Origin of the sequence: Hymenobacter oligotrophus, from assembly GCF_003574965.1 — a bacterium.
In the GTDB taxonomy this organism is placed as follows: domain Bacteria; phylum Bacteroidota; class Bacteroidia; order Cytophagales; family Hymenobacteraceae; genus Solirubrum; species Solirubrum oligotrophum.
Map to the genome: position 1 here is coordinate 1,259,862 of NZ_CP032317.1, position 56,519 is coordinate 1,316,380.

The following is a 56,519-nucleotide window of genomic DNA, read 5'->3' on the forward strand; positions in this document are numbered from 1 at the left end:
CGGCCCAACCAAGTAGTAAAATCCAAACGGCGAAGTCACGCCCGTGCTATCGTTCTGCTAATGCTATAGCTGCGCACCTAGGCGTGCTTAAACCGCTCCCACCGAATCAGCATAAACTTATCGCCCAGCTCGGTTACCACCAGCCCCGCTCCTTTCATGTTTTTGGTGTCCTGAAAAAACGTCGTCAGCTCTTTCTGGTTGAGGATTTGGTACGTTGGGTGATATTCCGTTTGCCTAGGTGCTTTCACGCCGTATTTCTTCACCCAGTTCATCACCGATACGTGGCTGACACCCAGCAGCCGCTCGATTTCGCGGTAGCTCACCCCCTCGATGTACAATTGCAGCGCCTTGATGACGTAGTACGGGTTAATCTCGCGCCCTACTTTGGCCACTGTGAAATGGTACCCGCAATTCTTGCACTTATACCGCTGCCTATCGCCGATAACGCCGCTTTTGGTAGCATCCGTGGAGTCACATTTAGGACAGGGCGGCTTGTTCATCACTAATAAAGCAGCTGAGTTTGGGCTGCTATACCTAGTTAGCAAACATATAGCAGATTAGCAAAGTATATCCTCAAGGCTATACTTTGCTAGGCAGCCAAACGACAAGGAGCTTGCAACCGACGCATTTTACATCCGCAGCAACGTGGCCAGCACGGCATCCACAGCCAGGGCCATGCGCCCAAAATCGAGCTTCTCGATGCTGTCGGTCGCGTGGTGGTAATTGCGGTTGCGGAAGAAGGCCGTATCGGTGAGCATTAGGGCCGAGTAGCCGAACTGCCAGTAATTGAGGTGGTCGGAGAAATCGATGCCGGGCAGCGCGGCGGGGGCCTGAAAGCGGCGCACCGGCAGCTGGGCCACGCGCTTGTAGGTGCGCGCAAAGGGCCTACTAAAGCTGCCGTTGCCGAATTTGCGCACCGTGGTGACGTAGTTGCCGCGGCTGCCATACACCAGCTTCAGCGGGCCAAACGGGTAGTGCTGCGAACCTTTGCGCTCATCAAAATACCCCAGCATCTCCAACGATACCATGCCGAGCACCGGCACCTTAGCATCGTGCAGCGACTTGGCGTGCACGTAGCTGCCCATTTGCTTGGTGCGGAAGTACGGCGGCTCTTCCAGAGTGTAAGCCACCAAATCGATGCGGTGGCGCAGCTGCTTTTCTTGGCCGATCAGGCGGGCCAATTCGAGCAAGCTGGCCACGCCCGAACCGTTGTCGTCGGCGCCGGGTTGGGTACCGCACACATCGTAATGGGCGCCCACAATTATCCTAGGGGCATCGGCAGGCCCAAACGAGCCCACCACGTTGCGGTAGGTATTGCCGCCGGCCTGGTAGGGTTGTTCGCTCACGCGGGCACCGGCCGCTATGAGTTGGCGCCCTAGGTATGCGGCTACGCTGTCGAGCACAGGCACCTGCTCGTGGTTGCGGGGTTGGGGTGTGCCCACGAGGTACGCGAGGTGCCGGCGCAGCCGCGCCGAATCGGCCGACACACCGGAGGCGCTTGCCGCGAAACCGCTTGCCAGCAGGCCGGTAAGCATCAACAACCAAAAAAGCATAAACTGCCAAGCAATTATTCGAACCCGAAATGGCTTCCAAGTTATCCGTTCCGCGAACAACCCCGGCGCGAGTTCTCTTTATCCTGCTTGCAGCGCTTGTATACTTTCATACTGAGGCCAGCGAACCAATGCTGATGGGCTTGCAGATAGTATTAGGTATAACGCTGCTGATTGTCTACCTCTTTCTTGAAATTATTTACGCCTACAATCCGGTTGCCATTAGGCGTGTTTGCTCGCCGCTACTAGGGGCTTTGGGTGGCAGTTTTCTGCTGATGATACCCATCTGGCGAGTACAGACTTACATTACCAAGCAACGCGCAAACCGCATCATCGATCGGCTGGAGCTGTTCCGGAAGGAGCGCGGCCACTACCCCGATTCGCTGGCCACGCTGGTGCCCGCATACCTGCCCAACGTACCCAGCACAGCAGAGGGCCTGCTGAAAGCCCGGCCGTTTGTTTACCGTGTGCCGCCCAATTCCGCGTTTCCGGGCGAAGCTAAACCCCGTGCCACCAGGTATTTGCTAGCATATTACGCCGGCACGATGGTCGATGTCAGCTACGACAGCGCCACCGGCCAGTGGCAGGCCGAGGATTAAGCACGGCAATTTCGCGGCAAAGCGAGAACTTCGGGCGCCAATCCTGTTTGCTGCTCATGCCCAACCCCGCCCCCACTGCTTCGTTTCGCACCATCACGCCCGGCACGCTCAAGGGCCCCGAGTGGCACCAGTTTATGCTGGGCGCCGTGGCACCTAGGCCCATTGCCTTCGTGAGCACCATCGACCGCGAAGGCAACGTGAACCTGAGCCCGTTCTCGTTTTTCAACGTGTTCAGCTCCAACCCGGCCACGCTCATTTTTTCGCCGGCCAATCGCGTGCGCGACAACACCCAGAAGCATACGCTCTACAACGTGCGCGACGAAGTGCCCGAGTGCGTCATCAACATCTGCGACTACCCGCTGGTCGAGCAAATGTCGCTGGCCTCCACGGAGTACGAGCGCAGCGTAAACGAATTCCGGAAAGCGGGCCTTACCGAGCTGAAATCCGATGTGGTGCGGCCGCCGCGCGTGGCCGAGTGCCCCGTGTCGTTTGAGTGCGTGGTGGAGCAGGTAATTGCCATTGGCAACGAGCACGGCGGCGGCAACCTGGTGGTGTGCCGCGTGGTGCAGTCGCACTTTCGCGAAGATATTTTGCTGCCGGGCAACGCGGGCGTCGATCCGCATAAGTTTGACGCGGTGGCCCGCCTCGGCGGCGACTGGTACTCGCGCGTCATCCCTGAAAGCTTGTTTGAGGTGCCCAAGCCCAACCGCAACAAAGGCATCGGCATCGACCAATTGCCCGAGCACATCCGCAACAGCGACGTGCTTACCGGCAACAACCTAGGGCGCCTGGGCAACATCGAGCAGCAGGCCCTGCCTAGCCCCGAGGCTGTGGCGGCTTTCCGCGACGAGCCTTTAGTGGCTTACACCCTAAATAAGTACTGCGACAACCCCGCTGAGCAGCGCCAACAGCTAATGCTGCTGGGCCAAAAACTACTGGAAGAAGGCCGCGTTGAGGAAGCCTGGAAGGTAATGCTCCTGGCGGCGGAGTAAGCTCTGCGACCTAGGCAAAGGTTTAACACAAAAAAAGCACCCGGAGCAATCCGGGTGCTTTTTTCGTAGTAGGTACGCCAGTACTTAGCCGCAGTGCGGGGTACCGAGCTTGCCGTTGTTGTAGCGGTCGAGGCGCTCGGTGAGGTAGCTAGTCGAGGATGGTGACAAGTAGCCTCCGCCGCCTATCACACGGTCGCCAATTAACTTGTCGGCTGCTTGGATGTCCCTTGACACGGGCGAGACGCCGTTGCACTTAGCCACATTGAGCTTAGCCGCAATGAGTTGGTGCGCCAACGAAATTAAGCCGTTGCCCTTTACCGGCGTCCTCAAAATAGCTAACAACTGATCCTTGTTATAAGTGGTGTTGCCCAACACAAGCTCCTGAACAGGCCAAGCTTCAGGGTGATTTTTCCAGTAACCTTGGGTGTAGGTGCAGCAATTGCTCGGCGGCGGTGTGCTCGTAGTACGGCAGAACGTGAGGTTGTCGATGCCCATGGACCCACCAACAATTACCGTAATGGAGGTAACATTTGGCACATTGCCCAGGTCGACAACGGCCACGCCGTTGGAGCCGGTAGCTGGAAACTCAACGGTCTTAAGTAAGGTAGCTCCGTTGTAAAGCAGCGCGCGGCCGAACTCGCTTTCCGAAGCTTCGATGTCGATTACCGTTATTGACTTAGCCGTAACGGAGCCCACGCTACTGAAGTCGAACATGATTGTGCCGAAATCCGAAGCGGTACCGTTAAAATCGTCGTCGTTGGGCTCAGATACGGTTGGAAAATGCTTGTAGTCGTGAAGTACTAAAATATTGCGTAGGTTGGTTTTGTTGGAGGCTCCATCGCTGGTCGGGTACCCATTATTTACCTTTCCAGGGCCGCCGAAGAGAATATTGGGTGTGCCCAAGTCTTCGTCTTCGCCGCTGGAGAGCGGGTTGGTGCTAAACACCACTGCCTCATTCGCCTGCGTGTAGTGTGGATTTTCGGCCCGTACGCCCACCGACGCGCCGTTAACCGATTTGATAGTACTGCCCTCCGCGCCCAGCAGCGTACCCGCAGCAACATTGTTGAAGGTGATTGTATCTGCAACGCAGGTACTGGCAAGGTCGTTAGCGGCGGCCTCCGAAGCGGGTGTTCGGTTTGGCTCGAGGTCGTTTTTCTGGCAGCTTGATACCAGCAACAAGCCAGTAGCAAGCAAGGCAATAGCGTAGTGTTTCATGAACTTGGGGTGTGGTTGGGTAATGTGCGTGCAATCGAAATCAGGTTTTCGGCAGGCGGAGTACCAATCGCACCGTTCAAGGCGCAGGGGGGCTCATTGGAGGAGTAATAGTTAATCTATAAATATTAATGCCTCATAGCAAGCTCATCGCGGCCCAAGCAGTACCATTGCCCAGCGGCCATACCCTGTTCAGGTTATCATCTAACTACTTACTATAGTGGCTGTTACAGACATATTACCAGCGTACTTCGACTCACGGTTATTTTCAACATATTTGAACGCAAGCCACAAAGGGCTCGGCCCGGCTGCGCTTAAGCGCAGCCGGGCCGAGCCCTTTGTAAACCCTAGGTGTTGCGAAGCCTTAGTTGCGCACGGCAATCATCAGGCCGAGCTCTTTGTAGCGCAGGTTGAAACGGCGGGCAATGGTGGCGTTGGTAAGCGAGCCTTTGTAGAGGTACACGCCCGAGCGGAAGTGCTCGTCGGCAAACAAGGCTTCGTTGATGCCGCCGTGCTGGCTGATTTCCTGCAGAATGGGCATGAAAATGTTGCTCAGCGCATTGGTGGCCGTGCGCGGCACGCGCGAGGCAATGTTGGGCACGCAGTAGTGAATCACGTCGTACTTGCGGAACACCGGCTTGCTGTGCGTGGTGATTTCGCTGGTCAGGAAACAGCCGCCCTGATCAATGCTCACGTCGATGATAACCGAGCCCGGCGACATGGTGCTCACCACGTCTTCCGACACCATAAACGGAATGCGGCCCTCTTCGGCGTTCAGGGCGCCAATCACCACGTCGGCGCGGCGGATTTGCTGGTTGAGCGTGAAGCCGTCGAACGTACTGGTGAAAAGCTGCGGCGCGCCTAGGTTTTGCTTAAGGCGGCGCAGCTTGTAGAGGTGGTTGTCGAACACCTTCACGTCGGCACCCAGGCCAATGGCGGCGCGGGCGGCGTACTCGGCCACCGTGCCGGCACCCAGGATAACCACCTGCGAGGGCGGCACCCCGGTGATACCACCCAGGATAATGCCTTTGCCTTCGTTGGAACGGGCCAGGTACTCGGCCGCAATCAGCATTACTGTGGAGCCGGCAATTTCGCTCATGGCCCGCACCACGGGCTTGGCGCCCGAAGGGTCCTTTATGAGCTCGAAGCTGATGGCGTTGATTTTCTTCCGTTGCAAAGCCGCGAGGTACTCTACGGTAAGTGAGCCAAACTGCAGGGCCGAAATGAGGGTTTGGCCGGCGTGCAGGTGCTCCATCTCGTCGAGCGTGGGCGGGGCAATTTTCAGCACCACATCGGCCTCGTACACCTCTTTGGCCGTGTACACCACGCTGGCGCCGGCTTCGGAGTAATCATGGTCGGAGTACTTGCTGGGTTCGCCGGCGCCGCTTTCCAGCACTACCTCGTGGCCCTCGTTTACGAGGTGCTTTACCGCTTCGGGCGTGAGGCCGAGGCGGTTTTCCTGCAAGGAAGTTTCGCGGGGTAAGCCAATGAACAGCTTGCGGCGGCGGGTTTCAACGGCCAGCATGGATTCCTGGGGCACGTAGGCGCGGCCAGGGTTCGTCGCCAACGACGAAAAGCCGGGTGGTAGCTGTTCGGGCATTCTTGCGGGGGAGTGGTAGCTCGGTTAGGCGGGGTGGGCGGATGCGGAGTAACCTAGGTCGTTTGGCGCTGCACCTGCACCCGCCGCGACTCGGGCCCGGTTACCTCCACGGTAACGAGCAGCCGATCGGGCGGTAGCAGCAGCTCAACGCGACTTGGCCACTCTATCAGGCAAAGATAACCAGAATCGAAGTACTCCTGTGCCCCAATTCGTTCGGCTTCTTCCACCGAATCAATGCGGTAAAAATCGAAATGGTACACGGGGCTGTTGCGGGCGTCGCGGTACTCGTTCACGAGCGAGAAGGTGGGGCTGCTCACGTCGTCGTGCACACCTAGGGCATTGCACAAGGCCCGGACAAGGGTGGTTTTGCCGGCGCCCATCTCCCCTTCTAGCAACACAATGGGGCACTGCTCGGCTTCGATGGCGGCCCGCAGTTGCCCGGCAGCAGCGGCCAGGGCGCCGAGCGTGGGTATCTCGATGGTGGTGGTTGGCATACCGCAAAAGTACCGGTTCAGCTCCAGCCGCCCCGCAGCCGAGGTGCCACGGCTACAAAAACCACCCCGAGGCATAACTTGCAAGGCCCACGCCCGGCCGGGGCGCTGCGCACCTGCACCTGCTGAACACCAAACCCATGCAAGTTTCGAAAATGGCCGGCAGCCTGATCGGCTCCGAAATCATCAAAATCGGCAACGAGGTAAACGACATGATCCGGAAGGGGGAGCAAATCTGCAACCTCACCATCGGCGACTTCGACCCGAGCATTTACCCGATTCCGGCTGAGCTGGCCGCCGAAATAACCCAAGCGTACCAGGCGGGCAACACCAATTACCCGCCCGCCAACGGCGTGGCCGAGTTGCGCCAGAGCGCTGCCGATTTTCTGCGGAGCCGCCTAGGTCTCGACTACTCCCCCAACGATATTCTGGTGGCCGGCGGCTCGCGCCCGCTCATCTACGCTACCTACCTGGCCCTCGTCGACCCCGGCGACAAGGTGGTTTTCCCGGTACCCTCCTGGAACAACAACCACTACTGCCACCTCTCGGGCGCCGAGGGCGTGATGGTGGAAACCTCGCCCGAGAACAATTTTATGCCCACCGCCGCCGAGGTAGCGCCGCACCTGCCGGGCGCTACGCTGCTGGCCCTCTGCTCGCCGCTGAACCCGACGGGCACCATGTTCGCGCAGCAAGACCTGGAGGAAATCTGCGACTTGGTAATTGCCGAAAACAAGCGCCGCGGCCCCGGTGAGAAGCCCTTGTACATTATGTACGACCAGATTTACTGGTTGCTCACCTTTGGCAACACCGCGCACTACGACCCCGTGAACCTGCGCCCCGAGCTGCGCGACTACGTCATTTACATCGACGGCATTTCGAAGGCCTTGGCCGCCACCGGCGTGCGCGTGGGCTACGCTTTCGGCCCCAGCAACATCGTCGACAAGATGAAGGCCATTCTAGGTCACATCGGGGCGTGGGCACCCAAGGCCGAGCAAATGGCCACGGCGCACTACCTGCCCCAGCAGGCCAACGTGGACAACTACGTGGGCGGCTTCCGCGAGAAAACCCAGCAGAGCCTGGATGCGCTGTACCGCGGCCTCAAAGACCTGCAGCAGCAGGGCTACGCCGTTGATGCCATTGTGCCCATGGGTGCCATTTACCTCACCATTAAGCTCGATGTGCTAGGCAAACGCACGCCCGCGGGCCAGGTGCTCAGCTCCACCAAGGAGCTTACGTCGTACCTCATCAGTGAGGCGCGGGTGGCCCTGGTGCCGTTCAGCGCGTTTGGCACCGAAGGCACCGCGCCCTGGTTCCGGGCATCGGTAGGCGGCGCTTCGTTGGAGTCGATCCGGGCAGCTTTGCCGCGCCTCCAGGCCGCTTTGGATGCGCTGCAGTAAGCCGCAAGCAGCGTACCCTACTAACGCAAACGACGACAGCCCGGGCCGTGCCCGGGCTGTCGTCGTTTGCAAGCCCTAGGTGCCCCTAGGGCCGAGCGTTGCAGCAGGGCTATTGGGGTTGCTCGGGCTTGTTATCGGCATCGGCAGCCTGCTGGTTTTCGGTGCGCCGAAGCCGTACCAGTTCCCGGGCGCGGGTATCGATGTAGAGCTGCTCTACTTTCTCGCGGGCCCAGGGGGTGCGGCGCAAAAAGTTGAGGCTCGATTTTTTGGTGGGGTTGTTGGCGAAGCAATTGATGCGGATGCGGTAATCCAGCTCTTCCCAGCTGTAATGCGCCAGCAGGTAGTCGAGTATTTGCACCAGCGTTACGCCGTGCAGCTCGCGCACGAGGTGGCCGTTGTCTTCGCGTACGTCGGAGTAATTGATGTATGCCATTGTGCTACAAAGAACGCTAACGCGGCAGATACGGACACCGCCACGGTTCGTTTTTGAACACTGCGTCCGGAACCGGACACTTATTTGGCAGCACCGCGTTGGCCGTTCACTAGTAATCAATTGCAAAACAGAACGTTACCGGTTTGGCATTCTTCTTGGCTTAGTAGCCCTGCACAGCTGCTTACGCGTGCATTACCGGACAGCAGCTGGCCCCTCAGCCCCATTGCTCAGCAACCACCTAGGGCGTTGGTCTGAAAACGACTTACCTCCGATGCAACTTCTATGACATGTCATAGTCTTTTTATTCGCTGATCCTCGCCTGCCACCGTCATGCTTTCCAACATCGTTTTCTATTCGCTCGACCGGGCTATCCGGAGCTACCGCCGCATGGCGCAAGCCAATATCGACCGGGCGGGCGTCAACATCACCATCGATCAGTGGCTGGTGTTGCGGGTGCTGCTGGAGCACGACGACCTGACGCAAAACGAAATTGCAGAACACGTTTTCAAGGACCAGGCCTCGGTGGCCCGCATCCTGGCCTTGCTTACCCAACGCGGGCTGCTCTCGGCCGTGCCGCTGCCGCACGATGGCCGCCGCACCCAGTTGCGGGTAACCGAAGAAGGCCACCGCATCCTCGACGCGGTGCAGCCCATCGTGAACGACAACCGAAAAACCGCGCTGGCTGGCATTTCCGACGACGAACTGGCCCAGTTGCGCAGCTTGCTGGAGCGCATCACCCAGAACTGCCACCCTCCTGCTTAATGCACTAACTGCGTGCATATGAGCCATTTGGCGCATTCATAAAATTTTCTCCTAACTGACATTACAACAAATACGAACACTTTCGTACGTTTGCTACGAAGCCTTTCGTAAGGTTTTCCACTTCTCTCCTCAGCTCAACAGCCAACCCTCATTCAGCTATGAAACTTCCGCTACCCTACGTCACATCCCTAGGTCCGCGCGTGGCCCTGCTGCTCCTGGCAGGCCTGGCCACCCACCGCTCGGTGCAGGCGCAAAACGCGGCTACCGTGAGCGGCAGCGTACGCTCGGCGGCCGGCCCAGCCATCGACTACGCCACCGTAACGCTGCACCGCGCCGCCGACTCGGCGGTGGTAAAAACCGAGTTCAGCGACGACAAAGGAGCCTTTCGGTTCGAGCAGGCCGCAGCGGGCCAGTACCTAATTTCGGCCTCGCAGCTGGGTTTTGTGCGGCAATGGTCGCAGCCGTTTGAGATGGCCGGCGCAAGCGTGCAAGTGCCTGCGCTTTCGTTGCCCGTAAGCGCCACCACGCAGCTGAAAGAGGTGAAAGTAACAGGCCAGCGCCCCACGTTTGAGCGCGAAGCCGACCGCACCATCGTGAACGTGGAAGGCAGCACGCTCGCCGCCGGCAACACGGCCCTGGAGGTGCTGCGCCGCTCGCCCAACGTTACCGTCGACAACAGCGACAACATTGCCCTGCGTGGCCGCCAAGGCGTGATGGTGCTGATTGACGGCCGCCGCATGCCCATGACGGGCCAGGAACTGGCCGACTACCTGCGCGCCCTGCCGGCCGAGCAAGTCAAAAACATCGAACTGATTACCAACCCGCCGGCTAAGTACGAGGCGGCTGGTTCGGCGGGCATCATCAGCATCAACCTCAAAAAAGACCAGCGCCTGGGCACCAACGGTACCTTTACGGGCAGCTACGGCCGCAGCATCTACAATAAGTTTAACACCGGCCTGAGCCTGAACCACCGCCGCAAAGGCGTGAACGTATTCGGCTCGCTGAACGCCTCCGACCGCGAAGGCATTGCCAAGCTCGACATCACCCGCAACTTTTACCGCGAAGGCGACCGGGCAACGCCGGGCGCCCTGCCCTTCCGCATCACGGAGCAGCAAAACCGCAGCCCCATCGAGCTGCGCTCCTTGAGCTGGAAAGGCGGCCTCGATTACAACCTGGGCGAGCGTACGGTGATTGGCGGCGTGGTAAGCGGCCTTACCAACCGCGTGGTGCAGGATGGCACCAACTTTACCACCATCTACGGCCCAACGCGGGCGCAGCAAACCGACCGCTTTCGGGCCGATAACTTCCGCAACTCCACCAACCCCAACTTTGCCGGCAACCTCAACTTCCGGCACACCTTTAAAGATTCGTTGGGCCTGCGCGAGCTGACGGCCGACGCCGACTTTGCCCGCTACATTACCGACCGCCGGCAGGAGCTGCGCATCTTCCGCGACAACCAGCTGGGCGAAGTAACCCTAGGTGATCAGGACGGCCGCCTCACCATTCAGTCGGCGAAGGTTGACTACGTGCAGCCGCTCAGCAAGGCGCTGCGCTTTGAGGGCGGCGGCAAAGTCAGCCACGTGTACTCCGACAACAACGTGGTGTTCACCGACGGCGAGGGCAACATCGACCTAGGGCGCACCAACCGCTTCCGCTACGACGAGAAGATTTACGCCGGCTACGTCAACTTCAACTACAAAACCGACAAGTACACCCTGCAGGGCGGCTTGCGCGCCGAGGGTACCGATGCCGAGGGCAAGCAAGAAGTGATTCAGGAAGGCGTTGACCCCGACTTCGAGCGCAATTACTTTCAGCTGTTTCCGAGCGCGGCGCTTAAGCGTGCGTTTTCGGACAAGCACGAAACCTCGCTTTCGCTTAGCCGCCGCATCGACCGGCCTTCGTACGGGCAGCTCAACCCCTTCCGGGTTATCATCGACGCCAACACCCGCGGCGAAGGCAACCCCGAGCTGCTGCCCCAAACCAGCTACAACCTGGAGCTGACGCACACATTTAAGCAGAAGTACAGCGCGGGCCTGAGCTACAGCATCACCGACAACCCCATGGTGGGCGTGGTGCGGCCCGAGTCGGCCACGAGCGTGAACGTGGTTTCGACCAGCAACAACCTCGACAAGCAGTACTACTACGCGCTTACCCTTACGGCGCCCGTAGAAATTGCCAAGTGGTGGAATATGTACAACAACGCCGTGTTCTACTACTCGCGGTTCAAGGGCAACCTGGTGGGCACCAACCTCAACGCCGGCCGCATGACGTACACGCTCAGCTCGAACCACAACTTCCTGATTGGCAAGGGCTGGAGCGCCGAGCTGAACGGCAACTACCAAGCGCGCGAGCTGTACGGCTTTTTGGATGTGCAGCCCCTAGGTCAGGTAGCAGCCGGGGTACAAAAGAGCCTGTGGGACAAGAAGGCCAACCTGAAGCTGAGCGTTGCCGACATCTTCTTCACCTCGCCGGTGCGGGCCACCTCTGCCTACGCCAACTACGTCGAGAACTTCTACCAGCGGCAAGACTCGCGCCAGGCTACGCTCTCCTTCACGTACCGCTTCGGCAACGATAAGGTGGCGCCCACCAAGCGCCGCCAAAGCGGCGCCGAAGACGAAAAGCGCCGTGCTGGCGGGGGCAGCTAAGCCCTTGCTGCCGCCCGAAATCTGAAAGAATAAACCTAAAGCGCCCATTGGTAGCGCAACGTGCCTTGAGGCACGTTGCGCTACCAATGGGCGCGTTCGTGTTAGTTAAGCCCGTAGCTAACGGCAACGTAGTACAAGCCGCCCACGCTCGGCCCGCCCAAAAACGATTCGTAGTACCGGTTGAGCAGGTTGGTTGCGCCTACTTTCAGGCGCACATTGGGTGTGGGCACTTGGTAGCTTAGCTGCGCATCGAGGGTGGCGTAGGCAGGTACCGTGCCGGTAACCAGGAAAGTTTGCGAGTGGTAGCTGGCTTGCCACCGGTAGTTAATCCCGAAGCCCAGGCCGCGGTAGGCGTTTTCGTTACCTAGGCTTAGGTTGTAAATCCAGCGTGGGGTGTTGAAGCCGTCTTCCAGCCCGTCGCCCGATTCGGTGCGGGCCAGGCGGGCGTAGGTTGCGTTGGCGCCGGCCAGGTAGCCGCCCGGCAGCTCGTAGCGCACGCCCGCCGAGCCGCCGTAGTTGTACACTTGGGTTTGCGAGTTCGTCCAGAGGCGGTAGCGGTTTTGGGTGGCGCGGTTGCTGAGGTAAATCGCGGCCGAATCGGGGTTGTTGGTTTTGGGTACGTAGGCCTCTACCTGCGCAATAAAGTCGCGGTAGCGGTTGTAGTAAAAGTCGACATCGAGCAGCAGCCGGCCCTGGGGCAGCAACGCGGCTTTGTAGCCCAGCTCGAGCGAGCGAATATGTTCGGGCCGCAGATACGTGTACGGGTTTCGGCGCAGCAGCCCTTTGTTGCTCTCGATGGCCTGGCGGCGCTTTTCGGCGGCCGGCGCCGAGCTGGTATTGGCGTTTACCGCGGCCGTAACGGCGGCGTTAAAGGCATCGATGCTGCTGCGCAGGTAGCTGTTTTCGAACACCCCGTCCGACATCACCCGCAACCCGCCAATGCGCTTCACCTGGCCGCTGTTCACGTTCGAGAAGCCCTCGAACAAGCTCGGAAAACGGTACCCGCTTTGGTAGCTCAGCCGGAAGTTGTGCTGCTGCCCCCCGGGCGACACCACCGCCGTAAAGCGCGGGTTCAGGCGCAGCCGGAAATAGTCGTTTTTATCGGCGCGCACGGTGGCCGTAAGCCGCAGGGCATCGTGCCACAACCGGGCGCCGGCCTGCACAAAGCCGCCGGTTTTGCGGTAGGCAAGGTTGCTGAACTGGTCTTTTTTCGGATCGGGGTTGATGAAGTAATTGCCATCGGGCACGATTACGTACGTACGGTGATCGAGCCCGGCCCGGAAGTCAAGAAAAGCCGGCAGCCGCGGCAACAGATTGTTGCGCAAAGCCCGCCCTAGGTCGGCTTGCGCTTCGGCGTGCAGCAGGTCGGCGCGCACGCGCAGGGCGGCTCCCTGGTCCCAGTTGTTGATATCTTGCAACTCGCGCAGCTTTTGCCGAAAGGCCTCGGTGCCGGGTTGCAGGCGGCCGGCATCGGCAGCGGCGCGGGCGGTGGCGTGGGCCTCCTCCACCGTTTGGCCGGCTTGCACGGCCGCGTTCCAGGCGGCGGCGTAATCGCGGTTCCACTGGGCGTCGGGCTTGTGGCTGCGGTCGAGGTTTTCGGCCATGCTGCGCAGGTTGTAACTGCGGCCGGTGTTTTCGCGCGTCAGGTAAGCGCGGGCTTGCACGGTGGGCGTGGCAAGGGCCAGCGCATGTTGCTGCAGCACGTAATCCTGCAGCCGAAAGCGGTTCGAGCGTTGGTACACGTTGTCCAGGCGGGCCACGCGATAGGTGTAGGCCAGCTCGGTGCGCGCATTCGGCCGAAAGTGCAATGCCGCGTCGCCTTTCAGGTTGCGCAGGCGGTAGTCCACCACGTCCTTTTCGAGGTAGCCCGTGCGCGCCACGGCGTAGCTTTTGCCGCCCAGGTTCAAGGTGCTTCGGTTCGACGACTCGTTGCCGTATCCGTTTACGGGGTCGTAGGCGGGGTTGGCGGGGCCGCCCGGCAGCCCGGCCGTGGTGTTGCCCTGCGGGTACAGGTCGGCAAGGTCGTTGGCAATCCAGTCGTAGCCGCGGGTGTAGGTGCCGTTCAGCTTAAAGGCCCACCGGGTACCTAGGGCCCGGGCGTAGCGCAGGCTGGTTTCGGCGTACAGCTTGGCCTGGCTGCTGGCATCGCCTAGGTGGTTAACACCGGTTTTCTGCTGCAGGCTCAGGCCTTCGGAGGTAAAAGGGCTTTTGGTGCTGAAGTTGGCCAAGCCATTGATGGCGCTTAGCCCGTACAGCGCCGCAGCCGTGCCGGGCACAATCTCCACACTGGCAATATCCAGGTCGCTGGGGCCGAGGGCATTGCCAATGGGCCCGCCGATGTGCGGCGCCTGGTTGTCAACGCCGTCCACCAGCTGCGCAAACCGCACGTTGGTGGTGTTGGCAAAGCCCCGGGCGTTTATCACCTTAAAGCCGAGGCTGGGCGAAATCACTTGCACGCTCTTCACCTGCTCAATGGCCTCGAAAAACGACGGCGCGGGCGCCAGGCGCAAGTCGCGGGCAGTTAGCTTTTCCACCGTCACCGGCGACTTCAGCAGGCTTTCCTCTACCCGCGAGGCGGCCACCACTACCTCACCTAGGGCAATAGGCCTGCGGGTGGTGTCGGTTGGGCTGGCTTTGGCTTGCGCGGGCGTTTGCGCTTCGGCAGCCCTTGTGGGCCAGGCCGCTAAGCACGCCACCGTGGCCATCGGCCAAAACACACGTGAAGGGTTGCTCATCAATAGCTACTAGGTGCCCCAAAGGCCACCGGCTGCAAAGAACGCCAACGAACGCAAGCTTCGCGGCCACGCCAAGGCATCAGCGCTGTTTTCGCATGATGCGCACGCCGAAATCATTGAGGGCCAACATTTCCTTTCTGTTGTAGAACACGCTGTTGTATTCCATTAAATCAAAGCACCTGCCCTCGTTGATGGTGTAAGTAATGTCGAGCGTATCGGTGTCGCGGGCGCTGAGGCGCAGGTAGGCGCGTACGTCGTCGCGGCCGTTGAAGGCCTGTTTGATCGGCGCGAGCGTAACCCCGTAACCGTTGTCGTAAATCTCCAGCTGCTGTACTTCGTTTACATCGGAGCGCCCGCCCACGAACAGCCGTACCGAATCGGGGTGGTACTGCCCGGGCCCGATACCGATGAGGTTACGCCCCTGCCGATCGAGCAGCACGAAGCGCAGCGAGTCGTCGGCGGGCTCGTCGTTGCTGCATCGGTCGCAGCCGGCCAGCGTGCCTAGTACTGCCGGGAGCATCAGCCAGGCAATTGGTAGTTTCATCTACTTAAATATAAAAGGGCGGGCTTGCGCGAAAACCAAACCAATGCGTTGCCCGCTCGTTCGAATCGGGCGCTGGTTATTCCATCGGGGCAGCAACTCGAGCCGGCCTATACCTAGGAAACGGTCGGTGGGGCCTTCAATTCATAAGCGGCCGTTTACGCGGTAGCTGGTAGCATCGGGTAAGAGGTCTTTCATTGTAGAGTTAGAAAGACGGGAAAGTAATTGAAAACCTTTCTGCAGCAGGTGCACAGCAGAATGAACTAGGTGCTTATGCTACGCTATTAATACTCAACCCAAGGCATTTCATCCGTCGAAGATCAACAACAGTGTTAAAGTAGCAATTGCCACCATCATCTACTTCCACGACTTTTCTGCGCCACTCGGTGCCGTTAAGCGGTTTGCAAAAACAATTTACCCATACCTTTTTTTCCCCTTTGCCATTGTAAAAAGCAACTAGCTGGCGTTTGTAGTTGGGAAGGTTAATGATAAAGTCAGATTCTTTAAGTGTTATTTTAGGATGCGTTTCTCGCATCTTCTGCAGTTTAATGCGTTGCTCAAGATTGTGCTTGCTTACACATACATTAAGCAAATACTCTGTAAAGACTATTTCCTGTGCGGTAAGAGAAGCTCCTTTAACCTTTGATAACCGGTGTTTATCTCGCTCTAAATCATATGGGATTACCGTGAATCTGGAAGAATCCAAAGGCGGTAATCCTTGATTTGAAGGAAAGGAATTAATTGCTGCTTGGGCATTAGTCTTTGTTTCACGACCGTTCTTGTCGTGACAAGCCGTATTGGCTAACAGCATGACAACCAACACTAGTGTAGACGCTACACGCATCATTGTAGTTTAGGAAATAGAAACGGCAGCTTTAAGAGAGCTGCCGTTTAATTTAAAAATTCAATTAGTTACGCCCCTTTCGGCGAAAGCGTGATGTACGGAATAATGCACTCCTCCAACGAGATACCGCCGTGCTGGAAGGTATCCTTGTAGAAATTAACGTAGTAGTTGTAGTTGTTGGGGTAGGCGAAAAAGTAGTCACCTAGGGTGAATACGTACGCCGTCGAGACGTTTTCGCGGGGCAAGAACACGCGCTCGGGCTTGCGCACCACGTACACATCGCGCGATTCGTCGAAGCCCAGGTTTTTGCCGTGCTTGTAGCGCAGGTTGGTGTTCGTGTTTCGGTCGCCCACAATTTTGTAGGGGCGCTTGCAGCGAATGGTGCCGTGGTCGGTGGTGATGATGAGCTTGCCCTTTTTGTCGGCAATCTGCTGCAGCATCTCGTAGAGAGGCGAGTGCAAAAACCACGAGCGGGTGATTGAGCGGTACGCCGATTCGTCGGCAGCTAGCTCCCGAATCATGGCCATGTCGGTGCGGGCGTGCGAGAGCATGTCCACGAAGTTGTAGACGATGACGTTCAGCTTATAGTTGTTGTGGAGGTTGGCCATTTTGCCCAGCAAGTCTTTGCCGGCCTGCAGGTTGGTAACCTTGTTGTAGCTGTACTTGTGTTTCTGGTTGGCCTTCTGGAACATAATTTCCATGAACTCGGCCTCGTGCAGGTTTTTGCCCTCGTCGTCGTCGTCCCAAACCCACAGGTTGGGGTACTTCTTCTGGATTTCGCCCGGCATCATGCCCGAAAAAATGGCGTTGCGGGCGTAGGCCGTGGTGGTAGGCAGAATGGAGTAGTACATTTCTTCCTGATCCACCGTGAACATCTCGGCAATGATCGGCTCGAGCACCTTCCACTGGTCGTAGCGCAGGTTGTCGATGAGCAGGAAGTACACGGGCTGGTCGCCGGTTTCCTTCAGCAGCGGAAACACGCGCTCTTTAAAGAGTTGGTGCGACATCAGCGGCGCGTCGTCAGACTCGTCGTTTACCCACTCTTCGTAGTTCTCCGTGATAAAGCGCCCGAAGTAGGTGTTGGCTTCGTCCTTCTGCATGTTGAAGACGTCGGCCATGCTTTTGCCCTCCGTCTCGTTGATTTCCAGCTCCCAGTACACCAGCTTCTTGTACACATCGGCCCATTCCGAGGGCGAGAGGCGGTCGGAGAGCTGCATGCCAAGCTGGCGGAAGTCGCGCTGGTACGAGCTGTTGGTTTTTTCCGACACCAAGCGGTTGTAATCGAGCACCTTTTTCACCGACAGCAGAATCTGGTTCGGGTTGACGGGCTTGATGAGATAATCCGCAATTTTGGAGCCGATGGCCTCTTCCATGATGTGCTCCTCCTCGCTTTTGGTAATCATAATCACCGGCAGCGTAGGCCGCGCAGCCTTAATCTCCGACAGCGCCTCCAGGCCCGTAATGCCGGGCATGTTCTCGTCGAGGAATACCAGGTCGTAATTCTGCGCCTGCACCTCTTCGATGGCGTCGGCGCCGGAGTTTACCCCGGTTACGTCGTAGCCGCGCTCCTTCAGAAACAGGATGTGCGGTTTCAACAGATCGATTTCGTCGTCGGCCCAGAGGATATTGTAGCGTTGCATGCAGTTGTTTTCAAGTGTGGTTTGTGAGGGCCAACCGGCCCGGTGCGGCACGAATGCGCAAGCCCCTAGGGCCGCTTGCACCGCGCAACCTAACGCATAGTGGCGTATTAATGATACAGTCGCTGAGGCGCTGCAGTGGGTTGCTCTAAGCTTAGATAACCCCGATTGGCGCCTAAGGGTTGCATTGCCAATGTGTTGGACCAACAGCCAAGCCCAAAGTTTACCCGTCAGCTGCCTCGAAAATTAGCCTTGCCATATGCTTGGCAAGGGCCCTAGGTGCTTCGGCAAGGCCTTGGCTCCGGCAAGCCCTGAGGGCCTTCGCCACCTAGGGTTGCGCAGGCAGTGGCCGCTTGCAACGCGCAGCAGCGTTCCTGAAAAATGAATGAGCGCAGCCCTTCGCCGCGTATTTGCGTTAGGTATGCCGTACTTTTCGCCGGCTATTCCGGTCCTTCCTCCTGCTGCGTGAACAAGCGTAAAATCCTCAACGACCCGGTTTACGGGTTTGTATCGGTACCCACCGACCTCATTTTCGACCTCATCGAGCACCGCTACTTTCAGCGGTTACGCCGCATCAAGCAGCTGGGCCTGACCGATTTTGTGTACCCCGGTGCCCTCCACACGCGCTTTCACCATGCCCTAGGTGCCATGCACCTCATGTCGCTGGCCCTGCGCACGCTCAAGGACAAAGGCGTACGCATTACGGCGCAGGAAGGCGAAGCGGCCCAAATAGCCATTCTGCTGCACGACATCGGCCACGGGCCCCTCTCCCACGCGCTCGAGCACGCTTTGTTCGAGGATGTGCCGCACGAGCAAATCTCGCTCCACCTGATGGAGCTGCTAAACGTGGAGTTTGAAGGCCGCCTGCAACTAGCCATCGACATCTTCCGGGGCACCTACCCGCGGCCGTTTTTCCATCAACTGGTAAGCAGCCAGCTTGATATGGACCGGCTCGACTACCTCAACCGCGACTCGTTTTACTCCGGCGTGAAGGAAGGCCAACCGGGCGCCGACCGCCTTATCAAAATGCTTACCGTGAGCCCTGACGAGCGGCTGGTGCTGGAGGAAAAAGCCGTGTACAGCATCGAAAACTTTTTGGTGAGCCGCCGCGTGATGTACTGGCAGGTGTACATGCACAAAGCCGTAACCTCGGCCGAGCAAATGGTCATCCGCATCATGGAGCGCGCCCGCGACCTGGCCCGCGCCGGGGTGCCGGTGCCCGCCTCGCCCGAGCTGGGCTACTTTCTGGCCAGCCCCGTGCAAATGCTCGATTTCGAGCAGGACGCCAGCATTATCCAGCGCTTCGTACGCCTCGACGACGTAGATATTTGGGCTGCCGTGAAGGTGTGGGCCGCTCACCCCGATTTTGTGCTTTCCTTCCTGGCGCACAGCCTGCTCGAGCGGCACTTGTTCAAGATTACCCTGTCCTCCGAGCCCTTTGAGGAGGATTTTCACCTAGGGGTAATCGAGCTGATTGCGGAGCATTTCAAGCTGAGCATGGAAGACGCGGGCCAATTAATGATCAAAGGCCGCATCAGCAACAACGCCTACGACGCCGGCGGCGACACCATCAACGTACTCACCAAGCGCGGCCATGTAATCGACGTAGCCGAGGCCTCCGATTTACCTAACATCCGCTCGCTTAGCCGGCGCGTCGAAAAGTACTACGTGTGCTACCCCAAAGAAATAACCCAGGGGTAAGCGCTGCGGGGACGACTGCCAGGGCTTGGGGCCGCGCCTGGCTGCGGCGGAGTCCGTGCCTGACAACGAACAACCGACAACTTCTTACTTTTGCCGCCTATGGAATTTACGGTAGGCCAGATTGCGGGCATCCTGAACGGCTCGGTAGAAGGTGACTCTGCCTTGCGCGTGGACCGGCTGGCAAAAATCGAAGAAGCCCGCGCTGGCGCCGTGGCCTTTTTGGCCAACGCCAAATACGAGCCCCACCTCTACTCCACAGCGGCCACGGCGGTTATTGTTAGTAAAACCCTGGTGCTCAAGCAGCCCGTGCAAGCTGCCCTCATTCGGGTCGACGACCCGTACCTAGGGTTTACCATGCTGCTCGAGTTCTACCAGCAGTTTACGCGCGCTGGCAAACGCGGCGTGGAGCAGCCCTCGTTTGTGGGCCAGGGCTCCGAAATCGGCGACGAAGGCTACCGCGGCGCTTTCTCCTACGTGGGCGAAAACTGCCACATCGGCAAGGGCGTGCTGATTTTTCCGCACGCCACCATCGGCGACCGGGTGCGCATTGGTGAAGGCACTATTGTGTACGCCGGCGCCAAAATTTACCCCGATACGGTAATCGGGGCGCGCTGCGTCATCCACGCCGGTGCCGTCATCGGGTCCGATGGGTTTGGCTTCGCGCCGCAGCCCGACGGCTCGTACCGCCCCATTCCGCAAATCGGCAACGTGGTGCTCGAAGACAACGTGAGCGTGGGCGCCAACGCAACTATCGATTGCGCCACCATGGGCTCTACCATTATCCGCGAGGGCAGCAAAATTGACAACCTCGTGCAAATTGCGCACAACGTGGAGGTAGGCCGTCACACCGTAATTGCCTCCCAAACGGGCATTTCGGGCTCCACCAAAATCGGCGACTTTTGCGTGCTGGCTGGCCAAACCGGCCTTGCCGGGCACCTCACGCTAGCCAACCGCACCACGGTTACGGCGCAGTCGGGAGTGGGCAAATCCATCAAAGAAGAAGGCCAGTTTTTGCAAGGTTCCCCCGCCTTCAATTTGCGCGACAGCCTGCGGGCCAACGCAGTTTTTCGGCACCTGCCCGAGCTCGAGCGCCGCTTGCTAGCCCTGGAACGCGCCCAAGCCAAGCCAGACGAGGCGGAAAAGTCATAGCTTTGCGGCCGACTTCAGGAGTCAGAAGCTAGGAGTTGGGAGCTAGAAGCGGGCGCGTTCCGGTTCGGCCCCTACCGCTCCGGCCTCCTAGCTCCTGACTCCTAGCTCCTGATAATGTTCGACAAACAGCATACGATTAAGGCCCCCGTTACCGTGAGCGGTGTGGGGCTGCACACGGGCGTGCAGGCTACCATGACGTTCTGCCCCGCTCCCGTAAACCACGGCTACAAGTTTCAGCGCATCGACCTGGAGGGCCAGCCCATCGTGGACGCCGACGTTGATAACGTGGTGGATTTGTCGCGTGGTACTACCATCGAGCAGAACGGCGCCCGCGTAAACACCGTGGAGCACACCCTGGCCGCCTTGGTGGGTTTGCAAATCGACAACGTGCTGATTCAGCTCGACGGCCCCGAGCCGCCCATCATGGATGGCTCGTCGTTGCCGTTCGTCGACGCGCTGCAAGCCATTGGCCTGGAGGAGCAGAACGCGCTGCGCAACTACTTCGAGATTCCCGACGAAATCCGGTTTGTCGACAACGCCCGCGGCGTCGAGATTGCCGCCCTGCCGCTCAACGATTACCGCGTAACGGTAATGGTTGACTACAACTCGCCGGTACTGGGCTCGCAGCACGCCTCGCTCACGAACATCGAGCAGTTTTCGGAGGAAATTGCCGCCTCGCGCACCTTCTGTTTTCTGCACGAGCTGGAAGCCCTTTACAAGTCGAACCTGATCAAAGGTGGCGACTTGAGCAACGCCATTGTGGTCGTCGACCGCGTGGTGAGCGAGGAAGAGTTGGGCGATTTGGCCACCATGCTGGGCAAACCTAGAGTGGCCGTAAAAAAAGAAGGCATCCTGAACAACGTGGACCTGCGCCACAAAAACGAGCCGGCCCGCCACAAACTGCTCGACGTAGTGGGCGACCTGGCCTTAGTGGGCCGCCCCATTAAAGGGCAAATCTTGGCAGCTCGGCCGGGCCACGCGGCCAACGTCGCGTTTGCCAAGAAGATCAAGAAGAAAATGCTGGAGGTTGATACCTCGCCGGTGCCGCAGTACGACCCCTCGCGCCCGCCGGTGATGGACATCAACCAAATTGCCCAGATCCTGCCGCACCGCTACCCGTTCCTGCTGATCGACAAGATCATTCACCTCGACGCCACCACGGTAACGGGCGTGAAGAACGTGACGATGAACGAGCAGTTTTTCACGGGTCATTTCCCGGGCAACCCGGTAATGCCGGGCGTGCTGCAAATCGAGGCCATGGCCCAAACTGGCGGCATTTTGGTTTTAAACACCGTGCCCGATCCCGAAAATTACTGGACGTATTTCCTGGGTATCGAAAACTGCCGGTTCCGCCGCAAGGTTATTCCCGGCGACACCATCATTTTCAAGTGCCAGCTGGTTTCGCCGGTAAAGCGCGGCATTGCCAAAATGCGCGGCCAGGCTTTCGTAAACGGCAAAGTGGTGATGGAGGCAGAAATGTCGGCCAGCATCGTTCGGAAAGACGCTTAATTCACCAATTATCAATGATCAATGAACAATTATCAATGAACGCCGAGTGGCCAGTTTGTGGTCCAATCGTTGCTCACTGATCATTGCTCATTGTTAATTGTTCATTGACTAAATGAACCAACCGCTCGCCTATATTCACCCCGACGCGCGCATTGCGCAAAACGTGGTGGTCGAACCGTTTGCCACCATCGCGCAAGACGTTGAAATTGGGGAAGGCACCTGGATCGGACCCAACGCAACGATCATGTCGGGGGCGCGCATCGGCAAAAACGTTAAGATTTTTCCGGGCGCCGTTATCTCGGCCATTCCGCAGGACCTCAAGTTCGCAGGCGAGAAAACCACCGTGCACATCGGCGACAATACCGTGATTCGGGAATGCGTAACGATTAACCGCGGCACCGTAGACCGGATGAAAACCGTGGTGGGTAGCAACTGCCTGCTGCAAGCCTACGTGCACATTGCGCACGACTGCGTGGTGGGCGATAATTGCATTCTTTCGAACACCACACAGCTGGCCGGCCACGTGGTAATCGGCGACTGGGCCATTTTGGGTGGTACCTCGGCCGTGCACCAGTTCGTGCACATCGGGCAGCATGCGTTTATCGGCGGCGGCTCGTTGGTGCGCAAAGACGTGCCCCCGTTCATTAAGGTGGGCCGCGAGCCGCTCACTTACGCCGGTGTAAACTCGGTTGGCCTGCGCCGCCGCGGCTTTAGCGAAGAGGCCATTCTGCAAATTCAGCAGTGCTTCCGCCTACTGTTCATGAGCGGCCTGAACACCAGCGACGCCCTCGACAAGATTGAGTTGGAGCTGCTGCCCTCGCCCGAACGCGACGAGGTGGTAAACTTCGTGCGCAACTCAAGCCGCGGCATCATCAAGGGCTATTCGCGCAACGGCAACAGTGCAGATTGAGGCCATCGGGCTGGGCAAGCGCTTCGGCCGCGACTGGATTTTTCGCGAGCTGACGCACACGTTCGCCTCGGGCACGGCCACTGCGTTGCTGGGCCCCAACGGCGCCGGCAAAAGCACGCTGCTGCAGGTATTGGCTGCCTACACGTTGCCTTCGGCCGGTGAGCTGCGCTTTACGCTGCAGGGCCGGCCGGTGCCGGCCGATGAGGTAGCCCGCCACCTAGGGCTGTGCGCCCCCTACCTCGAGCTGATTGAGGAGCTGACGCTGGCCGAGCTGGTGCAGTTTCACACCCGGTTTCGGCCGCTGCGCGCGGGCTTGTCGCACGCGCAGCTCATCGAGCTAATGCAATTGCCGCACGCCCGGCACAAGCTGGTGCGCGACTTTTCGTCGGGCATGAAGCAACGCGTAAAACTGGCCTTGGCCTTGTACGCCGCCGCGCCCCTGCTGCTGCTCGACGAGCCCACCACCAACCTCGACCGGGCTGGCATTGCGTGGTACCACGAGCACGTGGCCGCTACCACGCCGGGCCGCCTGGTGCTGGTAAGCTCGAATGTGGAGGAGGAATACGCCTTTTGCCAAGCGCGGCTGCACGTAACCGACTTTGCCCCGCGTCGGTAGTTTCTTACGGCGGCCGCCGGTGCCTTCCGGGTTTTGCTGCTTATCTTAGGGTAAGCGTCTTGCCCTTTCAGCGCTTTTTTTACTTAACCACCAACCGCTTTCGGCCAACCGCGTAACCTGCACTTCTGGGCCTGCGTTTCGCGGTTCAGGCCAAGGCTGCTCCCCTATTTTACCCCGCTCAACCCCATCAATTCACCGCTCTCATGAGAAGCTACGACGACCTCGACGACGATCTGTTCGATGATGACGACGAGCTTGATAGCTCAATCCCCAACAGCCGCCCGGGCAAAGGCGGCCGCAAAGGCGCCTCCTCGGAAGACTCGTTGGCGACGAAATACGCCGACTACCTGATGTGGCGCGACACCGGCTCGTCGCACGATGAGGCCCTGGATCTGGCCAACCTCACCGAAGACGAATTTGCCGCTGCCGAAGCCCAGGAAGACCCCGAAGGCTCGGGCCGCTACGGCTCGGGCGGGCTCGACGACGATGACGACGCATTGGGCCTCGACGACGACGATGACAGCTACGAGGCCCAGCGCCGTAGCCGCCGGGGCAACCGCGACTATGACGAAGACGAGTTTTAAATTTACCGCTTAGGCGTGCTGCGGCACGCAAAAAGGCCCGCCGGAACTTGGTTCCGGCGGGCCTTTTTGGGTGGTTAGATGCTCGGCGCTAATCCGTATGTGTCAGCCAGAGCAAGCCACTATTTTCGTTGGGCTGAAGCGCTGCTATCTGGCAACTGACACCTAGCCCCGCTTGCTGCCAAACACGCGCCGGAGGAGCTCGGTGGTGCGGGCCACGGGGTTTTCGCGGATGTTGGCTTCTTCCTGCGCGATGAGCATGAACAAGCCGTCGATGGCTTTGCCGGTGGCGTATTCGTTGAGGTTCGGGTTGACGGGCTGCACCATCGGGATTTTGTTGTAGCGCGTTACGAGCGTTGAGTAGTAGCGCGTGGCGTTGGTTTGGTCGAGGGCCTGCTGCATGATGGGCGCAAACGCCGTGAGCAGCTGCGGGGTGGTGGTACGCTTGAGGTACTGAGTGGCAGCGTCCTTCTCGCCCGACAGAATGTTCCACACATCCCGGAATGTGAGGCTGCGGATGGCCGTAACGAAGATGGGCTTGGCGCTGGTAGCGGCTTGCTCGGCGCCGCGGTTCAAGGCCAACTCAAAGCGGTCGACCTCGGTACCTAGGCCCAGGCGGCGCATAGTAGTAGCCACGCGCTGCGCGTCCTGCGGAAAGGGAATCCGAATCAGCTTGTTTAGGTAAAAGCCGTCCTGCTTCGAGGCTTGGTCGGCTCCTTTGCTGATGCCTTGGGTTAGTGCTTCTTTGAGACCTAGGGCTGCTTCCTCCTGCGACACCCCACCGATTTTGCCGGCCGCGGTAGTAGTAGCTGGTTTGGGTAGCTGAATGGTGGTGCCGCCGATTTTGGGCAGCTTAATCAGCTGCGCCTCGGCCGCCGAGGTGGCGCCTAGGGCCAGGCCGGCCGCCAAAACAACAAAACGCATGGTATTCATATCGAGAAAAAGCCGGTAATGCGGCCTTGTAAGCGGTAATGGCAGAAACCGGACCAAAGTTCAGCCGCCAAGGTAGCCGGGCCTAGCGCGAGCCGAACACGCGCTGCAGCGTGGCGGTGGGGCGAGCCGAGGCGTTCAGGCGGATGCGGCTTTCTTCGTCGGCGATAAGCGTGTAGATGCCCGCGCTAATTTGGCCGGTGGCGTAAGTGGTCAGGTCGGTGCTAATGGGCGTTACCAGCGGCACTTTCTTGTAGCGCAGCATTAGTTCGCCGTAGAGCTGCTTGGCACCCGTTTGCTCCAGGGCGGCGGCCACCAACGGCTTCAGCTCTTCCTGCACCTGCGCGGCGGTTTGCTGCTTGAGTTGCTGCGAGGCAATTCGTCCTTCGCGCGAGTTCACGAGGGCAAGCGCATCGGCAATGGCCAGGCGTTGAAGCGCATTGCTGTAAATGGTAGCCGTTTGGGGATTGGCCGCTACGCTCTCGGCGCTACGGTTCAGCAACACCTCAAATTTGTCGATAACGGCTCCCATGCGCAGGCCGCGCAGCGTGGTTGCCACCAGCTCGGCTTCGGGCGGAAAGCCCAGTCGCACATCGGGGTTAGTGTTGAAGCCATCGGCCTGCCCGCCGGCCTCGAGGCCGCGCGTAATGCTCAGGCCGAGCGCCTCGCGCACGCCGGCCGTGGCTTCCTCCGCCGTGAGCGGGGCTGGTGCCGGGGCAACTGGGGCTTTGGCGGTGGTAGCGGCCTTCACCGTGGTTTTGGTGGCAGCGGGCTTGGCAGTGGTTTTTGCCGCGGGCTTTTTGGCAGTGGTGGTTTTCTTGGTGGTCGTGGTTTTGGTTTGGGCCGAGGCAGCGGGAGCGGCCAACAGCGCACCGGCCAACACCATCAGGGAGAAGCGAAATGCAGACATGCGAAGAAATGTGTAAACCGGAGGGCCCGGGTCGTGGTCTTTTGAAACGAGTGCACAAATTGCGCCGAATTTGCCTGCTTCCAACCTTTCTCTTGCTATGTCCCAAATTCCTGCCGTCGAAATCATCACCATTGGCGACGAGTTGCTCTACGGCCAAGTAATCGATACCAACTCGGCCTGGATGGGCCAGGAGTTAGGCAAGATTGGCTTGCGCATCCGCCAGATCAGCTCGGTTTCCGATAAGGCCGAAGAAATTGTGCGGGCCCTCGACGAGGCCCGCCAACGCGCCCAGGTAGTGCTGATGACCGGCGGCCTAGGTCCCACGAAAGACGATTTGACCAAGCACGTACTGGCCCGGTACTTCGGCAGCGAGTTGGAGCTGTACGAGCCTTCGCTGCGCGACGTAGAGGCCATTTTTGCCCGCTTCAACCGCCCCATGCTCGAGGTGAACCGGCAGCAGGCCTACTTGCCCAAAGCCTGCACGCCCCTGCGCAACACCGTGGGTACGGCTCCCGGCATGTGGTTCGACGACGGCGGTGTGGTGTTCGTATCGATGCCGGGCGTGCCGTTTGAGATGAAGCACCTGATGACCACGCACGTGCTGCCCAAGTTGCAGGAGTACTTTCGGGTGCCGCCCATCGAGCATGCCGTGCTGCAAACCATTGGCCAGGGCGAATCCTTTCTGGCCGAGCAAATTGCCGAGTGGGAAGCCCAGCTGCCGGCCAACATGAAGCTCGCCTACCTGCCCTACCTAGGCGGCGTGCGCCTGCGCCTCACCGCTACCGACGACGGCCAACCCAACCTGCGCGAGCGGCTCGAGGCACAACTTCCGCCGCTGCGGGCTCTCATCGGCCCCTACCTGTTTGCCGAAGGCGAAGTGCCATTGGAAGCTGCCCTAGGTACCCTGCTGAAAGAGCGCGGCCTGACCATTGGCACAGCCGAAAGCTGCACTGGCGGAGCCATTGCGCACAAGCTCACCGGTGTAGCGGGCAGCTCGGAGTACTTCATGGGCAGTGTGGTTGCTTACGCCAACACCGTAAAAGTGAGGCAACTAGGCGTGGAGCCCGCTACGCTGGAAGCCCACGGCGCCGTGAGCGAGGAAACCGTGCGGCAAATGGCCGAAGGTGCCCGCCGCCACCTAGGCGTTGATGTAGCCGTGGCGACCAGCGGCATTGCCGGCCCGGGCGGCGGCTCCGAAGAGAAACCCGTGGGCACCTTTTGGTTGGCCTACGCCGATGCCCACCAAACCGTGGCCCGCAAAATCACGTTCAACCGCGGCCGGCAGCTCAACATTGAGTTTATCACGACGGCCGCGCTCAACTTGGTGCGTCAGCATCTGCCCGCAGTTGGCTAACAGCTGCCGGCATCTGTTTTACCTTGCTGCAAGTCAAACACTTGCGCTTGGCTCCTAACGACTGTTCGCCAACCTAGGCCTGCGCATGAGGTAGCATACCGCAAATCAGCTACCTTTGGCCCCGATTTCGGGCTGCCACGGCCTGTTTTCTCACGATCTAGCTTCCTTTCCCACCCCAATTCTTCTAATCAAATCACGCATGGCACGAGTGGAAATGGTGATGCCCAAGATGGGCGAAAGTATCATGGAAGGCACCGTCCTCAAATGGCTCAAGCAGGTGGGCGACACCATTGAGCAGGATGAATCGGTGCTGGAAGTGGCCACCGATAAAGTGGACACCGAGGTGCCCGCCATCCACGCAGGCGTTTTGCAGCAGATTTTGGTGGAAGAAGGCCAGGTTGTTGCCGTGGGCGCGCCCATCGCCATCATCGAAACCGATGCCGCTGCTGCCTCCAACGGCCAAGCTCCGGCAACCGAAGCTGCTCCGGTAGCCGTTGGGGCCGAAGCCGCCCAAGTTGCCGAGCAGGTGCCGTTTGTACCGAATGCTGCCGCTGCCTCGGCTGCTGCCACGGGTGGTTCGCAGCTTGGCGAAGCTCAACCCGGCCGTTTCTACTCGCCGCTGGTGCTGAACATTGCCCGCGAAGAGGGTATTTCGATGGCTGATCTGGAGCGCCTGCCCGGCACCGGCCAAGGCGGCCGCGTTACGAAGAAAGATATCCTCGACTTCGTTGCTAACCGTGGTCAGCAACCGGCCCAAGCTGCCGCTCCGGTAGCTCAGGCCGCCGCTCCGGCCCCACAAGCCGCTTCTGCCGTTTCGGCCCCGGCTCCTGCCGCTCAGCCTGCTGCGGCTCCGGCCAGCAAGCCAGCTCCGTCGGTAAGCGGCAACCAGGAAATCATCGAGATGGACCGCATGCGCAAGATGATTGCCCAGCGCATGGTCGACTCGAAGCGCATTTCGCCCCACGTTACCTCCTTCGTAGAAGCCGACGTGACGAACATTGTGCAATGGCGCGAGAAGCACAAAGACGCTTACAAAAAGCGCGAAGGCGAAAACCTGACCTACACTCCCATTCTGGTGCAGGCCATCGTGAAAGCCATTCAGGACTTCCCGAACATCAATGTTTCGGTTGATGGCGACTACATCATCAAGAAGCGCGACATTAACATTGGTTTGGCCGTGGCGCTGCCCTCGGGCAACCTGATCGTGCCGGTTATTCACAACGCCGACCAGTTGAACCTGAACGGCCTGAGCAAGCGCGTAAACGACCTTGCCAACCGCGCCCGCCAGAACAAGCTTAAGCCCGAAGACCTGGCCAACGGCACCTACACGGTTTCGAACGTTGGCTCGTTTGGCAACGTGATGGGTACGCCCATCATCATGCAGCCGCAGGTGGCCATCATGGCCCTAGGTGCCATCAAGAAAAAGCCGGCCGTCATCGAAACGCCGCAGGGTGATTTGATCGGGATCCGCCACTTCATGTTCCTGTCGCACTCCTACGACCACCGCGTTGTTGATGGTTCGCTGGGTGGCATGTTCGTGCGCCGCGTGGCCGACTACCTTGAGCAGTTCGACCCCAACACGGCCATCTAACAGGTACCGAGCCGTGGCAGCTGCAAGTGCATTTGCCACGACTCATTGCTTGAACAAGCCCGTCAGATCGGCGGGCTTTTCTTTTTGATTTCTTTCAGGTTATGAAAAACTTTGCAACCCTAGGTGCCCTGGTACTTTCGCTGGCCCTGATCATTTACCTGTACGTTCGCGTTTCCTCTACCGAGCGTCAACTGGCCGAGGCGCAGCGCCGCATGGCCGATTGCGAGCAAGTAACCTTTCAGCTGCAAAACCAACTGAGCCAGCAAGCCCGCATACAAGCCCGCGAAGCTGGGGAGCCGGTTCCGGGCGAAGCGGAATAGCAGCTCCCGGTCTCGGTTGTTCATCAAAACAAAGCGGCCGCACCTCCTAGGTGCGGCCGCTTTGTTTTGGTTGCCAGCTGGCAGCTTATAGCGCCGCCATGCTTTGCTCGAGGGCTGCAATTTTGGCTTCGGCATCAGCCAGCTTCTGCCGCTCACGCTCAACCAAATCGGGCTTGGCGTTATTCACAAACTTCTCGTTGGCCAGCTTCTTCAGCACCGATTCGCGGAAGCCTTGGGCATACTCCAGCTCTTTCGTCAGCCGTTCGCGCTCGGCTTCTAGGTCAATCTGCCCTTCCATCGGCACGAAGAACTCGGCGCCGCCCGACACGAATCCTACGGCAGCTGCCGGGGCGGCGTCTACCACGTTTATCTCGGCAAGGGCTGCCAGCTTACGAATGATGCCATCGTAATCTTGCAACAGGCCGGTGTCATCGGTTTTGGCAGCCAGCGTGAGGGGCTTGTTCGGACCTAGGCCCTTTTGATTGCGGATGTTGCGCACGCCAGCCACTACGTCGAGTGCTCGATCCATGCGGGCCAGCAGTTCGGCGCCGCCCTCCACGGGCTGTTGCTTGGGCCAGGCAGCAACGCACAGGTAGTCTTTGGCCCCGCGCTCGGCCAGGTGATGCCAGATTTCCTCCGTGATGAACGGCATGAACGGATGCAGCAGCTTCAGCAGTTGCTCAAAGAAGCCGGTGGTGCGGCGCAGCGTTTCGGCATCGATGGGCGCTTGGTAAGCCGGCTTAATCATCTCGAGGTACACCGAGCAGAAGTCGTCCCACACGAGCTTGTAAATGGTCATCAGCGCGTCGGACATGCGGAACTTCGCAAAGTGCTCGTCCAGCTCGGCCAGGGTGCTCTGCAGCTTGGCCTGGAACCACTCGGTAGCACGTTCATTTACAAACGCCAGCTCGTCGTTTACTTCCCAGCCTTGGGTAAGGCGGAAGGCATTCCAGAGCTTGTTAGTAAAGTTGCGGCCTTGCTCTACCAGCTTGATGTCGAACAGCAAGTCGTTGCCGGCCGGCGACGAAAACAGCATACCGGTGCGCACACCGTCGGCGCCGTACTGGGCAATGAGGTCGAGCGGGTCGGGCGAGTTGCCGAGGCTCTTGCTCATCTTGCGGCCCTGGGCATCGCGCACAATGCCGGTGAGGTACACGTTGCGGAACGGTACATCCTTGCGGTACTCCAGGCCGGCCATGATCATGCGGGCTACCCAGAAGAACAGGATTTCGGGAGCCGTTACGAGGTCGTCGGTTGGGTAGTAGTAGTTGACTTCGGGGTTGTCCGGATCTTTGAATCCATCGAACACCGAAATCGGCCACAGCCACGACGAGAACCAGGTATCGAGCACGTCTTCATCCTGACGCAAGTCGCTAACCTGCAAATCGTTGTTGCCGCTTTGCTCACGCGCCAATTGAAGTGCTTCTTCCTCGTTCAGCGCTACTACGAAAGTACCATCGGGCAGGTAGTAGGCCGGAATACGCTGGCCCCACCACAACTGACGCGAGATGCACCAGTCGCGCACGTTCTCCATCCACACCCGGTACATGTTCTTGAACTTGGGCGGGTGCAGCTTCACGCGGTCGTCTTCTACCACTTCCAGCGCCGGGCCGGCCATGTCGGCCATCTTCAGGAACCACTGCAGCGACAGACGCGGCTCGATAACCGCCCCGGTGCGCTCCGAAGTTTGCAGCACGCTCTGGTACTCCTCTACCTTATCGAGCAAGCCAGCTTCGCCTAGGTCCTTTACGATGTTGCGGCGCGCAGCAAAGCGGTCCTGGCCCACGTACAGCACGGCCTTCTCGTTCAGCGTGCCATCGTCGCTGAGAATATCGATAACCGGCAGGTTGTGCTTCAGGCCAAGCTCGTAGTCGTTGAGGTCGTGCGCAGGCGTTACTTTCAGCGCGCCCGTGCCGAAATCAATGGCTACGTACTCATCAAGGATGATCGGAATTTCGCGACCTAGGAGCGGGATGCGCACCTTGGCTCCGTGCAGATGCCGGTAGCGCTCATCATTCGGATTTACGGCCACGGCCACATCGGCCATGATGGTTTCGGGGCGCGAGGTGGCAACTGTTAAGAACTTAGAATTTAGAACTGAGAACTCAGAATCGTTCTGATTTTCACCTTCGGCTTCTAAGTTCTCACTTCTAAGTACTGGGTTCTGAGTTCTAGGCTCTACAATCTCGTAGCGCAGATGATACATCTTCGCCACGGTATCCTTCGGAATTACTTCCTCATCGGACAAGGCTGTGCGGCCCTGCGGGTCCCAATTTACCATGCGGATGCCGCGGTAAATGAGGCCTTTGCGGTACAAATCAACGAATACGCGCAGTACGGCCTCGGTAAGGTCGGGCTCCATGGTAAAGCGCGTACGCGACCAGTCGCAGGAGGCGCCGAGCTTTTTCAGCTGCTCCAGAATGATGCCACCGTACTTCTCCTTCCACTCCCACGCATACTTCAAGAACTCCTCCCGCGAGAGGTCTTTTTTCTCGATGCCCCGCTCCTTCAGCATCTGCACCACTTTGGCCTCGGTGGCAATGGAGGCGTGGTCGGTGCCGGGCACCCAGCAGGCTTCCTTGCCTTGCATACGGGCGCGGCGCACCAGCACATCCTGAATGGTGTTGTTGAGCATGTGGCCCATGTGCAGCACGCCGGTTACGTTCGGGGGCGGAATAACCACCGAGTAAGCGGGTTTGCGCGGGTTGGGCTTCGAGTTAAAAAAGCCTTGCTCCTGCCAGCGTTGATACCATTTTTCTTCTACCTCGGCTGGCTGGTAGGTTTTTGGGATGGACATAGTCGCTCGAGAATCAGTTCGGAAGCGGCAAAAGTAGGCATTTCGGGGCGGGGGCGGAAGCTTGCTTACAGGCCCGTCCGACGTATGAGTGCTGCGAAGCCAGTATTTTCGCCCCGACAAGTGAGCCGCTCAGAGGTTTAACGAGCTAATGAGTTATTTTTAAGGTTTGGCTCGCAGCCATTGCAAGGCGCTGAACTTGAAGCTTTCTGTTGCGCATGAATTCGCTTTTTAGTCGGTGGAAAAAGCCGACCGCCCCCGTACCTGCCCCACCCCCTTCGCTTGCTACCGCACCGGCAGCACCCACGCAGGGGAGCCTGCGCGTGGGCATGGCCCAGTTGCTGGTTGAAGGCGGCGAACCCCAACGCAACCTCGAGCGCGCCGCCCAAATGATTGCGCAGGCTGCCCAGCAAGGTTGCGCGTTGGTGTTGCTGCCCGAAACCCTCGACTTTGCCTGGACGCACCCCAGCGCCCTCACCGAGGCTCAGCCCATCCCGGGTTTGTTCTCCGACAGGCTTTGCCAGGAGGCCAAGGCGCATAGCATTTATGTATGTGCGGGACTAACCGAGCGCACCGCTGATGGCCGTATTTACAATGCCGCGATTCTGATCGGCCCGGAGGGTGGTATTCTGCTCAAGTACCACAAAATCAACCTACTTGGCGTAGAGCAACCGTTCTACCAAGTAGGCCAAACCCTGAATGTGGTTGATACGCCCCTAGGTAAGATTGGTGTAAACATCTGCGCCGACAATTACCTCGACGGTTTGTCCATCGGGCATACCTTGGCTCGCATGGGGGCCGAAATCATCCTGTCGCCGTCGTCCTGGACGGTAGACTACTCCATCACCGAGGAGCACGACCCGTACCAAGAAAAGTGGGTGAAGCCCTACAAAATTCTGGCTACGCTTTATAACGTGGTTGTCGTGGGTACTACGTCGGTGGGCTACATCGTGGGCGGGCCTTACGAAGGAAAGAAAAGCGTAGGCTGCTCGCTGGCCGTAGCGGCCGATGGCATTAAAGCGCAGGGCACATTTAACGAGTTTGCCGGTGAGCTGATTGTGGCCGATTTGCCGCGCCCCCACCGCCCGGAGCGCGGCACCGCCATCAGCGACAAGCTGCGGCAATCGGGCTACCGCTTCGACCAACCGTTGTAACGGCTTTCGCCATAACTCCCATTTTAAACCTGCACCTATTGAAACAGCTTTACCCAATGACAGTACCTTCCGCCCAAGCCATTACCGATGCAGCCACCCGTGATTTAACCCATTCGGTTGAAGCGCAGCGCTGCTCCCGGTGCATCATGGACACCACCGTGCCCGGCATCCGCTTCGATGCTCGCGGCGAGTGCAACTTTTGCGCCGTGCACGACAAGATGGACCGCGAAAATCCCCTAGGCCCGGAAGGTGAGCGGTACGTGCAGGAGGTAGCCGCCGAGCTTAAGCACCTAGGCCAGGGCAAGAAATACGACTGCGTACTGGGCGTAAGCGGAGGCCGCGACAGCAGTTTTACGCTGTGGTACTGCGTAGTGAAGCTCGGCCTGCGCCCGTTGGCGGTGCACTTCAACGACGGCTTCGGCAACCCCGTGGCGGGCGAAAACATGGTGAAGGCCTGCCGCAAACTCGGCGTAGAGTTGCGCACCATCACCTCCGACTGGCGCGAGTCGAAAGACCTGAAGATTGCGTTCCTGAAAGCTTCAACGCCGGATATCGAAGAAGGCACCGACGTGGGTATTGCCACGGCACTGTACGGAGTAGCCGCCAAAGAAGGAATCACACGCATCATCATCGGGCAGAGCTTTCGCACCGAAGGCATCTGCCCCTTGTCGTGGAATTACCTGGATGGCAAGTATTTAAAGGCTGTGCACCGGCAGTTTGGCACTGTGCCCTTGCGCAAATGGACCCCGAACGATCCGGGCTTTAACCTGGATTTGAAGGAGATGTTTTACTACTCGGTAATTCGCGGCATACGCACCGTAACGCTGCTTTACCACGTACCGTACGTGCGCGCCTACGTCGACGAGCTGCTGCAACGCGAATTGGAATGGGTAAACCCCGGCTCCCATTACTTCGACGACCTCTACCAGAGCGTCATCTATTACCTCAACCGCACCAAGTTCAACATCGACCGGCGCTTGTTTAACTACTCGGCGCTAGTGCGCTCGGGGCAGATGACGCGCGACGAGGCCCTGGAGCGTTGCCAGCACGTAAATGCCATCGAAGACCAGAAGGTCATCAATTTGTGCATCAAGCGCCTAGGTCTCACGCGCGAGGAGTTTGAGCAAATAGTTGCGACGCCGGTAAAAACTTTTCGCGACTACCCAAACAACTACGCGCTCATACGGCTGCTGCGCTGGCCCATCAAACTAGCCAGCAAGCTGCGTTTACTGCCCGAATCGGCCTACGACAAATACTTCAACTGCGGCACGTAGCTGTTTTCTGCCGCTGTCATCCTTGGTCTATCATCCTTCATCTGGCGTACGCAAAGCGAAGGACCTTACCACGCTAGAACGAGACGTTGTTACGTCAGTTGTCCAAACGTGATAAGGTCCTTCGCTTTGCGTACGCCAGATGAAGGATGACAATCAGTCAAATGACCTAGGGCCTAGGTGCCTTGCAGCAGCTAGGCTATGTGCAGCCAGTCTTTTTTCTTCAGCAGCTGCTCCTGGCTTTCGCGGTAGTCGGGGTCGTCAACGCAGCAGTCGACGGGGCACACCGCGGCACACTGGGGCTCCTCGTGAAAGCCCACGCATTCGGTGCACTTGTCCGACACGATGTAGTAGTATTCGTCGGAAACAGGTACTTGGGGGTTGGTGGCATCTACTTGCTTGCCGCCATCCACCTCAATGGTGCCTTTCAACGTGGTGCCGTCGGCCCAGCGCCAGTTCGCGCCGCCTTCGTAGATGGCGTTGTTGGGGCACTCGGGTTCGCAGGCACCGCAGTTGATGCACTCGTCGGTAATCATGATGGCCATGGCCGTAGGTCGTCAGGTTTGGTAAGGGAAGTGTTTCTGATACGCAGCCGCCGGGGCTTGGGGTTTGCCTGAATCAACCGCAAGCCCGGCAGTAGGTTCTCGCACAGTCGGGCAAAAGTAGTACTGCCCGCGGTTTCTTACGAACTTTCGGCCCTGATTCCCGCTTAAGCCCCTTATGACCCAAGCCGAACGTCTTGCCGCCTTTATTCGCCTAGGCCAGCGCCTGCGCACCCTTCCCGCCGACGAGCTGGCCGTGCTGGTTCGCCGCGCCCGCAGCCACAACCCGTGGTTCGACGAGGCCAGCGTGCGCGCCGCCGTGCAAGGCGTAGCGTATTTGCTCGAAGAAAACGCCCTGCGCGAGTGGGCAGCCCGCTACCCGGCCGAGCCCCTGGGCGAGCCGCGCCGGGTGGGCGTGGTGATGGCCGGCAACATTCCGATGGTGGGCTTCCACGATTTGCTGTGCGTGCTGGTAAGCGGCCATATTCTGCTCGCCAAACTCTCGGCCGACGACAACATCCTGCTGCGCTGGGTGGCCGACGAGCTGTTGCAAATCGAGCCGCGGTTTAAGGAGAGCCTGCGCTTTGTGGAAATGCTGCGCGAAGCCGACGCGTTTGTTGCCACCGGCTCCGACAACAGCGCGCGTTACTTTGAGTTTTACTTCAGCAAAAAGCCCAACCTCATTCGGCGCAACCGCTCGAGCATTGGGGTAATTGCCGGTTTCGAGCCGGAAGAAGAATTGGCGCAATTCGGGCCCGATATTTTTCAGTACTACGGCCTGGGCTGCCGCAACGTATCCAAGCTGCTGGTGCCATCTGGCTACGATTTTGTGCCGTTTCTGAACGCCATGCACCCCTGGGCCAACGCCCTGGAGCACAACCGCTACCACAACAACTACGATTACCAAAAAAGCTTGCTGCTCGTGAACCGGGTGCCCCACCTCGATTCGGGCTTCCTGATGCTGACCGAAAGCATGCAGCTGGTTTCGCCCATTTCGGTGGTGCACTACAGCTACTACCAGCACGAAGAGGACCTGCGCCAGCAGCTGGCCGAGGTAGCTGCCAAAACCCAAATTGTGGTGTCCGTCAACGGCTGGTACCCGGGCAGCGTGCCGGCCGGCCAGGCCCAGCAGCCGCGCGTGGACGACTACGCCGACGGCATCGACACGATGGCATTTCTGGCGGCGTTGTCGTAACTTATAGGGGCCGCGCACTCCAAGGTCGATCATCAGGCGCACTGCACTTGCCGCAGACTTTTGGCACGGTTGTTTGTTCAGCAAGTACCAACCACCCCGATTTTGTACGCCTATGCAAGTCGTCACCCAATCGGCCGAAACCGTTGCGAAAGAAACGATTCCGACCCTGCGCTTCCGTCCCGAAGACGCCCTCCTGACCCCAGCTGAGCGGCAAGTACGCCGTTTCGATGCCGAGCGCGCTTGCGCCCTAGGTAACAACTACCACGGCAAGCTCGACATCTACTTCCAGACCGCCGACGGCAGCCTGAAACGCGTGCAAACCACCGTGTGGGCCGTGCACGAAACTTACATTACCCTGAAGGCCGGCGTTGTGCTTCCGCTGAATGCCATCGTCGGCTTCGACTTTTACTAAGCCACAAGCACTGGCTGGGGCCCCAGTTGGGGCGCTCCGCAAAACGGCCCGGCGCTGCGTGCGCCGGGCCGTTTTCGGTATTGGCCTTGTGCCGACCTAGGGGGCGTCCCGTGGTCGGAGGTTTGCTGAAAAGCAAAGCAGCCCGGCTGGTTGGCCGGGCTGCTTCCGTAAAGTATCCGGAACCGAAGTCAGCGCCTAAACGCGGTCGAGGGTTTTGGCAATCAAATCGTTTACGATTTGGTCGCTGTGCTCGGCAAACTCGCCGGTGGCGCGGTTGGCCACAATGGCGTTAAGCGACACTACCTCGTGGCCAAGCATTCGACCTAGGGCGTAGTAGCCGGCGGTTTCCATCTCGAAATTGGTAAGGCGGAAGGTGCCCTCGGGGTTGCTGAACTGCACTCCGCGCAGGCGCTCCAGCAAATCGGGGTAGCGCAACTCGAGCCGCAGCGAACGGCCCTGCGGCCCGTAGAAGCCCGGGCACGTTACGGTGTTGCCGTTCAGCATGCCGGCGCCCAGCTGCTCGCGCAGCAGGTCGGAGCCGAGCACGCAGTACGGGCGGTAATCGAGACCAACGGCTTGCTGCACGGTGGTGGCAAACTCCACTTCGGCGCCGGTTTCCACGAGCGGATAAAACTGCACCAGCGACTCCAGGCCGATGGCGTGCTCCGTAACGAGGTGCGCGCCCACGGGCACATCGGGTTGCAGCGCGCCGCTGGTGCCCACCCGCACAATGCGCAACGAAATGCGCTCCTCGAGCGGACGCGGCTCACGCGTCACGAAATCGATGTTCACCAACGCATCCAGTTCGTTCAGCACAATGTCGATGTTGTCGGTACCGATACCCGTCGAAAGCACCGTGAGGCGCTTGCCGCGGTAGTAGCCCACGTGTGTCACAAATTCGCGCTTGGCCACTTGCGTCTCAATCGAGTCGAAGTGCTGGCTTACCAGCGGCACGCGGTCGGGGTCGCCAACGGTGATGATGGTATCGGAAATATGATCGGGCAGCAGGTTGAGGTGGTAGATGCTACCATCGCGGTTCAGGATGAGTTCCGACGAAGGAATCGGCATAGCACGGGAGAGAATGAGGATTGAGGAACGATGAAGGACGATTTACGCAGATTAAACGAAAACGGCGCGGCTTAAACAAGGTTTAAGCCGCGCCGCGAGGTGCTCGCCCCGTGCCATTGAGCCGCTAATGCAGCAAGCAGAACCGAAATGCTCTGCTACTCCATTTTCCTGCGCTTCAGCGAAACAGGCCAGGCCTTGCCAGTGTTCTTCCTTCTTCCTTAATTTCAGCGTACCGGTGGGCAATACGAGTATAAGCCCTGCTCGGGGTTGTAGTGGTTGCTAACCTTGGGGTAGTTGCCGGTGCCGTCGTAGGGGCGCTTGTCGGGGTGTTGTTGGCAAGCTTCGGAGCAGGCACCATCGAGGGTTTGGCCGCAGCTTTCGCATTGCACCACGTGGTCGTTGCAGTGTGGGTTGGCGCAGTTTACCATTCGCTCGTTGGGTTGGCCGCAGTTTACGCAATTGGCCACCACGGTGGGGTTCACGGTGTTCACATCCACGGCCACGCGACCGTCGAACACGTAACACTTGCCCTCAAAGTCTTCGCCGCCCGCCTCCAGGCCGTATTTAATAATGCCGCCGTGGAGTTGGTATACGTTCTCGAAACCTTGCTCGAGCAAGTACGCCGAGGCCTTCTCGCACTTAATGCCGCCGGTGCAGTACGTCAGGATCTTTTTATCCTGGTACTGGCGCAGTTCTTCCACTTTTTCCGGAAACTCCCGGAAGTTGCCGATGTCCAGGGTTACGGCGTTTTTGAAACGCCCTAGGTGGTGCTCGTAGTCGGAGCGCACATCAAGGATAACCACGTCGTCGCGGTCCTTCATGTCGCGAAACTCCTGCGGCGACAAATGCACGCCGGTACGCTCGTACGGCTTGATGGCGGGCAGCCCTACGTGCACGATTTCGGGCTTGATGCGCACGTGCAGCTTTTGAAAAGCGTGGGCCGGCGCCTCCTCAATTTTAAACTCCAGGGCTGCGAAACGTGGGTCGGCTTTTACGGCCTCCATGTAGGCCGCGCAGTTTTCCTGGGTGCCCGACACGGTGCCGTTCAGGCCCTCGGAGGCCACAATAATGCGCCCGCGCAAGTCGAGCTTCAGGCAGAGGCGATGGTGCTCTTCACGAAACGCCACTACGTCGTCGATGGGCGTGTAGCAGTAGTAAAGCAGTACGCGGTAATTCATTTTTGTGAAAATGAAAAAGGAAGAACGAGGAAGGAAGAACGTGAGGTATCGGCCGAAACAACAAACTCCTTCTTCTTCATTCCTCACTCCTCATTAAACCTTAGTTGCAGGGTTGCCAAACACGGTTTGGCCGGCGGGCACATCGGCCACCACCACGGCGCCGGCGCCCACCCGGGCTTTGGCGCCGATTTTGACGCCGGAAACCACCACGGCTCCCGAGCCGATGAAGGCTTGCTCCTCCACCACAACCTCGCTGTTGATAACGGCGCCGGCGCCAACCTGCACATAATCGGCGAGTTGGGCGCGCACGTCGACCACGGCGCGGGGCCCAATCAGGCATCCGTTGCCGATTTTGCAGTCGGAGCCAAGCACTGCGCCGGCCGACACCAAGTTGCCGTGGCCCAGCCAGGCATGCTCCGATACGCTGGCCGCTTTGTGAATGGCATTAACGGGCACTTGCTCGTACTCCTGGCGTAGCATGTTGGTGAGGGCGCGGCGGCTGGCCGCGTCTTCGGTGGCTACAAACACCTCGCATTTTTTGCCCAGCAGCTTCAGAAATTCTTCGTCTTCGGTGCTGCCCATTACCGGAATGTCGTGCAGATCGGTGTTCTGCAATTTCTGGTCGTCGTCGAGCAGGCAGTACACCACCACATCATTGCTGCTGAAGGCGTCGAGGGCGGCGGTGCCCACGTTTTGGGCACCGAGGATGATAACAGGATTTTCCATGCGCTAAGCTTCGGGGGAGTGCGCCACACCTAGGCGCTACAAGCCGCAAAGATACGCCGCCTGCTGCCGAAAGCTACTGTTCCTGCGCGCAAACCGCCCGTGCCCGCGTTAGCGCAACACAAACAAGCGCAGGCGCCGCAACAACTTGGCAACGGTTGGCTGGCAGCTCAGCACCAACACCAGCATGGGCAACATGGGGGCGCGGTAGCGGCTTAGGGTGCCTAGGTTGGGGGTGCTTAGCCCGAGCAATGCAGCCAGCACAAAGCAGTAGGTAAGCAGCGCCAGCCCAAGGGCAAACGGGAGGGCAGCGCGCCGCGGATGGCCGCCTAGGTCCCAGCACGCCAGGGCTAGCAGCAGCAGCAAGCCGAGGTTTTCGAGGGCTGCAAAACCGTAAAATATGCTGTCGCCCTCCCAGGCAAACGGGCGCAGCAGCGCACTCGCCACGGCCTTGGGGGTGTAGCGGGCAATGCTTTCGGCGGTGGGTGCCAAGCGCGGCAAGGCAATGTGCGGGCGCCCCAACGACTTTTGCTGCAGCGCTGAATAAGTGCGCGTAAGTTGGCTGGCGAATTTGTTGAAGCGAAATACCGGGCTGACTTCGCCGGCCGCAACGGCCCCCAAACCAAGCGTAAGCGCGAACAACAGCACCTGCCACCGCCGCCGGATGCCCAGCAGCCGTTGCGCCACGCGCACCACCGCCAGCGCCAACAATGCCGCCAACAGCACGCCCCCATAAAAAAAGCGCATCTTAAAGTTCAGCCAAGCGCACACTAGCCCCACCAGTGCCCACCGCCAGGGCCGCCCAGGGGTGCCGTAGAGCAGGGCTACCGCGGCAGCTACCAACCCGGCACCGCTGGCCATCAGCAGGCTTTCTTTGGTGATGCCCGCCGACCAATACAGCGCCGATGGCCAGAAAAGCAGGCCCAGCATGGCTGCTCCTTTGGTACCCGGCAGCGCGCGACCAAACACCTGCACCGCCAGCCAGCAGCCCGCAAAGCTGATGAGCGACAAGTACAGCGCGTTCAGCAGCATCGAACCACCGCTAAGCAGGTTGAGTACCGACAGCAGCTTTAGGAAGAAAAAGGTGTTGGAGTAGCCGTGAAAAACCAGCTTTTGGCCCGCAAACCGGAACTCCTCGCCGGCCAGCGTTTGCAGCCAGGCAGCCGGTTCCTTCCACAGCTGTTGGTTCAGCAAACCAGCCCAGTAGTGGTAGTATTGGGCATCGGAGGTGGGGCGCACCACGCTAATCGCGCCCGCCAGCAGCCGCAGCACTAGGGCCGGCACCAACACGTAGCGGAACCCGGCCACCACGCGTTGCGCGCGCAGCCAGCGCCACAGCAGCCAAAGCACTGCCGCGTTTCCTGCAATTGCTAGCAGCAGCTTCACCTGGCAGCCGAAACGTTTCGTTGGAGAATGCGGCTGCCGATGGCGCAATGCAGGCAGCGCCTAGGTGCGCAATAGCCGTTGTGCAAGGCCAGCAAGCCCTGCGAATCGGCGGCCGAGCGGTGCCGAAATTCCAACGCTTCGTACACGGCCAGAATGCTGTTTTGCTCGCGCGGCAACTGTGTCAGCAGTTCCACGGTGGCCTCTATCCCGGCCTGGTTATCGATGGAGCGAGCATGGGCTATCCGCAGCGGCACCACCACGTTGATGATAAGCAAATGCGCACTGCTTTTGCCTAGGCCGGGCACTTTGGCCGCCGGCACGCCAGGCCGGTAGTGGCTTTGCCAATACTCCGATACCGGCACCAGCAGCAGTTTCTCTAGGGTGCGTACGTCGGGGGCATCGAGCAAGGGCTGAAACAACCGGGGCTGGGCGTGCAGCAAAGCGGCCAGTTGGGCCAAGCGTACCGTGGGGAAGTTGGCGGGGCGCAACCGCAGAAAATTCCACTCGTGCGCTTGCATGGCCGCCGGCCCTAGGTTGTATTTATGCGCCAAGAAGTCGTACTCGCCGCGCAGGTTGGCGCAGTACTCATCGGGGGCCGAATCGGCGGGCGGCAGCAGCCCGGCTTGCCCAAAAAGCAGGGCCTCGGTTTGGCGCAAATCGTGCCGGTGCTTGCGCAAAACAGACAGCGGCAACGCCTGCGCAAGCCGGGCCAGCGGCTCGGTGTTCTTCTTGAATCCAAAGCCTCCAGCCAAGGCGTGCCAGGCCGTGCTTTCCCAATCGTGGCCGGTGCGGGCGTGCAGGGCCTGCAACACCGCGGCTTTTTCCGTAACGCGCTCGAGCAGCACGCGCTCAACCATCATCAGGCGGGTAAGCTCGGGCACGGCAGGCAGGGCTCCCGCACAGGGCAAAAGCGCCGGCACCGGTGCATTGGTAAGGGCGTGGTAAGCGGCCAGCAACGTGGGCTCGATGCGCGGCCCTAGGTTGAGCGTGGGCACGGGGGTGCCGTCGGTGCGGTGCACGGGCGCATCGGCGGTGTGCACTACATGCAGCACTACCTGGTCGTATTTTTTGTCGGCTTGGTGGTTGTGGCGGTGCCAATCCGACGCACGCAGGTGTATCTCCACGGCGCCGTTCCACTCCACATCCCCAATCATCAGGCGGGCATTCAAAAAATCCGGGCCGGCATCGGCGTTGCGGTAGCCAGGCCGCAGCACGGTTACGTCCTCGCCGCCTTCGGTACGAAGCAAGGTTTTATCGAAGTACTGATGCTGCCAGACGTAGTGAATAAAATCTTCCTGCATACCGGATTCGGGCCCCGAGAATAATCCGACGAAAATACGCCGCCCCGCCCAAAATACCGCGGCCCGCCCCTGCCTAGGTGGCAGAAGCGGGCCGCGGGCAAAGGCACCTAGGCAAGCTTAGCGCAGATCGACAACCTTTACGCCTTTGTACTTGGCCTTATCGAAGTTGAAGGTCGTAGCGTCTACCGGCGGGTTCGGCTCAAACTTCTTGATAGCGAAGGTGTAGCGGTTGCCGTTCTTCTTGAACATCTTCCAGCTTTTCACTGACTTGTCCTTCTTGCTCACGTTCAGGCGCACTTTGTACACCTGGTTGTTGTGGTCTTCCGGCGACAGCTCAATTACGTCGCAAGGCACGCCGCCCTCCACGGTTTCGCCGGCGTAGGCGTACTTATAGCCTTTCTTGTAGAGCGTATAAATCTGCGAGGGCGAAATTTCCTGGTCCTCGGGGTCGTAATCCGAGATGTTCACCTCGTTTTCGGCCTTCATGTACGTCCACATGGTTTGGCCATTGTTGATGACCTCCTGGCCGTTGAGCTTCAAACGGAACTTGGGGCCGCTCACGATGATGTCGCCGTTCATGTTCTCCTTCACCTTCGCCGACTGGTTTTCGAGCGTTTGGGTGAACGAGGCCCGGAACGCTTTCATCGCCTGGTATTTGGCGCTCATCTGATCCAGGATTTTAGCGGCTTTGGGGTCTTGCTGCGCCACAGCCAACTGAACAGACGAAACGGCAATGGCCAACAGGGCAACGAATTTTTTCATGGGGAAGTGTGGTTTCAGCGCTTAGATACGAAAGCAGAGAACTTAGTTTAAGGCAGGGATGCCATTCGAGCCGAAAAAAGTCTAAGCACTGATTTCGTCTCTCGCGGTTCTCCTACTTAGGAAGGCTATTCAACAACTGTTCCAAAGCGTATTCGTCCGGAACCAGCACCTCGCGGGCCTTGCTTCCTTCAAACGGCCCAACGATGCCGGCGTGTTCCAGTTGGTCGATTAATCGGCCGGCGCGGTTGTAGCCCAGCTTCAGGCGGCGCTGCAGCAGCGAGGTACTGCCCTGCTGGTGCTGCACAATCACGCGGGCCGCTTCTTCGAACATCGAGTCGCGGTCGGCGGGGTCCATGTCCTCGTTGCCGCCGCCGGCATCGCCGTCGGCACCGGCAACTTCGGGCAGCATATAAGCATCGGAGTAACCTTGTTGTTCACCGATAAAGTCGCAGACGCGGTCGACCTCAGGCGTGTCGATGAACGCGCACTGCACGCGAATCAAATCGGAACCGGCCGAAAAAAGCATGTCGCCCTGGCCAATCAGCTGGTCGGCGCCGCCCGTGTCCAGAATGGTGCGCGAGTCGATTTTGGAGGTAACCTTAAAGCTGATGCGGCACGGGAAGTTGGCCTTGATGATGCCGGTGATAACGTTTACCGAGGGGCGCTGCGTGGCCACAATCAGGTGAATGCCGATGGCGCGGGCCAGCTGTGCAAGGCGAGCAATGGGTGTTTCCACCTCTTTGCCGGCCGTCATCATCAAGTCGGCCAACTCGTCGATTACCAGCACGATGAAGGGCATGTAGCGGTGGCCCTTCTTCGGGTTGAGGCGGCGCTCCGTGAACTTGCGGTTGTACTCGCTCAGGTTGCGGCAGCCGGCATCCTTCAGCAGGTCGTAGCGGCGGTCCATTTCCATGCACAGCGAGTTGAGCGTGTGCACCACCTTTTTGGTATCGGTGATGATGGCTTCCTCGGTGTCGGGGAGCTTAGCCAAAAAGTGCCGCTCGATTTTGTTAAAGATGCTGAGTTCTACCTTCTTCGGGTCGACGAGCACGAACTTTAGCTGGGCGGGGTGGCGCTTGTAAAGCAACGAGGCCAGAATCACGTTCAGGCCCACCGATTTGCCTTGGCCCGTGGCGCCGGCCATCAGCAAGTGCGGCATTTTGGCCAAGTCGGCCACAAACACCTCGTTGGTAATGGTGCGGCCGAAAGCAATGGGCAGGCTCATTTCGCTGTTGCGGAATTTCTCCGTGCTCAGCACCGAGCGAATCGACACCATTTCCTTCTTGGTGTTCGGCACCTCAATACCGATGGTGCCCTTGCCCGGAATGGGCGCGATGATGCGGATACCTAGGGCCGCGAGGCTCAGGGCAATGTCGTCTTCGAGGCTTTTGATTTTGCTGATGCGCACCCCGGCATCGGGCACGATTTCGTAGAGCGTAACCGTGGGGCCGATGGTGGCTTTGATGGAGGCGATGTTGATGCCGTAGTGACCTAGGGTTTCAACGATGCGGTCTTTGTTGGCCTCCAACTCCTCTTTGCTTACCTGGGCTTTGGCTTGGCCGTAGTCGTTGAGCAGCTCAAGCGCGGGCGGTTGGTAACGGGGCAGGTCGAGGGTGGGGTCGTAGTTCACCATGGGCATGGCGTCCTCGTCTTCTTCCACCACGGCCGCCACGGCGGCACCGGCGGCCGGGTCCAGCTCATCGGTGTCGGTTTCGATGGCCAGTACCGGAGCGGGCTCGGGTTCCTGCGGAATCTCAACTTCAAAAGCCGGGCCTTTGGGCGCGCTCGGGGCGGGCAGCGGCGCGTCGTTGTCGGCCAGGTCGGCCAAGGAGAGCGGCGTTGGAATGCTGGGCGGCACAAACACCGGGGCTGTTTCGGGCTCGGCGGCTGGTGCTTCAAATGAGAAGCTGGGCCCGCTGCTGGCCGCCAGTGCGGCCGCTGCGGCGCCGGCGGCCGGTGCAGCTTGCGCCACGCCGCCCAGGGCCATGGTGGCCGCAGCACTGGCTACCGAAGTAGCCGGGCTGAGGTTGATGGCAGCGGGCGTTTCCTCGTCGTCTTCGTCATCGAGGGCAAGGACAACGGCAGGGCGCGTGGGTTCGGGTTTCGGCTCGGGCTTAGCGGTTTTGGCCGGCGCAGGTTTCTCGGCCTCGGCCAGCGGGCCTACCCGGCGCAGGGTAAATCCCATTGAATCATCTTCCGCCTCGTCACCATCGAGCGAAGCCCCGGGGTTGGCCGCGTGGTTTACGCCCAGGCCGGTTTGGCCATACAAGGCAGGCTCTGGAATACGGGCTGGCTCCTCGGCATCGTCGTCATCGGCGGCCGAGGCACCTAGGCGGCGCGGAAGGTTGAGGGTGGTAACGTTGAAAAACCCTACCACAAAGGAAATCAGCAGGAAAGCCAGCAACAGCACCGTGCCCCAGCCAATAAGGCTATCGAGCCAAAGCGCCGCCTCGTAACCGATGCCGCCGCTCAGAAAATCGAGGCTGTGCGCCACGCGCGGGTCGGTGTCGGGGGTTTGAATGCTGAGTACCAAGTAGCCCATCAGCATGCTCAGCCACAACATGGCAAACATGCACACGGCCGTAACAAAGCTGAGCGACACCTCGGCGCGGCGGAACACCACCTTGTAGCCGGCCGCAAACGCCACTGGAATAAGCGCAAACGCGGCAATGCCAAAACCTTGCTGAATGAGCAAGTGCGAAACCCAAGCCCCGAGCAGGCCCAGCCAGTTGCCCGACTCCTGCCCGGCTTCTTTCACCGAGGTCTGGTCGATGCCCTCCACCACACTCTGGTCGGCGTGGCCCGTGAACAGGTACGACAGGAAGGCAATGGTGAGGTACAGCGAGGTGAGCAGAAAGAAAAAGCCCACGAACAGCTGAAAGCGTCGGTCGCGCAGAAACGCCAACGACAGCCCTAGGTCTGGCAGCTTCAGGGGCTGGCGGGGCGGCTTTGGAGCAGCCGGAGGCACAGGGCGTTTGGGCTCGCGCGCCGGTTCGGCCGCGGCCGCCTTGGGTTGGTTGCGCGGGCGTGCTTCGTTGGTGGCCCGGGGAGCCGTGCCATTCGCGGGTTTGTAGGTATTCTTTGCCATTTGACGCGCCAAAGGGCCAAAATTATGGGTTTTTCGCCGGTAGCCGGCGAGAACGAACGGTTGAAACGGCCTTGCGAAGCGGCTATTGCCTAGGTCCGTATTTCGTAAATATAGAGGGCCCAGTACGCGGTTGGGCTATGCAGCTGCGCAATTAGCTGCAAACCAGCGCCCGACGGATGCGCCAACTGCACGGCCGACAGCACGTAACGCCCGCCCATTTGCCGGAAGGCCGCGGCATCGAACCGGAAGTCCTGCACCACTACGCCATCGGTGCGGCCCACCCGGAAGTTGCGCCCCAACTCCGCCGAGAACAAGTAGCAGCGGTTGCCCCACGCGTCGAAATAACGCCGCAGCTCGGGGCTTTTGGCTAGCTCGGGAGCCACGATGCGCCGAAACTGGTGCTTGTAGGGCAGCGGGTAGTTGTTTTGGTAACTATCGAGGGTGTAAAAGCCGTTGAGCTGCGCTGCGGCGGGCGGCATACCCAGGCAGGCCACGCGCCACGCCGAGGCCGGCTGGCCGCTGCGCTGCTCCAAGTATCCTTTGGCCTGGCCAAAAAGCTCGGGCGCCACAAACTGCCGCCACGTGGGCTCGTGCGGGGCAGGGCGGCCGCCCCACAAGCGCAGGTTGTGCAACCACTCGGCGTTGCTGCCCAGGCCTATGGCCAGTTGCAACACCACCAAGCCGGTGCGCAAAGCACCGGGCGGCAACTGGCGCAGGGCCAGCACCCACAGCCCAAACCACAACAGCGGCGTCAGAAAGTGAAAACGCGTGAGGTTGAAGGCGCCCAGCGCCGGAGCTACGCGCTGCAGAGGCCCCATGGCTTGCGGGTAGAACGCACAGAAAACCGATAACGCCACCACAATAGCCAGCCCCACTCCTACCCTGTGCCGCCAGGCTTGCTGCCCAATTGGGGCAGCAGAACGCAACTGCCACGCGGCCGCCACCAGCGCCAAGGCTATGCCGCCCCGGAAAAACCGGCTGCTGTGGTACTGCCCCCAGCCTAGGTACTGCCCGGTGCTGCGCAGGCCGGCAGCCAAGCCTTGCGGCGCCAGCTCGGCCAGCCTAAACTCCAGGCGGTGCGGCACAAACTGCTGCCGCACCAGCACCGAGCCGATGAGCGGCCATTCGGTTACGCAATAGCTCAGGCCCAACACCACCACGCCGCCCCAGGCCGCCAACGACACGCGCCGGTGCAGCAGCCAATCCGCGGCGAGCAGCAAGCCCAACGCAGCCACCACAAAAAAGCCGCCCAGCACCAGCATCGACCACAGTGGAAATGCCAGCAGCACCAGCCAAGGCCACCACAAACGGCCGCCACGCCGGCGCAGCTCCAGCACGGCTAGCAGCGGCCAGGGCGTGCCCAGCGCCGATAAGCCGTACATGGTGTAGGCTGGCAATACGGCCCAGGCCAACGCCACCGCGGCCGCCAACGGCCGGTGCTCCGGCGCGGCCAACCCGTAGCGGCGCACCAGTGCGTACAGGCCCAGCAAAGCCACCAAGCGCACCAGCAGCTGATTTACCCAGTACGCCGTGAGGGGCTCGAATATCCCAAACAAGGCCACTGGCACGCTCAGGCCCGGCCGCAGCGTGTTGCGAGGCAAGCCGTTCATCAGGGCCGGCACCTGCGCTTCGGGGCGGTAGTCAAGTGCTACGTCAAAGCGGTGCAGCAGGTACGGCACGCCAATTTCTGCATCGAGGTTGTCGTCGATTTGCACGTAACTGTCGGGGCCGCGCAGCACGCAGGGCAGCCACAACAGCAGCAGGGCAAGCAGCGCCAGCAGCCGCGGCGCTTGGGCAGCAAACAGAATTCGGGTTTGGGTCATGTACGCCGCAAAGGTCGGGGGCGGTGGCCTTATGCCCTAGGTGCGCACGCCGGGCAGGGCCAAAAACACCGAACGGGCACTGAGGCACCGGCCCCGGCGGGCTACTGACGCTGCTAACTGCGCGGGTGAAACGCAGTGATTACCTGGCGCAGGTAGTCGCGGTCGAGGTGCGTGTAAATCTCGGTGGTGGTGATACTTTCGTGGCCGAGCATTTCCTGCACGGCGCGCAAATCGGCGCCGCCCTCAATCAGGTGCGTGGCAAACGAGTGCCGGAAAGTGTGCGGGCTGATGGTTTTGCGGATGCCCGCTTTGGCTGCCGTATCCTTAATAATGTTGAACACCATCACCCGCGACATGCCTCCGCCCCGCCGGTTCAGAAACACAATGTCCTCGGAGCCGTGCTGAATATCGAGGTGGCAGCGCACGCCCTCCAGGTAAAACCCTAGGTGCTTGAGCGCGTCGCGGCCGATGGGCACCAGGCGCTCCTTGGAGCCCTTGCCCAACACCCGCACAAAGCCCTGGTCGACGTAGATGTTTGACAGCCGCAGCCCAATCAGCTCCGACACACGCAACCCCGAGGAATACAGCACCTCCAGCATGGCGCGGTTGCGGGTGCCCTCGTTGGTGCTCAGGTCAATGGCATCGAGCAATTGCACCACCTCCTCGTACGCCAGCGTATCGGGCAGTTTGCGGCCGAGCTTAGGCGAATCGACGGTATCGGTGGGGTCTTGGGTGGCGAGGTCTTCGATCAGCAGAAACTTGTAGAAGGCCCGCAGGCCCGATAAGGTGCGCGCTTGTGAGGTGGCCGTCAGGCCCAGTTCGCCCAGCCACGCCAGAAAGTCGCGGATGATGCGGCTGGTAACTTGGTCGGGCCGCGCGGGCAGCTTGCTGAGGTCGAGATACTGGCGCAGCTTGTCCACGTCGCGCACGTAAGCCTCTACGGAGTGTCCCGAAAGCGATTTTTCGAGGCGCAGATAGCCCTGAAACTGTTTCAGGCAAAGGGTCCAGTTCAAACTCATCGGCCGCAAAATTACCGCTTGTGCCGCTGCGGGCACGCAGGCACCTAGGGTTTATGTGGCGGTGGCAGGCCAGAAAAGCAGCCGAGCTTTTGCCGTTGTGCCGCGCAATGGGGTACCTTGCCGCCGCACACCCCTTATTGCTATGCAAATTCTTATTCTCAACGGCCCCAACCTCAACCTGTTGGGCCGCCGCGAAGTCAGCATTTACGGTACCCGCTCGTTCGAAGACTACCTGCCCGAACTCCAAGAAGCCTTCCCCGATTTCACGATTGAACACTTTCAGTCGAACCACGAAGGCGAACTAATTGATAAACTCCACGAAGTGGGCTACAGCTACCACGGCGTGGTGCTGAACGCGGGCGGCTACACCCACACCAGCGTGGCCCTGGCCGATGCCATTGCCGCCATCAACACGCCCGTAATCGAGGTGCACCTCTCCAACCTGGCCGCCCGCGAAGATTTCCGGCAACGCAGCCTCATCGGGCGCCACTGCGCGGGGTCGATCAGCGGTTTTAAGCTCGAGAGTTACCGGCTGGCGCTGCAGTACTTCCAAAACCTGCGGCCCAAGCGCGTGGGGTTCAAAGTGTAGCGGCCGCGGTGCTGCCGGGCAGAAGTTAAGCCGTTAAGGCTGACGCGCTTCCGGGAAAGTGGCCCCCGCGGTTCACGAAAACCCGCTGCCCTGCCGTTATGGTAGGGCTTTTTGCTGACCTAGGGCCCCAACGGTCCTGGGCTTTTGTCTTCCTTTCCATGCCTCGGCGGTCTACCTTTGCGGGCCGCCTCACCTAGCCTTTCTCAACCATGTATACATTCAACCCGGGTCCGTCGCAAGTGTACCCCGCGGTACGGCAGTACCTGGCGGCCGCTTTCGACGAAGGCTGGCTTTCGGTGCCGCACCGCGGCGAGCGGTTTACGGCCTTGGTGCGCCAAACCGTTGCCGAGCTTAAAACCAAGCTCAACATCCCGCAGGATTACTTCATTTTTTTCACTTCCTCGGCCACCGAGTGCTGGGAAATCATCGCCCAGAGCCTCACCGAACGCGGCAGCTTTCACCTCTACAACGGCTCGTTTGGCGAAAAATGGTGCGATTACGCCCGCGCCCTGCGGCCCGCCAGCCGGGGTCACCAGTTCGAGCTGGAAGAAGTGCCCGACGCGGCCCTGATTCCGGATGACGCCGAGGTGGTGTGCATTACCCAAAACGAAACCAGCACCGCTACGCAGCTGCGCGACGGCGCCGTGCTCAACCTCTATAACCGCTGCCAGCAGCTGGGCGCGCTGCTCGCCGTCGATGTAACGTCCTCCCTAGGTGGTATTCAACTGAAGCACATCAAGGCCGATGTGTGGTTTGCCTCGGTGCAAAAGTGCTTTGGCCTGCCGGCCGGCCTGGGCCTGCTGATTTGCTCGCCCCGGGCCGTGGCGCGGGCCCGGGAGCTGGGCGAAAAGGGTCACTACAACAGCTTGTTGAGCATGTACGAGAAGATGCTCAACTTTCAGACCACGCACACGCCCAACGTCCTCAATATTTACCTGCTTTGCCGCGTGCTGCTCGACCGCGCGCCCATCAAAGCCATCGACCAGCACTTGCGCGACCGGGCCGCCCGCCTCTACCAGTTCTTCGAGGACAACCCGCAGTTCAGCCCGCTGGTGCAAAACCCCGACACCCGCTCCACCACCGTGGTGGCCGTGCAGGCTGCCCCCGCCCTCATCGACGAAACCAAGCGCCGCGCCGCGGCCCTGGGCCTTACCTTGGGCAACGGCTACGGCAAGTGGGCCAAAAGCACCTTCCGAATTGCCAACTTCCCGGCCTTGCCTGACGTAGCCTTCGAGCAACTTACCCAACTGCTGACCACAGTGCAGGCGTAAGCCGCCGCGGGCCGTAGTTTTGCGCCGCCGCCCGGCCCTAGGTGGCGCGGGTGGCGCCCGCCTTCTTACTTGATACCGCTGCTTGCCATGTCCGATTTTGCCTCCATGTTTTCGCTGAAGCAAATCACGTCGGTAACCCTTACGTTGTTTGCCATCATCGACATCCTGGGTTCCATCCCGATCATCATCCAGATCCGGCAGCGCGAAGGCAAAATCAACTCCGAGGTGGCCACACTGGTGGCGGGCGTGCTGATGATTGCCTTTCTGTTTCTGGGCCAAAGCATTCTGGCCTTGTTCAGCGTCGATATCCCGTCGTTTGCTCTGGCCGGCTCGCTCATCATTTTCCTGCTGGGCCTGGAAATGATTCTGGGCGTGGAGCTTTTCAAACACAACACCCTGGCAAGCGGCACCGGCTCCATTGTGCCCCTGGCGTTTCCGCTGATTGTGGGCGCCGGCACCATGACGACGCTGCTCTCGTTGCGGGCCCTGTACTCGTTGCCCAACGTGCTGGTAGGCATTGTGGCCAACCTGGTGTTTGTGTATCTGGTGCTGAAAAGCAGCGCCTGGATTGAGCGCAAATTGGGCAAGGCGGGCGAAGACATTTTGCGCCGCGTGTTCGGCGTAATTCTGCTGGCCATTGCCATTAAACTCTTCAAAGCTAACTTTTAATAGGGTTTAGGGACCTAGGGCTTAGGTTTTAGCAGTAACGTTTTTGGTAACCGGAAGATGTTTCAGCTTACCAAGGCGCAACGACTAGCATTCTAAGACCTAATCCCTAAGTCCCTAATACCTGCCCATGATTTACCTGTTTACCGACGGCTCCTCGCGCGGCAACCCCGGCCCGGGCGGCTACGGCACCATTCTGCGCTACGGCCCCCACGAAAAGGAGCTTACGCAGGGCTTTCGCCTTACTACCAACAACCGCATGGAGCTGCTGGCCGTGATTATCGGCTTGGAGGCCATTACGCGCCCCGAAATCCCCGTGATGGTGGTTTCGGACTCGAAATACGTGGTAGAGGCTGTGGATAAGAAGTGGGTGTTTGGCTGGGAGAAAAAGCCCGACTTCGGCAAAAAAGCCAACGAAGACCTGTGGCGCCGGTTTTTGAAGGTGTACCGCAAGCGCAACGTGCAGTTTAAGTGGATTAAGGGCCACGCCGGCCACCGCGAAAACGAGCGGTGCGACCGGTTGGCCGTACGCAGCGCCCTGCAAGGCCCCCTGCTGATCGACGAAGGCTACGAACGTATCGAGGCCGGGCGCGGCGCGTTGCTTTAACCGCGTGCCCGCGTATCGTTGTGGCCAACTCGTATTTCCAGTTCAAGCATTTTCGCATCGAGCAGGCCCACTGCGCCATGAAGGTGTGCACCGATGCCTGCATCCTGGGCGCCTCGGCCGACCTAGGCGCCGCGCACCGCATCCTCGACGTGGGCACCGGCACCGGCTTGCTGGCCCTGATGGCGGCCCAACGCAACCCCACCGCCCGCATCGAAGCCGTTGAGATTGATGCCGCTGCCGCCGCACAAGCTACCCTAAACGCTTTGGCCAGCCCCTGGGCCGAGCGCATTGGCGTTTGGGCAGGCAGCCTTGCGGGCTTTGCCGCCACACAACCTGCGCCCTACCAGCTCATTGTGTGCAATCCGCCGTTCTTCCGGCACTCGCTCCGCTCGCCCGACGCGGCCCGCACCACCGCCCGCCACACCGCCGCCGACACCCTCACATTTGCCGAACTGGCCGCTTTTGCCGCGCAGTTTTTAGCCCCTGATGGCCACTTAACCGTGTTGTTGCCGCCGCCCGAAATGCAAGCGTTTGAGTCAGAAGCCCACCGCGCCGGCCTCTACCCCAGCTCCCGGCTGGTGGTGCGCCACCGGCCCGGCAGCAAAGCCCTGCGGCACATCACGGCGTTTGGCCTGGTAGCGCAGCCCTGCACCTCCCACGAGCTGGCCATTCACGCGGCCCAGTCCAATGCGTACTCCGAGGAGTTTGAGCACTTGCTTCGCGACTTTTACTTAGCCTTTTGAGGCGCGCCACGCCCAGCGGCACCAGCCATTACCGGCAGGCGCTGCTGGGCGTGGCACAACCCGAACGAGGTTAGGCCAAGGCATACTCGGTTTCCACGAAGCGTATGCCGTAATCGGCTTGCAGCTCCTCCAGAATTGGCTCGTACAAATCGGGGTGCACGGGCACCACCACGCCTTGGTGCGGCACCATACCTAGGGCCAGCCGGCGCACGGCCATGCCCAGCGGCAAGCCCACGGTTTTGGCCATGGCCGTGTGCACGGCATCGTCGCCGGTTACCACCAACGACGACGTGCGCTGGCGCTGCTCGCCATCGAGTTCGTACGCAAACAAGTGCTGCATCACGATCATGTCGTGGTCGGTGGGTTGCAGCTGCCATTTGGCCGTGAGCAGCCGCTCGAGCAGCTGGGCGGGCGTGGCATCGGGCAGGCCTACGGGCTCCAGCGAAAACAAACCAGCCCAAGCCAGGCGCTGCATCTCGCCGCCATCGGGGGCGAGCCTTAGGTAGCTGGCCGCACGCTCGGGCAAAGGAGCATTGGTTGGGGCACTGGGCAAAAACGACTCGATCAGCTCGGCCCAGGGTAGCTCGGCGGCGTTGCCCAGGCGGTACGAGTCGTCGGTGAGGCCCAGCGTTACCAGCGCCTGCCAAGCCGCGCAGTAACCCGGCCGGCGCAGCGTACCGCGCAGCATGGTTGGGATGTTCTCGAGGCCGTAGAGCGGCCGGTAGCTCAGCGAATCGCGGTTGGCGTAGCCCTCAAACGTACCGTATCCGGGCACCTCCAGCTGCTCTACTCGTCGGAACAGCTGCTGGTACGGGATAAACCTAGGGTGGCCGCCCTCGATGTAGCAGGCCGTGCCCTGCCCGGCCACCACCACGTTGCGGGGGTTCCAGGTAAACTTGTACCGCCACGGGTTTTCGCCTTCGGAGTCGGGTGCCATTAGCCCGCCGCAGTACGACTTAAACGACGTTAGCCGCCCGCCCTGCGCGCGTATTTCGTGGATGATGGGCATGGCCGACATATGGTCGAGGCCGGGGTCGAGGCCGCACTCCATCAGAAACGTGAGGCCCAAACTGCGCGCCTCGGCATCGAAAGCCCGGATTTCTTCGGTGGCGTAGCTGGCCGTAGCCAAGTGGCGGCGGTGTTGCAAGCACGCCCGCGCCACCAGCGGATGAAACAGCGCCGGCAGCATCGAAACAACAATGTCGTGCTCGGCTACCAGTTGGCTAAGCTTTTCTTGCTCGCTGATTTCGAACGCCACAGCCTTGCCATGCTCGGCGTAGGGCTGCAACAGCGCCTGCAGCGGCGCGGGGTTTACATCGGCAATGGTAAGAAGCCAGTTGTGCTGGGTGGCTTGGCGGAGCAGGTACTGAATAAGCGCCGAGGCCGAGCGGCCGGCCCCGAGCAACAGAATTCGCGTCGTCATGAGCATGCGGGTGGGTGGATGGGTGGTGAGCAAGCAGCCGCGGCAGCCATGTGGCTATGAATCATCGGGAATTACCAACCCGAGCAACAGCCTATGCGCAACCAGCAACTGATTTCCGCTGAAATGTACTATTTTCGTCCCCCGTGGCCCAACGGGGCCGCCGTCAGGTGGCCGATTTACACACATTCCCGCCGTTTTTGCGCCTCCCATGGCTCAAACCCTTAACCTGACCATCTCCGCCCAGGTACTCACCGAGGCCGAACTCTCCCCCGAAGAAGCCACTTGCTGGCAGGCCGCCAAAGCCGCTACCGAGCACTCCTACGCCCCCTACTCGCATTTCCACGTAGGCGCGGCGTTGTTGCTCGACGACGACACCATCATCTGGAACACCAACCAGGAAAACGCCGCGTACCCCTCGGGCCTGTGCGCCGAGCGCACGGTGTTGTTTGGCCTGAACGGCCACTCCAAGCAGCAAATTAAGTGCATGGCCGTGGCCGCCCGCCCGCAGCACGGCGCCTTCGTGCCCGTTACCTCGTGCGGCGCCTGCCGCCAGGTGATGATCGAGTTCGAAAACCGCCAGCACGAACCCATTGCCCTGCTCTTGCCCGGCCCCAACGGCACCATCTGGCGCTTCAATCAGTTGGCCGATCTGCTGCCCTTCCAATTTTCGCCCGACGTACTGCCGCCCCGCGCGTAATGGCTGCCGACCCGTTCCTCGCGGCGCAGCAACACAGCTTGGTGGTGCCGCGCACGGCCCGCTATTTTCAATTGGGCAACCTGGCCACGGCCAAGCGCTTATGGGTGGTTTGCCACGGCTACGGGCAGCTAGCCTCGTTTTTCATCCGGCACTTTCGGGTGGTGCTCGAGCAAGCGCCCGATACGGCCGTGGTGGCGCCCGAGGGCCTTTCGCGATTTTACTTGCAGGGCACCAGCGGCCGCGTGGGAGCTACCTGGATGACGCGCGAAGACCGCCTCAGCGAAATCGAGGATTACGCCGCGTACCTCGATTTGCTGCTGCAGCAACTGCTCGGCGCCTGCCCGCCCGCGGTGGAGGTAACGCTCCTAGGCTTTTCGCAAGGTGCCTCCACGCTCAGCCGCTGGCTTATGCGCAGCACCTTCGAGCCGGCGCGGTTGGTGCTATGGGCCGGCGCCTTCCCCGAAGACGTGGAATCGGCCGCTGCCCAGGCATTGTTCCGGCGCGTGCCCCAGCTCAGCTACGTGTGCGGCGACGCCGACGAGTACATTACCGAACCCCGGTTGCAGGAGCAGCTGGCGCACCTTGCCCAGCTGGGCGCCAGCCCTAGGTTGCTGCGCTTCGGGAGCGGGCATCAGCTCGATGCCGAGGTGCTGCGGCAACTCGCGCAGGAGCCCGGCCCTAGGTAGCAAAACAGCCCGCTAGTGAGCGGGCTGTTTGTTTATCACCGTAGCGGCTGCCTGCGCACTTGGCAAGATGAGCACCTCGGCAATGTTTACGTGGGGCGGGCGCGTTACCATAAACTGAATGATATCGGCCACGTCGTCGGCGCGCAACGGCTCAAAGCCTTGGTACACGCTGGCGGCGCGGGCTTTGTCGCCCTTAAAACGCACTTCCGAAAACTCCGTCTCCACGGCGCCGGGGTTCACTTCGGCCACCCGAATACCTAGGCCTACCAAATCGATGCGCATGCCTTTGCTAAGCGAGGCCACGGCGGCTTTGGAAGCGCAGTACACGTTGCCGTTGGCGTAGGCCTCGTGCCCGGCAATGGAGCCGATGTTGATAATGAAGCCGCTGCGGCGCTCCTGCATGGCGGGCAACACGGCGCGCGTCACGTTCAGCAAGCCGCGCACGTTGGTGTCTAGCATCAGGTCCCAATCGTGCACGTCGCCTTGCTGAATGGGCGCTAGGCCGTGGGCGTTGCCGGCGTTGTTGATGAGCACCTCTACCGCCCGAAACGCGGCGGGCAGGCTGGCCACGGCGGCGTCTACCTCGTCGCGGTTGCGCACATCAAACGTGAGGATGTGCACCGGCACGGGCGCTACTGCTGCGGCCAGCTCCTCGAGCCGTTCGCGCCGGCGGCCGGTTACCACCAGTTGGTAGCCAACTTTTGCCAGAGCCACGGCGGTGGCCCGGCCAATCCCCGACGAAGCGCCGGTAACCAAAGCAGTTTTCATGGGCGGGTATGAAGCTGAATTGCTGCGCGAGGAGCCGACCCGCCGCTCCGCTGCCGGAGTGCCGAACCGCCGCATCGCGCAGCAATTTACCTAGGCAATTATTCGAAGTTGAGGTACAGCGTAACGGTGCTGCTGCGCACCCGCTGAAAGCTGTTGGTGTACACGTCGTTGCCGGGCTGCAGCACGTTGGGCAAGCCGTGCGAAAAGCGCAGCTCGGGCGCAAACTTGAAGAAGGGGTAAAACAAATCGAGCCCCACGCCATATTCAATGGCGAAATCGGAGTTCCCCAGTTTCAGTTGGCTGCTTACCGGGTCGCGGCGGCGGTTGCCCACGTTAAAGCTCGG

General features: G+C 60.1%; 51 protein-coding genes and 1 pseudogene (1 of these 52 only partly in view). 25 read left to right on the forward strand and 27 right to left on the reverse strand.

What is annotated here, in order from left to right:
• Positions 1-77 precede the first annotated feature (77 nt).
• The 3 genes and pseudogenes from D3Y59_RS05295 to D3Y59_RS05300 all read right to left on the reverse strand — a co-directional run bounded on the left by D3Y59_RS05295 (position 78) and on the right by D3Y59_RS05300 (position 1,553).
• Positions 78-392 (reverse strand): helix-turn-helix domain-containing protein, encoded by a 315-nt coding sequence (locus tag D3Y59_RS05295; protein WP_162910574.1) that lies wholly within the window; start codon positions 390-392, stop codon positions 78-80.
• A gap of 12 nt (positions 393-404) precedes the next feature.
• A pseudogene (locus tag D3Y59_RS18870) lies at positions 405-500 on the reverse strand (transposase-like zinc-binding domain-containing protein); the annotation flags it as partial.
• Positions 501-629: 129 nt separating this feature from the next.
• Positions 630-1,553, reverse strand: coding sequence for a M28 family peptidase (locus D3Y59_RS05300; RefSeq protein WP_119444104.1), 924 nt, complete (start codon positions 1,551-1,553; stop codon positions 630-632).
• Positions 1,554-1,825: 272 nt separating this feature from the next.
• On the opposite strand from D3Y59_RS05300, the gene D3Y59_RS05305 reads away from it, so the two are divergent.
• A complete protein-coding gene (locus tag D3Y59_RS05305) occupies positions 1,826-2,149 on the forward strand; it encodes a hypothetical protein (protein WP_162910575.1) in 324 nt (107 codons plus the stop codon).
• Positions 2,150-2,205: 56 nt separating this feature from the next.
• Positions 2,206-3,141, forward strand: coding sequence for a flavin reductase family protein (locus tag D3Y59_RS05310; protein WP_119444106.1), 936 nt, complete (start codon positions 2,206-2,208; stop codon positions 3,139-3,141).
• Between the two features lie 84 nt (positions 3,142-3,225).
• Here the strand turns inward: D3Y59_RS05310 and D3Y59_RS05315 are convergent, their stop codons facing one another.
• The 3 genes from D3Y59_RS05315 to tsaE all read right to left on the reverse strand — a co-directional run bounded on the left by D3Y59_RS05315 (position 3,226) and on the right by tsaE (position 6,447).
• A complete protein-coding gene (locus tag D3Y59_RS05315) occupies positions 3,226-4,356 on the reverse strand; it encodes a hypothetical protein (protein WP_119444107.1) in 1,131 nt (376 codons plus the stop codon).
• 361 nt (positions 4,357-4,717) lie between these two features.
• Positions 4,718-5,953 (reverse strand): alanine dehydrogenase, encoded by a 1,236-nt coding sequence (locus tag D3Y59_RS05320; RefSeq protein WP_119444108.1) that lies wholly within the window; start codon positions 5,951-5,953, stop codon positions 4,718-4,720.
• A gap of 53 nt (positions 5,954-6,006) precedes the next feature.
• Positions 6,007-6,447 (reverse strand): tRNA (adenosine(37)-N6)-threonylcarbamoyltransferase complex ATPase subunit type 1 TsaE, encoded by a 441-nt coding sequence (gene tsaE, locus D3Y59_RS05325; protein ID WP_119444109.1) that lies wholly within the window; start codon positions 6,445-6,447, stop codon positions 6,007-6,009.
• A gap of 137 nt (positions 6,448-6,584) precedes the next feature.
• Here tsaE and D3Y59_RS05330 point away from each other — a divergent pair, with 137 nt between their 5' ends.
• A complete protein-coding gene (locus tag D3Y59_RS05330) occupies positions 6,585-7,841 on the forward strand; it encodes a pyridoxal phosphate-dependent aminotransferase (RefSeq protein ID WP_119444110.1) in 1,257 nt (418 codons plus the stop codon).
• Between the two features lie 109 nt (positions 7,842-7,950).
• Here D3Y59_RS05330 and D3Y59_RS05335 read toward each other — a convergent pair whose 3' ends face one another.
• Positions 7,951-8,274, reverse strand: coding sequence for a VF530 family protein (locus D3Y59_RS05335; protein ID WP_119444111.1), 324 nt, complete (start codon positions 8,272-8,274; stop codon positions 7,951-7,953).
• A gap of 330 nt (positions 8,275-8,604) precedes the next feature.
• Between D3Y59_RS05335 and D3Y59_RS05340 the strand changes: the two genes are divergently transcribed.
• Both D3Y59_RS05340 and D3Y59_RS05345 read left to right on the forward strand, forming a co-directional pair.
• Complete coding sequence (locus D3Y59_RS05340; RefSeq protein ID WP_119444112.1) at positions 8,605-9,036, forward strand: MarR family winged helix-turn-helix transcriptional regulator; 432 nt, start codon at positions 8,605-8,607, stop codon at positions 9,034-9,036.
• Between the two features lie 158 nt (positions 9,037-9,194).
• Positions 9,195-11,681 carry a TonB-dependent receptor gene (locus D3Y59_RS05345; protein ID WP_119444113.1) on the forward strand — a complete coding sequence of 829 codons (2,487 nt, stop codon included), beginning with the start codon at positions 9,195-9,197 and terminating at the stop codon, positions 11,679-11,681.
• A gap of 101 nt (positions 11,682-11,782) precedes the next feature.
• Here D3Y59_RS05345 and D3Y59_RS05350 read toward each other — a convergent pair whose 3' ends face one another.
• From D3Y59_RS05350 to porX, 4 genes are all read right to left on the reverse strand, one after another.
• Entirely contained in the window at positions 11,783-14,416 is a 2,634-nt protein-coding gene (locus D3Y59_RS05350) for a TonB-dependent receptor (protein WP_240410542.1), read from the reverse strand.
• Positions 14,417-14,495: 79 nt separating this feature from the next.
• Positions 14,496-14,936 carry a hypothetical protein gene (locus D3Y59_RS05355; RefSeq protein WP_205590874.1) on the reverse strand — a complete coding sequence of 147 codons (441 nt, stop codon included), beginning with the start codon at positions 14,934-14,936 and terminating at the stop codon, positions 14,496-14,498.
• 292 nt (positions 14,937-15,228) lie between these two features.
• Entirely contained in the window at positions 15,229-15,804 is a 576-nt protein-coding gene (locus D3Y59_RS18225) for a hypothetical protein (protein WP_162910576.1), read from the reverse strand.
• Between the two features lie 65 nt (positions 15,805-15,869).
• Positions 15,870-17,441: a T9SS response regulator signal transducer PorX gene (porX, locus tag D3Y59_RS05360; protein WP_119444116.1), complete on the reverse strand. Its 1,572-nt coding sequence runs from the start codon at positions 17,439-17,441 to the stop codon at positions 15,870-15,872.
• A 462-nt stretch (positions 17,442-17,903) separates the two neighbouring features.
• On the opposite strand from porX, the gene D3Y59_RS05365 reads away from it, so the two are divergent.
• The 6 genes from D3Y59_RS05365 to D3Y59_RS05390 all read left to right on the forward strand — a co-directional run bounded on the left by D3Y59_RS05365 (position 17,904) and on the right by D3Y59_RS05390 (position 23,907).
• Entirely contained in the window at positions 17,904-19,139 is a 1,236-nt protein-coding gene (locus D3Y59_RS05365; protein WP_119444117.1) for an HD domain-containing protein, read from the forward strand.
• A gap of 99 nt (positions 19,140-19,238) precedes the next feature.
• Positions 19,239-20,288, forward strand: a complete 1,050-nt coding sequence (gene lpxD, locus D3Y59_RS05370; protein ID WP_119444118.1) for a UDP-3-O-(3-hydroxymyristoyl)glucosamine N-acyltransferase — start codon at positions 19,239-19,241, stop codon at positions 20,286-20,288.
• Between the two features lie 114 nt (positions 20,289-20,402).
• Positions 20,403-21,797, forward strand: a complete 1,395-nt coding sequence (locus D3Y59_RS05375; RefSeq protein WP_119444119.1) for a bifunctional UDP-3-O-[3-hydroxymyristoyl] N-acetylglucosamine deacetylase/3-hydroxyacyl-ACP dehydratase — start codon at positions 20,403-20,405, stop codon at positions 21,795-21,797.
• Between the two features lie 112 nt (positions 21,798-21,909).
• Positions 21,910-22,707: an acyl-ACP--UDP-N-acetylglucosamine O-acyltransferase gene (gene lpxA, locus D3Y59_RS05380; protein WP_119444120.1), complete on the forward strand. Its 798-nt coding sequence runs from the start codon at positions 21,910-21,912 to the stop codon at positions 22,705-22,707.
• Entirely contained in the window at positions 22,697-23,323 is a 627-nt protein-coding gene (locus D3Y59_RS05385; protein ID WP_119444121.1) for an ABC transporter ATP-binding protein, read from the forward strand. The genes lpxA and D3Y59_RS05385 overlap by 11 nt, the downstream gene beginning before the upstream one ends.
• Before the next feature lie 203 nt (positions 23,324-23,526).
• Positions 23,527-23,907 (forward strand): hypothetical protein, encoded by a 381-nt coding sequence (locus D3Y59_RS05390; RefSeq protein ID WP_119444122.1) that lies wholly within the window; start codon positions 23,527-23,529, stop codon positions 23,905-23,907.
• 162 nt (positions 23,908-24,069) lie between these two features.
• On the opposite strand, the gene D3Y59_RS05395 is transcribed toward D3Y59_RS05390, so the two are convergent.
• Both D3Y59_RS05395 and D3Y59_RS05400 read right to left on the reverse strand, forming a co-directional pair.
• Positions 24,070-24,828: a DUF4197 domain-containing protein gene (locus tag D3Y59_RS05395; protein WP_119446339.1), complete on the reverse strand. Its 759-nt coding sequence runs from the start codon at positions 24,826-24,828 to the stop codon at positions 24,070-24,072.
• Between the two features lie 91 nt (positions 24,829-24,919).
• Positions 24,920-25,744 (reverse strand): DUF4197 domain-containing protein, encoded by an 825-nt coding sequence (locus D3Y59_RS05400; protein WP_162910577.1) that lies wholly within the window; start codon positions 25,742-25,744, stop codon positions 24,920-24,922.
• 97 nt (positions 25,745-25,841) lie between these two features.
• On the opposite strand from D3Y59_RS05400, the gene D3Y59_RS05405 reads away from it, so the two are divergent.
• From D3Y59_RS05405 to D3Y59_RS05415, 3 genes are all read left to right on the forward strand, one after another.
• Positions 25,842-27,098, forward strand: a complete 1,257-nt coding sequence (locus D3Y59_RS05405) for a competence/damage-inducible protein A (protein ID WP_119444123.1) — start codon at positions 25,842-25,844, stop codon at positions 27,096-27,098.
• A 199-nt stretch (positions 27,099-27,297) separates the two neighbouring features.
• Positions 27,298-28,689, forward strand: a complete 1,392-nt coding sequence (locus D3Y59_RS05410) for a dihydrolipoamide acetyltransferase family protein (RefSeq protein ID WP_119444124.1) — start codon at positions 27,298-27,300, stop codon at positions 28,687-28,689.
• 101 nt (positions 28,690-28,790) lie between these two features.
• Entirely contained in the window at positions 28,791-29,009 is a 219-nt protein-coding gene (locus D3Y59_RS05415; RefSeq protein ID WP_119444125.1) for a hypothetical protein, read from the forward strand.
• 85 nt (positions 29,010-29,094) lie between these two features.
• On the opposite strand, the gene D3Y59_RS05420 is transcribed toward D3Y59_RS05415, so the two are convergent.
• Positions 29,095-31,806 carry a valine--tRNA ligase gene (locus D3Y59_RS05420; protein ID WP_119444126.1) on the reverse strand — a complete coding sequence of 904 codons (2,712 nt, stop codon included), beginning with the start codon at positions 31,804-31,806 and terminating at the stop codon, positions 29,095-29,097.
• Positions 31,807-32,021: 215 nt separating this feature from the next.
• Between D3Y59_RS05420 and D3Y59_RS05425 the strand changes: the two genes are divergently transcribed.
• On the forward strand, positions 32,022-32,957 hold the full coding sequence (locus D3Y59_RS05425; RefSeq protein ID WP_119444127.1) for a carbon-nitrogen hydrolase family protein: 936 nt from the start codon (positions 32,022-32,024) through the stop codon (positions 32,955-32,957).
• Between the two features lie 56 nt (positions 32,958-33,013).
• On the forward strand, positions 33,014-34,231 hold the full coding sequence (locus D3Y59_RS05430) for an N-acetyl sugar amidotransferase (protein ID WP_119444128.1): 1,218 nt from the start codon (positions 33,014-33,016) through the stop codon (positions 34,229-34,231).
• Between the two features lie 191 nt (positions 34,232-34,422).
• On the opposite strand, the gene D3Y59_RS05435 is transcribed toward D3Y59_RS05430, so the two are convergent.
• Positions 34,423-34,773, reverse strand: a complete 351-nt coding sequence (locus D3Y59_RS05435; protein WP_119444129.1) for a 4Fe-4S dicluster domain-containing protein — start codon at positions 34,771-34,773, stop codon at positions 34,423-34,425.
• A 175-nt stretch (positions 34,774-34,948) separates the two neighbouring features.
• Here D3Y59_RS05435 and D3Y59_RS05440 point away from each other — a divergent pair, with 175 nt between their 5' ends.
• Both D3Y59_RS05440 and D3Y59_RS05445 read left to right on the forward strand, forming a co-directional pair.
• Positions 34,949-35,965, forward strand: a complete 1,017-nt coding sequence (locus D3Y59_RS05440) for an aldehyde dehydrogenase family protein (protein WP_119444130.1) — start codon at positions 34,949-34,951, stop codon at positions 35,963-35,965.
• Between the two features lie 112 nt (positions 35,966-36,077).
• Positions 36,078-36,377, forward strand: coding sequence for a hypothetical protein (locus D3Y59_RS05445; RefSeq protein WP_119444131.1), 300 nt, complete (start codon positions 36,078-36,080; stop codon positions 36,375-36,377).
• Between the two features lie 195 nt (positions 36,378-36,572).
• Here the strand turns inward: D3Y59_RS05445 and D3Y59_RS05450 are convergent, their stop codons facing one another.
• The 9 genes from D3Y59_RS05450 to xerD form a co-directional block, all read right to left on the reverse strand.
• Complete coding sequence (locus D3Y59_RS05450) at positions 36,573-37,445, reverse strand: nucleoside phosphorylase (RefSeq protein ID WP_119444132.1); 873 nt, start codon at positions 37,443-37,445, stop codon at positions 36,573-36,575.
• Positions 37,446-37,669: 224 nt separating this feature from the next.
• Positions 37,670-38,623 carry an oxygen-dependent tRNA uridine(34) hydroxylase TrhO gene (trhO, locus tag D3Y59_RS05455; protein WP_119444133.1) on the reverse strand — a complete coding sequence of 318 codons (954 nt, stop codon included), beginning with the start codon at positions 38,621-38,623 and terminating at the stop codon, positions 37,670-37,672.
• A gap of 93 nt (positions 38,624-38,716) precedes the next feature.
• Entirely contained in the window at positions 38,717-39,349 is a 633-nt protein-coding gene (locus D3Y59_RS05460; RefSeq protein ID WP_119444134.1) for a NeuD/PglB/VioB family sugar acetyltransferase, read from the reverse strand.
• A gap of 108 nt (positions 39,350-39,457) precedes the next feature.
• The gene (locus D3Y59_RS05465) at positions 39,458-40,732 is read right to left on the reverse strand and encodes a hypothetical protein (protein ID WP_119444135.1); all 1,275 of its coding nucleotides are present in this window, start codon (positions 40,730-40,732) and stop codon (positions 39,458-39,460) included.
• Positions 40,729-42,033 (reverse strand): DUF2851 family protein, encoded by a 1,305-nt coding sequence (locus D3Y59_RS05470; RefSeq protein ID WP_119444136.1) that lies wholly within the window; start codon positions 42,031-42,033, stop codon positions 40,729-40,731. The genes D3Y59_RS05465 and D3Y59_RS05470 overlap by 4 nt, the downstream gene beginning before the upstream one ends.
• 117 nt (positions 42,034-42,150) lie before the next feature.
• Positions 42,151-42,795, reverse strand: a complete 645-nt coding sequence (locus D3Y59_RS05475) for a LolA family protein (RefSeq protein ID WP_119444137.1) — start codon at positions 42,793-42,795, stop codon at positions 42,151-42,153.
• Positions 42,796-42,907: 112 nt separating this feature from the next.
• Positions 42,908-45,883: an FtsK/SpoIIIE family DNA translocase gene (locus D3Y59_RS05480; RefSeq protein ID WP_119444138.1), complete on the reverse strand. Its 2,976-nt coding sequence runs from the start codon at positions 45,881-45,883 to the stop codon at positions 42,908-42,910.
• Between the two features lie 89 nt (positions 45,884-45,972).
• On the reverse strand, positions 45,973-47,706 hold the full coding sequence (locus tag D3Y59_RS05485) for a DUF6044 family protein (protein WP_119444139.1): 1,734 nt from the start codon (positions 47,704-47,706) through the stop codon (positions 45,973-45,975).
• A gap of 113 nt (positions 47,707-47,819) precedes the next feature.
• Entirely contained in the window at positions 47,820-48,725 is a 906-nt protein-coding gene (gene xerD / locus D3Y59_RS05490) for a site-specific tyrosine recombinase XerD (RefSeq protein WP_205590875.1), read from the reverse strand.
• 142 nt (positions 48,726-48,867) lie between these two features.
• On the opposite strand from xerD, the gene aroQ reads away from it, so the two are divergent.
• The 5 genes from aroQ (at position 48,868) to D3Y59_RS05515 (ending at position 52,601) form a co-directional block, all read left to right on the forward strand.
• Complete coding sequence (gene aroQ / locus D3Y59_RS05495) at positions 48,868-49,314, forward strand: type II 3-dehydroquinate dehydratase (RefSeq protein ID WP_119444140.1); 447 nt, start codon at positions 48,868-48,870, stop codon at positions 49,312-49,314.
• Between the two features lie 209 nt (positions 49,315-49,523).
• Positions 49,524-50,585 (forward strand): aminotransferase class V-fold PLP-dependent enzyme, encoded by a 1,062-nt coding sequence (locus tag D3Y59_RS05500; RefSeq protein WP_119444141.1) that lies wholly within the window; start codon positions 49,524-49,526, stop codon positions 50,583-50,585.
• A 105-nt stretch (positions 50,586-50,690) separates the two neighbouring features.
• The gene (locus D3Y59_RS05505) at positions 50,691-51,254 is read left to right on the forward strand and encodes a MarC family protein (RefSeq protein WP_059071479.1); all 564 of its coding nucleotides are present in this window, start codon (positions 50,691-50,693) and stop codon (positions 51,252-51,254) included.
• Positions 51,255-51,381: 127 nt separating this feature from the next.
• Entirely contained in the window at positions 51,382-51,858 is a 477-nt protein-coding gene (rnhA, locus tag D3Y59_RS05510) for a ribonuclease HI (protein ID WP_119444142.1), read from the forward strand.
• Positions 51,859-51,878: 20 nt separating this feature from the next.
• Entirely contained in the window at positions 51,879-52,601 is a 723-nt protein-coding gene (locus D3Y59_RS05515; RefSeq protein WP_240410543.1) for a tRNA1(Val) (adenine(37)-N6)-methyltransferase, read from the forward strand.
• A gap of 70 nt (positions 52,602-52,671) precedes the next feature.
• Here the strand turns inward: D3Y59_RS05515 and D3Y59_RS05520 are convergent, their stop codons facing one another.
• Positions 52,672-54,024: a saccharopine dehydrogenase family protein gene (locus D3Y59_RS05520; protein WP_119446343.1), complete on the reverse strand. Its 1,353-nt coding sequence runs from the start codon at positions 54,022-54,024 to the stop codon at positions 52,672-52,674.
• A gap of 208 nt (positions 54,025-54,232) precedes the next feature.
• Here D3Y59_RS05520 and D3Y59_RS05525 point away from each other — a divergent pair, with 208 nt between their 5' ends.
• Complete coding sequence (locus D3Y59_RS05525) at positions 54,233-54,721, forward strand: cytidine deaminase (RefSeq protein ID WP_119444143.1); 489 nt, start codon at positions 54,233-54,235, stop codon at positions 54,719-54,721.
• Positions 54,721-55,407, forward strand: a complete 687-nt coding sequence (locus D3Y59_RS05530; RefSeq protein WP_119444144.1) for an alpha/beta hydrolase — start codon at positions 54,721-54,723, stop codon at positions 55,405-55,407. Before D3Y59_RS05525 ends, D3Y59_RS05530 begins: the two co-directional genes overlap by 1 nt.
• Positions 55,408-55,419: 12 nt before the next feature.
• Here the strand turns inward: D3Y59_RS05530 and D3Y59_RS05535 are convergent, their stop codons facing one another.
• Both D3Y59_RS05535 and porT read right to left on the reverse strand, forming a co-directional pair.
• Entirely contained in the window at positions 55,420-56,175 is a 756-nt protein-coding gene (locus tag D3Y59_RS05535; protein WP_119444145.1) for an SDR family NAD(P)-dependent oxidoreductase, read from the reverse strand.
• Positions 56,176-56,273: 98 nt separating this feature from the next.
• Positions 56,274-56,519: the 3' end of a type IX secretion/gliding motility protein PorT/SprT gene (gene porT / locus D3Y59_RS05540; RefSeq protein WP_119444146.1), read on the reverse strand. Its footprint extends 552 nt past the window's final position; only the last 246 of its 798 coding nucleotides appear in the window; the start codon falls outside the window, past its right edge — the gene reads right to left on this strand; its stop codon occupies positions 56,274-56,276.

Excerpts from the sequence above, each read along its gene's own strand:
- D3Y59_RS05300 (WP_119444104.1), bottom strand. The coding sequence starts at position 1,553 with ATGCTTTTTTGGTTGTTGATGCTTACCGGCCTGCTGGCAAGCGGTTTC.
- D3Y59_RS05305 (WP_162910575.1), top strand. The coding sequence starts at position 1,826 with ATGATACCCATCTGGCGAGTACAGACTTACATTACCAAGCAACGCGCA.
- D3Y59_RS05310 (WP_119444106.1), top strand. The coding sequence starts at position 2,206 with ATGCCCAACCCCGCCCCCACTGCTTCGTTTCGCACCATCACGCCCGGC.
- D3Y59_RS05315 (WP_119444107.1), bottom strand. The coding sequence starts at position 4,356 with ATGAAACACTACGCTATTGCCTTGCTTGCTACTGGCTTGTTGCTGGTA.
- D3Y59_RS05320 (WP_119444108.1), bottom strand. The coding sequence starts at position 5,953 with ATGCCCGAACAGCTACCACCCGGCTTTTCGTCGTTGGCGACGAACCCT.
- tsaE (WP_119444109.1), bottom strand. The coding sequence starts at position 6,447 with ATGCCAACCACCACCATCGAGATACCCACGCTCGGCGCCCTGGCCGCT.
- D3Y59_RS05330 (WP_119444110.1), top strand. The coding sequence starts at position 6,585 with ATGCAAGTTTCGAAAATGGCCGGCAGCCTGATCGGCTCCGAAATCATC.
- D3Y59_RS05335 (WP_119444111.1), bottom strand. The coding sequence starts at position 8,274 with ATGGCATACATCAATTACTCCGACGTACGCGAAGACAACGGCCACCTC.
- D3Y59_RS05340 (WP_119444112.1), top strand. The coding sequence starts at position 8,605 with ATGCTTTCCAACATCGTTTTCTATTCGCTCGACCGGGCTATCCGGAGC.
- D3Y59_RS05345 (WP_119444113.1), top strand. The coding sequence starts at position 9,195 with ATGAAACTTCCGCTACCCTACGTCACATCCCTAGGTCCGCGCGTGGCC.
- D3Y59_RS05350 (WP_240410542.1), bottom strand. The coding sequence starts at position 14,416 with ATGAGCAACCCTTCACGTGTGTTTTGGCCGATGGCCACGGTGGCGTGC.
- D3Y59_RS05355 (WP_205590874.1), bottom strand. The coding sequence starts at position 14,936 with ATGCTCCCGGCAGTACTAGGCACGCTGGCCGGCTGCGACCGATGCAGC.
- D3Y59_RS18225 (WP_162910576.1), bottom strand. The coding sequence starts at position 15,804 with ATGATGCGTGTAGCGTCTACACTAGTGTTGGTTGTCATGCTGTTAGCC.
- porX (WP_119444116.1), bottom strand. The coding sequence starts at position 17,441 with ATGCAACGCTACAATATCCTCTGGGCCGACGACGAAATCGATCTGTTG.
- lpxD (WP_119444118.1), top strand. The coding sequence starts at position 19,239 with ATGGAATTTACGGTAGGCCAGATTGCGGGCATCCTGAACGGCTCGGTA.
- D3Y59_RS05375 (WP_119444119.1), top strand. The coding sequence starts at position 20,403 with ATGTTCGACAAACAGCATACGATTAAGGCCCCCGTTACCGTGAGCGGT.
- lpxA (WP_119444120.1), top strand. The coding sequence starts at position 21,910 with ATGAACCAACCGCTCGCCTATATTCACCCCGACGCGCGCATTGCGCAA.
- D3Y59_RS05390 (WP_119444122.1), top strand. The coding sequence starts at position 23,527 with ATGAGAAGCTACGACGACCTCGACGACGATCTGTTCGATGATGACGAC.
- D3Y59_RS05395 (WP_119446339.1), bottom strand. The coding sequence starts at position 24,828 with ATGCGTTTTGTTGTTTTGGCGGCCGGCCTGGCCCTAGGCGCCACCTCG.
- D3Y59_RS05400 (WP_162910577.1), bottom strand. The coding sequence starts at position 25,744 with ATGTCTGCATTTCGCTTCTCCCTGATGGTGTTGGCCGGTGCGCTGTTG.
- D3Y59_RS05405 (WP_119444123.1), top strand. The coding sequence starts at position 25,842 with ATGTCCCAAATTCCTGCCGTCGAAATCATCACCATTGGCGACGAGTTG.
- D3Y59_RS05410 (WP_119444124.1), top strand. The coding sequence starts at position 27,298 with ATGGCACGAGTGGAAATGGTGATGCCCAAGATGGGCGAAAGTATCATG.
- D3Y59_RS05415 (WP_119444125.1), top strand. The coding sequence starts at position 28,791 with ATGAAAAACTTTGCAACCCTAGGTGCCCTGGTACTTTCGCTGGCCCTG.
- D3Y59_RS05420 (WP_119444126.1), bottom strand. The coding sequence starts at position 31,806 with ATGTCCATCCCAAAAACCTACCAGCCAGCCGAGGTAGAAGAAAAATGG.
- D3Y59_RS05425 (WP_119444127.1), top strand. The coding sequence starts at position 32,022 with ATGAATTCGCTTTTTAGTCGGTGGAAAAAGCCGACCGCCCCCGTACCT.
- D3Y59_RS05430 (WP_119444128.1), top strand. The coding sequence starts at position 33,014 with ATGACAGTACCTTCCGCCCAAGCCATTACCGATGCAGCCACCCGTGAT.
- D3Y59_RS05435 (WP_119444129.1), bottom strand. The coding sequence starts at position 34,773 with ATGGCCATCATGATTACCGACGAGTGCATCAACTGCGGTGCCTGCGAA.
- D3Y59_RS05440 (WP_119444130.1), top strand. The coding sequence starts at position 34,949 with ATGACCCAAGCCGAACGTCTTGCCGCCTTTATTCGCCTAGGCCAGCGC.
- D3Y59_RS05445 (WP_119444131.1), top strand. The coding sequence starts at position 36,078 with ATGCAAGTCGTCACCCAATCGGCCGAAACCGTTGCGAAAGAAACGATT.
- D3Y59_RS05450 (WP_119444132.1), bottom strand. The coding sequence starts at position 37,445 with ATGCCGATTCCTTCGTCGGAACTCATCCTGAACCGCGATGGTAGCATC.
- trhO (WP_119444133.1), bottom strand. The coding sequence starts at position 38,623 with ATGAATTACCGCGTACTGCTTTACTACTGCTACACGCCCATCGACGAC.
- D3Y59_RS05460 (WP_119444134.1), bottom strand. The coding sequence starts at position 39,349 with ATGGAAAATCCTGTTATCATCCTCGGTGCCCAAAACGTGGGCACCGCC.
- D3Y59_RS05470 (WP_119444136.1), bottom strand. The coding sequence starts at position 42,033 with ATGCAGGAAGATTTTATTCACTACGTCTGGCAGCATCAGTACTTCGAT.
- D3Y59_RS05475 (WP_119444137.1), bottom strand. The coding sequence starts at position 42,795 with ATGAAAAAATTCGTTGCCCTGTTGGCCATTGCCGTTTCGTCTGTTCAG.
- D3Y59_RS05480 (WP_119444138.1), bottom strand. The coding sequence starts at position 45,883 with ATGGCAAAGAATACCTACAAACCCGCGAATGGCACGGCTCCCCGGGCC.
- D3Y59_RS05485 (WP_119444139.1), bottom strand. The coding sequence starts at position 47,706 with ATGACCCAAACCCGAATTCTGTTTGCTGCCCAAGCGCCGCGGCTGCTG.
- xerD (WP_205590875.1), bottom strand. The coding sequence starts at position 48,725 with ATGAGTTTGAACTGGACCCTTTGCCTGAAACAGTTTCAGGGCTATCTG.
- aroQ (WP_119444140.1), top strand. The coding sequence starts at position 48,868 with ATGCAAATTCTTATTCTCAACGGCCCCAACCTCAACCTGTTGGGCCGC.
- D3Y59_RS05500 (WP_119444141.1), top strand. The coding sequence starts at position 49,524 with ATGTATACATTCAACCCGGGTCCGTCGCAAGTGTACCCCGCGGTACGG.
- D3Y59_RS05505 (WP_059071479.1), top strand. The coding sequence starts at position 50,691 with ATGTTTTCGCTGAAGCAAATCACGTCGGTAACCCTTACGTTGTTTGCC.
- rnhA (WP_119444142.1), top strand. The coding sequence starts at position 51,382 with ATGATTTACCTGTTTACCGACGGCTCCTCGCGCGGCAACCCCGGCCCG.
- D3Y59_RS05520 (WP_119446343.1), bottom strand. The coding sequence starts at position 54,024 with ATGACGACGCGAATTCTGTTGCTCGGGGCCGGCCGCTCGGCCTCGGCG.
- D3Y59_RS05525 (WP_119444143.1), top strand. The coding sequence starts at position 54,233 with ATGGCTCAAACCCTTAACCTGACCATCTCCGCCCAGGTACTCACCGAG.
- D3Y59_RS05530 (WP_119444144.1), top strand. The coding sequence starts at position 54,721 with ATGGCTGCCGACCCGTTCCTCGCGGCGCAGCAACACAGCTTGGTGGTG.
- D3Y59_RS05535 (WP_119444145.1), bottom strand. The coding sequence starts at position 56,175 with ATGAAAACTGCTTTGGTTACCGGCGCTTCGTCGGGGATTGGCCGGGCC.